We start from the raw sequence: 57,671 nt of genomic DNA on the forward strand, positions 1-57,671 counted from the left end.
ATGACAACAAAAACCATTTCATCGCTGCGAGTCAGCTTCCCGCTGATATTGGCCCTGCTCGTGACCGCCGTCATTGTCTGGTCAGGTATCAACCCAGCCTTTCCTCAGGTTTGGCTGGCAGAAATCATTCCGGTATTGCTCCTCTTTATACCCTTGCTGATCACGTATCGCCGTTTTCCGTTTTCTCATGCGGCGTACAGCTTAATGTCCGTCTGGCTGATCCTGCATACCATTGGGGCTCACTATACCTTTGCCAATGTTCCCTTCGACTGGTTTAACCAACACATCGACGCAGAGCGGAACCATTTCGACCGCTTCGCCCACTTCTCTATTGGGTTTTATGCATTTCCAATCGCAGAATTTCTGAGCCGTAAAAAGTACTGCAAGCCCTGGCTAGCAGCATTGTTTGGCCTGACATCAATAATGGCGGTAGCCGCTGGCTACGAAATCATTGAGTGGTGGTATGCAGAACTAGCCGGTGGAGATGCCGGGATTGAATTTCTCGGCAGCCAGGGCGATATCTGGGATGCGCAGAAAGATATGCTGGCCGATACCCTAGGGGCACTGGCCAGCTTAGTAGCCTTCGCCATACTCAAACCTTACCGGCATTTAACCGCAATAACGCATTAAAAACTCAGCAGAGTCTCGCATACAAAAAGCCCGTGCAGGGTCGCACGGGCTTTTGCTTTTTCGCTCGAGAACAAATTACAGATCTGGATACCCATTTGGATTTTGGGATTGCCAACGCCAGGTATCCGCAGTCATCTCTTCAACCGTCCGCGTCGCTTCCCAATGCAGTTCTGCTTTCGCCTTGCTCGGATCTGCCCAACATTCGGCAATGTCGCCAGGACGACGTGGCGCAATCTGATAGGCAACCTCAACCCCGGCAGCTTTTGAGAACGCCTCAACCATCTGCAGCACACTATAACCATTCCCGGTACCCAGGTTATAAACGTGTAAACCTGCCTCATGACCTTTGTGTTTCAGTGCTGCCAGATGGCCGTCCGCTAGATCTACCACATGGATATAATCACGAACGCCGGTGCCGTCAACTGTCGGATAGTCATTGCCATACACAGAGAGATATTCACGACGACCCACAGCAACCTGAGCAATAAATGGCATCAGGTTATTCGGGATCCCTTGTGGGTCTTCCCCCATTTCCCCCGACTGATGCGAGCCTACCGGGTTGAAATAACGCAATAGTGTGATGCTCATTTCAGGGTGTGCTTTCTGAATGTCCGCCAGGCACTCTTCAACCATCAGCTTACTGCGACCATACGGATTGGTGGCACTGGTCGGGAAGCTTTCCACGATCGGCACGGATGCCGGATCGCCGTATACGGTAGCCGAAGAGCTGAAAATCAGGCTGTTCACACCCGCAGCCTGCATGGCTTCAACCAATACAAGTGTGCCGTGAACATTGTTGTCGTAATAAGTCAGCGGCTTTTCAACCGATTCCCCGACGGCTTTCAAGCCGGCAAAATGAATGACGGATTCAACATCAGCCTTCGCTAGTACGTCATCCAAAAATGCACGATCGCGAATATCACCTTGGTAAAACTCAGGCTGAACCCCGGTCAGTTTCTCGATACGAGCCAATACAGACTTCTTGCTGTTATACAAGTTATCGATAATGACTGGCGTCATACCGGCTTCGATCAGCTGTACACAGGTATGGCTACCAATGTAACCCATTCCTCCAGTGACCAATACGCGCATGGGTCTCTCCCTGTTTGTCATCATAACTGTCAATTAATAGTAGAAAACCAATTGAATAAACGTGTCTCAAAACGCCATGCAACTAGGTTCTTTCATTGCCGCGTATTATGCCAGAGTTAAACACACGATAAAATGCCATACTGGCCCCACATCGGTGCATTGCTTTTCATGCCGTAAAAATAGCAACACTAAACAAGATAAACATATGTTTACCTTTACAGCCCGAAACGCTCACAAGGCTATGTTAAGATGCCCTGAAAGCCCGCAATCAAGTGACATTCCGATGAAAACAGACATCCTTTGCCAATGGAAATGCTTCTCTGTCGAGCAAACCACGCAAACCCTCCCCGACGGCCGTGAGGTTGAGTTCACCACCGTCAAGCATCCGGGAGCTGTGGTGATCTTACCGCTCACTGAAGATAGAGAACTGGTGATGGTTCATCAATACCGCCCGGCGATTGGTCGCTGGATCCTGGAATTTCCGGCCGGAACACTCGAACCGAATGAAGATATTCAAAGTTGTGCGAAGCGTGAATTGGCTGAAGAAGTACAGCTTGAAGCCGGACAATGGCACGATATGGGAGAGCTCCTGCCGGTGCCGGGGTTTTGTGACGAAGTCCAACACCTCTATCTGGCCAAAGCGCTGACGTCTTGCCCCGGAGACCCTGATGACGATGAAGTGATTGAAGTGGTAAAGCTCACACGTGCTGAATTTGAGCAAAAAGTTGCCAACAATACCATCCAGGATGCCAAAACGCTGGCAGCCTATTTCAAAGCACGTATGATGAACTTCATCTAAAAGCAGAACTCTCACACCGTATGATGGATAAGCTATTCACTTTTCTAAACAAACTGGTTGCCTATCTGGCAATGCTGATGTTTGTCGTTGGCGGCGGCCTGGCACTGTACGCCATGCTCTACGGCAACTAAACCTGAGCCAAATGAACCAAACCCGGCATCATGCTCTAGCTCTTATCGAGCATGATGCCGCTCCCCTTCCGAGCCATAACAGCTCTGCCCAGTCATTCACTACATTCTGATGCCGCCGTCCACTTCCAACACCCGGCCATTGATGTAGTCATTTTCAAAAATGAATTTGACAGTCTGGGCGATCTCGGACGCTTCCCCCATCCGCCCCACGGGGATCATCTGCTTCAAGCGTTCAATCGCTTCGGGCTTAAGCTGATCGGCCATCGCCGTCTGAACAACCCCCGGTGCCACGGCCGCAGCCCGAATGCCGTATCGTCCAAGCTCCTTTGCCCAACATACCGCCATAGTCGCTACCGCCGCTTTTGAAGCCGCGTAGTTCGTCTGTCCTATATTGCCGGCCCGTGCGACACTGGAAATATTAACAATCACCCCTGGCTGACCTGCCACGATCATCTGCTGTGCAGCCTCCCGTCCGCATAAAAACGTGCCCGTCACATTGACATCCATGACACGGGTAAACTGCTCCAGCGACATCTTACTCAGCTCGCCATTTTTGTATTTCACCAGCAGGCCATCACGTAGCACCCCGGCATTATTAACCAGGCCGTTCAGCTGGCCGAAGTCTTCCATCACGCGGCTGAAGACCTGTTCAACATCCGCCTCACAAGTCACATCCACCGGATAAATCATGGCTTTGGCACTCAGCATTTGACACTGCGCCTGCGTTTGCTTTAACCCTGCTTCATTCATATCAAGCAATGCCAAATCTGCACCGGCCTGAGCCAGAGTGACAGCAATCATCTGGCCGATCCCCTGCCCAGCCCCGGTAATCGCAATGACCGATTGATTTAAGTTCATCCTTTACTCCTCATATCCATTAGTCACGATTGCTGCTTATCACGGTAAAACGAGAACATACTGGAAAAGTCCAGCTCAGCATTGCCTTTGGCGTTGTGGAAGGCATAGAGGTTTCGCGCCAGGGAACCCAGCGGGATCGCCGACTGGCTCTGCTGCGCCGCTTCGAGGCCGAGTCCCAGATCTTTCAGCATCAGCTTGGTCATAAACCCTGGCTTATAACTGTTACTGGCCGGAGCCTGTGCCATCACGCCCGGGCATGGGTTATACAACTCCAACGCCCAGTTTCGCCCGGAGCTTTGCAGCATGATCTCCGACAACACCTGGGGATCTAAACCATTATCGATCCCAAGGCTCAGCGCTTCACAAGTGCCGGACATCAGGATCCCCAGCATCAGGTTATTGCAGATTTTCGCCATCTGGCCATCACCGGCCTGGCCGGCATGGAAGATATTTTTCCCGACATGTTGCAGAACTTGTTTCGCGTGTTCAAATCCCTGCTCGGTCCCGCCAACGATAAAAGTCAGCGTCCCGGCAACCGCCCCGGCCACGCCACCGGAGACCGGCGCATCGACAAACTCCAGTCCTTTTTTCGCGGCTTCCCCGGCCACCAGCCGCGCCGATGCCGGATCGATAGTCGATGAATCAATCAGTAAAGTCCCCTTGCTGACAAGATTCAGTAAGCCGACGCCGCCCTGATGGTCCCCCAGGTAAACCGCACGGACATGCTCTCCGGCAGGCAGCATGGTGATCACGGTATCCACCCCTTCGACAGCCTGTTCAAGCGAAGAAGCCACGACGGCACCGGCTTCTCCCAGTGCCTTAGCCGCCTCGATGTTCAGATCGTAAACCCGGACGTGGCAACCTGCTTTCAATAAGTTTTCAGCCATCGGGCTACCCATGTTGCCCAACCCGATAAACGCAATGGTATTCATGACAAATCTCCTGTGATGGCAGATGATTTCGACTTAACCACGAGGCTCACGGCCTAACAAAGCCAAAGGATGATCCTGCTCGGACCATAATGATGTAAACATGGTATCAATCAACGTTGGTTCTACGTCGTCGATACTCGGATAGCGCCAGTTGGGCTGGCCGGTTTTCTCAATCAGCCGGGCCCGAACGCCTTCCTGAAACTCCCCCAACAGCCCACAACGCACTGAAAGAGACAACTCCAGTCGAAAACATTCAGCCAGGGAGAGCTGTTTGTATTCTGTGCTCTGTCTGAAACAGAGATGAGCCGTGATCGGACTCCCTTCCTTCAGCGTTTTCTTCGCTTGTTCAATCCAGCGCCCTAAACCATCAATCGCGTGGATTTGCTGGCATACCACTGACAAGTCCGTATTCAGGCAGGCCGTCTGAATTTGCGCAAAATACGGGATCAACTGACTGGCTGGATGATCAGCATCGGCGCGCGCACTTAATTCAGCCAACAGTGTGCTGACTTGCTCATGATGCTGCGTCGCTCCTTGCCATGAGATACCCTGTAACTTCTCCAGCAAAAGCGTCTTGTCCTCCGACAGCAACACATGCTCTGCCAACGCCAAATCCAACGCATCGCTGGCGTTCAAAGGCGCACCGGTTAAGCCAAGGAACAAACCGATGCCGGATGGCAGACGATTCAGGAACCAGGTTCCCCCGACATCCGGATATAAACCAATACTGATTTCCGGCATCGCAAGCCGTGTACTTGGCGTCGTCACCCGGTGACTGGCACCAACGTACAAGCCAATACCGCCCCCCATCACGATGCCTTTCCCCCACGCGATAATGGGCTTACGGTAGCAATGGATCAGATAATCACAGCTGTACTCCACTGCAAAATATTCCGTCAGAAACTGCTGCGCGGAATCATCAGATTTACCGGCGTCTGACCACGATTTCATGCAGTGATACATGGTTCGCACATCACCACCAGCACAGAAGGCTTTTTCGCCCGCGCCATGCAGAAACACACAGGCAATGCTCTCATCCTGCTCCCATACCTCCAGCTGGCTTTTGAGTTGCTTTAACATCTCCAGCGTCAGGGCATTCAGCGAGCCCGGGTTATCCAGCTCTGCAACGCCGATTTTGTATCCGCCGCTGTGACACGCCAGTTCCTGAAAATTCACTTTGCCTGCCATAGGCTCCCCTATCTTTTACCTAATCCGCGTTTTATTGAATCAGCATCTATTGCCAGATCCGCTGACATGGGGGATGCATCTTGCTCCTTCACCAAGCACTTTATCTTGCACCGGGCAAAGCATCCCCGCGCCACCCTTTCAGTTCAAGCAGTAACAACGCCGTATTACTGGTTTTTCCACTGCGGCGGACGTTTGTCGAGAAATGCCCGGACGCCCTCGGCCTGATCGTCGGTATCAAAGAGCTGGACAAACAATTCACGTTCTCTCATCAACCCGTGCTGATGAGTCGCGACACGGCAGTTTTGGATCAGTTGCTTACAAGCAGTGACGGACGATGGCGATTGATTGGCGACCAAAGCCGCCATCGCCATCGCGGCTTCCAGGCTTTGCCCTGCCGGAACCACCTGCTCAACCAGCCCAATGTCTAATCCCTGCTGCGCCCCCACGCGCTCTCCACACAGGATCATGCGTTTGGCCCAACCTTCACCAACCAGCCAGGTGAGATTCTGGGTGCCACCGGCACAAGGTAATAAGCCGACTTTCGCCTCCGGTAGCGCGAGTTCCGCCTGTTGCTCTGCGATGCGAATATCGCACGCCAGGGCCACTTCCAGCCCACCGCCCATCGCATACCCGTTAATCGCGGCAATGGAGACGCCCCGAAATGCTGACAGCGCTTCAAAGGCTACACCAAACCGATGGGCCATCTCAACCGCAACGGCTTTGTCCCCACTGGCAAACAGATTCAGATCGGCCCCAGCGGAGAAAAACTTCTCTCCTTGTCCGGTCAGTACCAGTGCGTACACCGCTTTGTTGTCATTCAGGCGTTCAACCGTGTGTTTCAGCGCTTCGAGGCTCTGCGCCGTCCAGGTATTGGCCGGCGGGTTATTCATTGTCAGTACAGCTGTGTGTTCATGGATCTCGACCGACAGTAAATCCTGCGAGACCTGCTCTTGGTGACTCATATCAGCTCCTGTTTCTTGCTCATCCATTGAAGTTCTGTTAACTGAAGCAATTTGTACTCCCAAGCCCGGATGATCTCGAGCTCAGGATTCCTTCAGCGACGGATCACAACAGCGCGGCTTCATTCTGGATCAGGCGTCGTGCGATAATCAACCGCATGATCTCATTGGTGCCTTCCAAAATTTGATGGACCCGCACGTCGCGGAAATGCCGCTCCACCGGATACTCCTTGATATACCCGTAACCACCGAACAACTGCAGCGCCTGATCACAGATCCGGAATCCGACATCGGTCGCAAAACGCTTCGACATGGCACAGTACGCGGTAGCATCCGGATCCTGACGATCCAGCTTACTGGCCGCATAACGCACCAATTGCCTTGCCGCGACCAGCTCAGTCGCCATATCCGCCAGCTTGAACTGGACCGATTGGAACTTCGCCAGGGACTGACCAAACTGCTGGCGCTCGGCGATATACTGCCGGGCTTCCTGCAGTGCCTGCTCAGCCGTCCCCACCGAGCAGGTCGCAATATTGATGCGACCGCCATCCAGACCTTTCATGGCAAATTTGAAGCCTTCGCCTTCTGCTCCCAAACGATGGGAGGCTGGCACTTCAACATTGTCGAACGTCACGGCCCGGGTCGGCTGGCTGTTCCAGCCCATCTTCGGCTCTTTACGCCCGAAACTGATGCCTTCGGCATTGGCCGGGACAATAAAGGCAGAAATTCCGCGCGCGCCCGGCTCATCACTGGTCCGGGCCATCACCACCAGCACATCGGTATCCCCGGCCCCGGAAATAAAGGCCTTAGCACCGCTGATCCGATAATGGTCCCGGTGCAAAACCGCACGGGTCGACAAGGACGCAGCATCCGAACCGGCATTCGCTTCCGTCAGGCAGTAGGAACCCAGCCATTCCCCGGTCAGCAGCTTCGGGCAATACATCGCTTTGGCTTCATCGGTGGCAAAGCTGGCAATCATCCAGCTCACCATGTTGTGAATGGTCATGTACGCCGTGGTCGACGTACAGCCCATCGCCAGTTGTTCGAAAATGATCGACGCGTCCAAGCGGCTCAGTCCGAGCCCGCCTTCCTGTTCCGGTACATACAGGCTCAGAAAACCCAGCTCCCCGGCCTGACGCAGCACGTCTTTTGGGAAAAACTGCTGCTCATCCCATTCAGCGGCCATGGGGGCCAACTGTTCTGCGGCAAACTGAGCAGCGGTTTCAGCAAATGCCCGCTGTTCTTCGTTTAACTCAAAATCCATCAGCTTCTCCTTCAGCCTTGTCTCAACGCAGATGAATCGTCAGATTCGGTCCGGTCGGGATATCATCCTCGAACCAGCGCGCGGTCACGGTTTTGGTTTCGGTATAGAAGCGGATCGCCTGCTTGCCATACGCATGCAGATCGCCATAGAAGCTGCCCCGCCAACCGGTAAATGAGAAGAACGGTAGTGGTACCGGAATAGGGACATTGATCCCGACCTGTCCCACTTGGATTTCATGCTGATACTTCCGGGCCGCGGCACCACAGGCGGTAAAAATCGATGTACCGTTACCGTATGGATTGTTATTCACCAGTTCGATCGCTTCTTCCAGCGAGTCCACTTCCACGCAAATCAGCACCGGACCGAAGATCTCTTCCTGGTAGATCGACATCTCAGGACTGACGCCGCTAAATAACGTCGGACCAACCCAGTTGCCGTCCGGATATCCTGCGACTTCACAGTGACTCCCATCAAGCTCGCACACCGCGCCCTGGGCTTTCCCTTCCTCGATCAAACCCAGCACCCGGTTCTTGGCCTGCGGACTAATCAGCGGCCCATAACCGGCTTCAGTATCATCCCAGGCCCCTGGATGCACTTTCGCCAGTGCTTCTTTTAGATCCGAGATCCATTCTTTGGCGCCATCCACCAGCACAGCAACCGAGATAGCCATACAGCGCTGTCCGGCGGCACCCACGGATGAACCCACCAGGTTATTGATCACCTGCGCTTTATTCGCATCCGGCATCACCACCATGTGGTTCTTGGCTCCGGCAAAGGCCTGCACCCGTTTCAGGTGATGGGTCCCGGTTTGGTAGATATGACGGGCAACCGGGACGGAGCCGACAAAAGACACGGTACGGATTGTCGGGTGCTTCAGCAGATAATCCACCTGCTCTTTCTGACCGTGGACAATTTGCAGCACATCTTTGGGTGCCCCGGCTTCGATAAACAACTCAGCCAGACGCATGGCCGTCAGCGGCACCTGATCCGAGGGTTTAAGGACGAAGGTATTTCCCGCAGCAATGGCCATCGGGAACATCCACAACGGGATCATAGCCGGAAAATTGAACGGCGTGATCCCGGAGCAAACGCCGAGCGGCTGGATCATCGAGTAAGTATCGATATTGGTGGCCACGTTCTCGACCGTTTCCCCCATCATCAAACTGGAAATATTGGCGGCTTGTTCAACCACTTCGATCCCGCGCCAGACATCGCCTTTGGCATCGGCGAAGATTTTCCCGGTTTCGCTGGACAGCAGCTCAGCTAACTCATCATGATGGGTTTTCAGCAAATGCTGATAACTGAGCATCAGCCTTGCTCGCTCTGGTACCGGCACTTCTTTCCAGGTCTGGAAAGCAGCAGCCGCACTTTCGATCGCTTCCTCGATTTCATCTTCTGTCGCACAAGGCAACTTGGCGATCACGCTGTTGTCTGCCGGATTCGTGACATCAATCCATTGAAGAGACTGCGATTGACGAAACTCACCGTCAATCAGGAGTGGTACATGTTGGATCATGGTGGCTCCTTGGGTGCGAACACCCCTTAATTTGTCTTTCACCATTTCGGGCAGTACGGCAGGTTGCCCGGACGCGTTAGAGCGGTACTTCGACCGCGATTGCCGTTGCTTCACCACCACCAATACATAAGGCAGCTACACCTTTGAGCGAACGGACTTCTGTTGATGCATGAGAGGGCGTTGACGAACGAGATGACGTTGATTGACCCGGCTGACGGGCCTGTTGTTTGAGGGCATGGATCAACGTCACCAGGATCCGGGCGCCGCTGGCACCAATGGGATGCCCCAATGCGCATGCCCCACCGTGAATATTGACCTTCTCCGCATCCAGCCCCAGTTCACGGACCGCAATTTGCGTTACCACAGCAAAGGCTTCATTGATTTCCCACAGATCGACCTCATCCGCAGCCCACGACAAATCCATCAATAACTGACGGATCGCATCAACTGGGGCAACCGTGAATTCTGCCGGTTTGCGGGCATGGGTCGCGTGGCCGCGAATAATCGCCAACGGCGTAAAGCCATAATGGCGGGCGACCTCTTCGCTCATCACTAACAAGGCAGCCGCCCCATCGGAAATGGCGCTGGAACTGGCCGCCGTGACCGAACCATCTTCGGCAAACACCGGCTTCAGAGTACTGATTTTATCGAGATCGATTTCCCCCGGATGCTCATCATGATCAAACACGGCAACACCGCGACGATTCTCAACCTGAACCGGGATCATTTCTTCGGCGAACGCTTGCTGTTGTTGCGCCGCCAGGGCCCGTTGGACCGACATCCGGGCCCAGTCATCCATCTGCTCGCGGCTAAAATCGTATTTCTCCGCCACCTGCTGGGCATACACGCCCATCAAATGACCTTCATAGGCATCTTGCAACCCGTCCAAGAACATATGATCGTGCAAGGTGGTATGGCCCAACCGCGCACCGCGACGGGCATCCTTTTGCAAATAAGGCGCATTGGTCATACTTTCCATACCGCCGGCGACAACTGCCCGAGCACTGCCTGCTCGAATTAAATCATGGGCCAGCATGACCGACTTCATCCCCGAGCCGCACACTTTGTTAATCGTGGTACAGCCAACAGAATCCGGGATCCCAGCGGCCAGCGCCGCCTGTCTGGCCGGGGCCTGACCACAGCCGGCCGGCAGTACACACCCCATCAACACCTCATCGATTTGAGAAGACTCCAGCCCGGATTTTTCCAACACTCCCTGAATAGCAAACCGCCCCAGTTCAGTGGAAGATAACGAGGAAAACTGGCCCTGGAAGCTGCCCAACGGGGTACGGCGAGCAGCAACAATCCACACATTTTTCTCCATAACTTCACCCTTTGTGAAAGCCACATTGATTGACAGCAACTGAGCAACCACAAATGCCGATGATTGCCATCTCATTTCCTTGACGTTTTCGTAAGCATAGCACTAACATTTACGTAAACGTTAAGAAACAAATAAATCACAACTGTAATTTTTCATGGCACTGATACGTAAAGTATTCTTGCCGAGCGTCATAACAGGCAATGGATAAAGTGACAGGAAATTTCTGTGTTCCCGCTTGTTGTTCGTCCAGCCCCGAGCCTGAAGGAGACATCAAGGTGGAGACTTTCAAGATCAGCGAACTTGCCAAGGAATTTGATATCACGACCCGCAGTATCCGGTTTTACGAGGATGTCGGTCTGTTGCACCCGGGCAGAAACGGCAACACCCGGATCTATAAACGACGGGACAAGATCAGGCTCAAACTGATCCTGAGAGGCAAACGGCTGGGCTTTTCCCTGGCTGAAATTCGAGAGCTGTTCGAGCTGTATGACACCAACCAGAGCCATGCTCAGCTACATGAAATGCTCCGTATCATTGACGATAAGCAGGCCATGCTCCAACGCCAGATCCGTGATATCGACGCGGTCATGCAAGAGCTGGAACTGGCCAAAGCTCGCTGCGAGCAGGCCCTGAACAACACGGAAACACAATAGCGACGCCGCAACCAGGCGTCACAGAAATTCATCGCAACTTGGTTAACCCGGAGATGTTATGAAAGATCTGTTTACCCCACTCAACTTTGGCCTTGGCGAAACACTGGATATGCTTCGCGCGCAGGTCAATCACTTTGCCGCAGAAACCATTGCCCCTCTGGCGGGAAAAATCGACCTGGACAACCAATTTCCCAACCAGCTGTGGCCTGTGCTCGGTGAAATGGGCTTACTCGGTGTCACCGTTGATGAAACATACGGGGGTGCCGGTATGGGTTATCTTGCTCACGTGATAGCCATGGAAGAAATTAGCCGCGCTTCTGCTTCAGTTGGTCTCAGCTACGGCGCTCATTCCAATCTCTGCGTGAACCAGATTTTCCGCAATGGGAATCCGGCGCAACGCGCCAAATACCTGCCGGGACTCATTGCAGGCACCCAAATCGGGGCGCTGGCCATGAGCGAACCCAATGCTGGTTCCGACGTGGTCAGCATGCAACTCAAAGCCGAGCGTCAGGGCGATCACTTTATCCTCAACGGCAACAAGATGTGGATCACCAACGGTCCGGATGCCCATGTGTTCGTGGTATACGCCAAAACCGAGCCCAAAGGGGGCTCGCGCGGGATCTCAGCCTTCATTATCGAGCGGGACTTCCCAGGCTTCAGCCATGCCCAGAAACTCGACAAGCTGGGAATGCGCGGCTCCAACACGTGTGAGCTGGTGTTCGAGAACTGCCGGGTTCCGGCGGAAAACCTGCTCGGAGAGCTCAACCGCGGGGTGGAAGTGCTGATGAGCGGACTGGATTACGAACGTGTGGTCCTGGCTGCAGGACCGCTTGGGATCATGCGCGCCTGTCTGGATCTGGTGCTGCCCTACATTCATGACCGCAAACAATTTGGCCAGTCGATTGGGGAGTTTCAGTTAGTCCAGGCGAAAATCGCCGACATGTATACCCGAACCAATGCCGCGCGCGCGTATGTCTATGCCGTCGCCGCTGCCTGTGACCGGGGCGAAACCACCCGCAAAGATGCTGCCGGGGTGATCCTCTACAGCGCCGAGCTGGCAACCCAGCTTGCCCTCGACACTATTCAGCTCCTCGGCGGTAACGGCTATATCAACGAGTTCCCGGCGGGTCGCCTGTTGCGCGATGCCAAGCTCTATGAAATTGGCGCCGGGACTTCGGAAATCCGCCGGATGCTGATCGGCCGCGAACTGTTTCAGGAATCCTGCTAGCAGCATCTGTTCAACCACACATGAAGGAAACAAGGATGGCAATACTACAAAGCCGGGTTCATCCCAATGAATCCCAGTTTCTTGAAAACCAACAAAGCATGGCTGTACTGGTCGATGAGCTGCATACGCGGGTTCATCAGGTGGTTCAGGGCGGTGGCGAGAAAGCCCAGGCGCATCAGCGGGCCAAGGGAAAATTACCGGTTAGGGAGCGGATTGATGCCGTTTTGGACAACAACAGCGCGTTCCTGGAAATCGGGCAATTTGCGGCCTGGGATGTCTATGACGACAAGATTCCCTGCGCCGGGGTAGTCGCCGGGATCGGCACCGTCGAAGGCATCGAGTGCATGATCATCGCCAACGACCCATCCGTGAAAGGCGGCACCTATTATCCGCTGACGGTGAAAAAGCACCTTCGCGCCCAGGAAATCGCCGAACGTTGTCACCTGCCCTGCCTGTACCTGGTCGACTCCGGTGGTGCCAACCTGCCCCATCAGGCCGAGGTATTCCCGGACAAGGATCACTTCGGGCGCATTTTCTTCAACCAGGCCCGGATGTCGGCCAAGGGGATCCCGCAAATTGCCGTAGTCCTCGGCCTGTGTACCGCCGGGGGCGCCTATGTCCCGGCGATGGCCGATGTGTCGATTATCGTCAAGCAGCAAGGTACGATTTTTCTTGCCGGGCCGCCGCTGGTCAAAGCTGCCACCGGTGAAGAAGTGACAGCGGAAGAGCTCGGCGGCGCGGAAGTCCATTGCAAAACATCCGGGGTTGCCGACTATCTTGCCCAGGACGAACACCATGCCCTGCAACTGGCGCGACAGGCCGTCGCCAGCAGCCATTTAGCGCCCCAGCCTGCTCCGGCTGACCCCATCCGCCCGCCCCGCTATCCGCAGGAAGAACTTTATGGGATCACCGGCACCGATTTGCGCAAACCAATTGATATTAAAGAGATCATTGCCCGACTGGTCGATGACTCAGATTTCGATGAGTTTAAGGCGTTATATGGTGAAACGCTGGTGTGCGGTTTCGCCAAGCTGCACGGCCACCCCATAGGCATTGTGGCTAATAACGGCATTCTGTTTTCGGAATCGGCACAAAAAGGCGCGCATTTCATCGAGCTCTGTGCCAAACGTAAAGTCCCGTTGCTGTTTCTGCAGAACATCACCGGCTTTATGGTGGGGAAAAAGTATGAATCCGAAGGGATTGCCAAGCACGGGGCCAAAATGGTGATGGCCGTCGCCTGTGCCGACGTGCCGAAATTTACCGTGATCGTCGGCGGCTCATACGGCGCAGGGAACTATGGCATGTGCGGACGGGCCTACGATCCAACCATGATCTGGATGTGGCCCAATGCCCGCATCTCCGTGATGGGTGGCGAGCAGGCCGCTGGAGTTATGGCCCAGGTCACCCGGGATATCAAAGCCCGTAAAGGGGAATCCTGGTCTGATGCGGAAGAAGCGCAGTTCAAGCAGCCGATCCGGGAATTATACGAAGCACAGGGTTCTCCCTATTATGCCAGTGCCCGGCTCTGGGATGACGGCATTATCGACCCCTGCCAGACCCGTGACGTGGTCGGTCTGGCTCTGACGGCGGCCTTGCGCGCACCGGTTTCCGACAGTCAGTTCGGTATTTTCCGGATGTGACCCATCAGCGTAAGCGAGAGGAGAACACCATGAAGCAGCAACAGGAAACGAACCAGGCTCGCGATCGGGATCCCGGACACCTGCACTGCACACCGGATGCTGAGGTGCAATGCACTATTTCAGAGCTGGGTGTAGCAACCCTGACCTTAAACCGGATCAATAAACACAATGCATTCAATGCCGAGATTATTCAGAGTCTGCTCGGCTATTTGCGTAAGCTCAAGCATCAGCCCGGCCTGCGAGTTCTGGTTCTGGCAGCCAACGGCAAGCACTTCTCCGCCGGCGCAGATCTGGAATGGATGATGTCGATGGCGGCGCACAGCGTCAAAGAAAACCGGGCTGATGCGCTCGAGCTGGCCAGCTTGCTGTATGAGTTGGACACCTTCCCGGCACCAACCATTGCCCAGATTCAGGGCAGCGCCTTTGGCGGAGCGCTGGGGCTCATTTGTTGCTGTGATATCGCGATTGCCAGCCCCGATGCCCGATTCTGCCTGAGTGAAGTCCGAATCGGGTTATTGCCGGCAACCATCGGCCCGTATGTCTGCCGGGCTATCGGGCAACGTCAGGCGCGCCGCTATATGCTGACCGCCGAGTTCATGGACGCAACGACCGCGCAGCAACTAGGATTGCTGCATGAGATCTCAGAGCAACCGGAGACCCGGGTCGAAACATTGGTTGCCCTGCTGCTTGAGAACAGTCCGCAGTCACTGGCGCAAACCAAGCTGCTCTGCCAACTCTGTGATCAGCATGAAATCAATCCGGCGCTGATGAAAAAAACCAGCCAGTTGATCGCAGATATTCGCGTATCCCCCGAAGGCCAGGAAGGACTGGCCGCCTTTTTTGCCCGGCGACCACCGGCATGGAGCCCACGCTATGAATAAGTTTACGGATAAAACTGTTGTTTCCCTGAGCAAGGACGCGTCCTTTGAGTCCTCCGATCCTCAAATGATCGCCACAGCCAGCCGCAAGGTATCCCGGCTATTGGTGGCAAACCGGGGAGAAATCGCCTGTCGGATTATGAAAACCGCGCATGCCATGGGGATTGAAACCATTGCAGTCTACTCAGAGGCCGACCGACACGCTAAGCATGTTCACCTGGCTGATCACGCGGTGCTCATCGGCCCGGCGCCAGCCCAAGCCTCCTACCTGGATGTCTCCCGGATTGTCGCGGCTGCCACCGCACTGAATGCTGATGCCATTCACCCCGGTTACGGCTTTCTGTCCGAAAATGCTGAACTGGCACGAGCCTGCGAAAAAAACAACCTGATTTTTATCGGCCCCCCGGTCAAGGCCATGCTGGCCATGAGCTCCAAATCGGAAGCGAAAAGTATTATGGCGCGCGCCCAAGTCCCGCTCCTGCCCGGTTATCACGGCGAGGACAACCATCTGAATGTGCTCGTTAAATCCGCAGCGGATATCGGCTACCCGGTGCTGGTCAAAGCGGCACTGGGTGGCGGCGGTAAAGGAATGCGCATTGTTGAGCATGCGGATGCGCTGCCGGAAGCGATCCGCAGCGCCAAACGGGAAGCACAGTCCGCTTTTGGCGACGATCTGGTTCTGATTGAAAAATACCTTACCAACCCACGCCATATCGAAGTTCAGGTGTTTGCCGATATGGACGGCAATACTGTCTATCTATCTGATCGAGACTGTTCTATTCAGCGTCGGCATCAGAAAATTGTCGAAGAAGCCCCGGCACCGAACCTGCCGAAACGCTTACGCTCGGCAATGGGTGAAGCCGCCGTCAATGCTGCCAAGGCCATCGGCTACGTGGGGGCCGGAACCGTCGAGTTTCTGCTTGATGCACAAGGCAACTTCTACTTCATGGAGATGAACACCCGACTTCAGGTCGAGCACCCGGTCACAGAGCTCATCACAGGGCAAGATTTAGTCCAGTGGCAAATCCTTGTGGCCGAAGGCAAACCGCTGCCCCTACAACAAAATGAAATCGTGCACCAGGGCCATGCCATTGAAGTCCGGATTTACGCCGAAGACCCGACCCAGGACTTCCTGCCCTCTTCCGGCGTCCTGACTTATCTGCATGAGCCGGAGCAAAGCGATCCCTCTGTATCGGGAAACGTTCAGATCCGGGTCGATTCCGGGGTCCGCCAGGGTGACAGCGTCACCTCTCACTATGATCCGATGCTGGCCAAACTCATCGTCTGGTCTCCCGACAGAGCTGGCACTATTCACCAACTCTCAAAAGCACTGGCAGATTACCGGATGATTGGGCTGGCGACGAACATCGGTTACCTACAACAGGTTCTCAATCACCCCGTGTTCATCCAAGCCGCGATGACAACCCACTTTATTCAGGATCATCAAACAGATCTAAGCGGCGACAATGTACCAGCCGTGCATTTCCAGCCGTCTCAACAAAATGCGCAGGTCGTTCGTGTGCCAATCACCGCGTTATTCGCGGCAGTTTCAGCGATCAATTCAACCCCGCCAGTCAGCCACTGGCGGCTGAATCAGCGTCCCTTCCGCATCGTTCCGGTCCACTCACTTCAGGGAGAGACCTACCTGTTTCGATTTGAAATCGAACGGGCCGATCCGACACTCAGTGCGCAAACCAGCCAGGCACTCTGTTTAACTGAGATCACGATTAACGATGATAAATTTTCACTCGAACCCGATGCCAATCACATGCATTTGAGGGCGAGCAGTTCACAAGATGACGAGCAATTGTATGAACTTGAGCTGCAGGCGCAGCGATACCGCTTTGCGCAAATTCACCGTGACACCAGAACTCATATCTTCTATCAGCGCTGGCACACACCGTACCTGACAGGACACGATATCGAGCGGGAGCAATCGCACGAAGATCAGGCGCAGCAGGCCATTGCCCCGCTCAACGGTATTGTCACCGCCCTCCATTGCCAAGCCGGAGATATCGTCGAAAAAGATCAACCGCTGCTGGTGATCGAAGCGATGAAAATGGAATATACCGTCCAAGCCCCGTATTCGGGTACTGTCTCGACGGTGTTGTATGCGGTCGGCGATCAGGTGGCGCATGGCGACCTGTTGGTTGAACTCACAGAATAGGAGTCCTGCGCATGAGCACGCTACCTAAAGCTGTCCGGATCGTTGAAGTCGGCGCCCGGGATGGCTTGCAGAATGAAGCAAACATCAGCACAGAAACCAAAATTCGTTTCATTGAGCAGCTCTCGCAAACCGGGCTGACCCATATTGAGTCCGGCGCCTTTGTCTCACCGAAATGGGTGCCACAAATGGCGGATTCCAGCGAAGTAATGAGCCGAATCGAGCGCCGCTCGGGAGTAGTTTATTCGGCGCTCATTCCGAACCAGAGAGGACTTGAGTTGGCCTTGCAAGCCGGCGCCAATCAAGTTGCCATTTTTACATCCGCTTCTGAGGGATTCAGCCAACGCAATATCAACTGCTCGATTGCCGACAGCCTCAAGCGGTTTGAGCCCGTGATGGCCCTGGCTAATACACATGGTATCCCGGTGCGGGGCTATCTCTCCTGTGTTGCTGACTGCCCGTACGATGGACCGACCGCACCGGAGCAGGTTGCCCGGGTCGCACGCGAGCTGAGTGAACTCGGTTGTTACGAGGTGTCTCTGGGAGATACCATCGGCACCGGGACCCCGCTGCGTATTGCCGCAATGTTAAATCAGGTTGGCAACACCGTTCCCCTGACCCGGCTGGCGGTTCACTTTCATGATACCTGGGGGCAGGCGCTGGCAAATATCTATCAGGCACTTTGCATGGGCATCACCACCATCGACAGCAGCACCGCCGGCCTGGGGGGCTGCCCCTACGCCAAAGGTGCCAGCGGGAATGTTGCCACGGAGGATGTTCTCTACCTGTGCCAGGGGCTGGGCATTGACACCGGGGTCAATTTGCAGCAAGTTGCGGCAGCTGGTTGGGAAGTTTGCCGCGATCTGGGCAAACAGCCGGCTTCTAAAACATCTCTGGCATTGATGGCAAAATCACACCATGCCTGACATCGCCAAAGAAAAAAGACGACAGTTACTTCGATCAAGGCAACCATCGTCAAGGCTTTAAGGAGAGAAAGATTTTACCGAGTGGGCTTTTCGCCCACTTATGCTTAGGATCGTAAAACGCGTTGCTCGGCTTCCAGTTCATTGACAGCACGCCAAATCTTCTGCTCCCTGGCCTGGCGTTTTTCCAGTTGACCGGCAATGCCCTCAACTCTTAATTTATCCAGCGGGCCGATATACTGCTCAGCGTAGCCATCAAACAGTTTTCTGAACTCCTCAACAGTGGGTAAACAATTGTGCTCCTGTTCAAAGTCTTCAAATATACCAGTGACGGTTAATGATATATCCCGCTTGATTCCATCAAAATCTGAACTTTCCATCATCCTACTCCATCAGTCACCCGTCTTAAATCATGTACTCAACTGTACAGATTCCCGAATCAACTAAAGTGTAGTTGATATTTTTTTATCTAATAAATTTTTACTATTGACAGCTGGTAACAAAAACTTTCATTTAAAGGCGTAAAAATATCAATGGCGTCCAATATCAAAAAGATATCCTGCAAACCAGCAACAGGAAAAAGTATATTTATTAGAATAACCTCTCATTTTCAAACTCAGTGATTTCACCTGGCCCATTGTATTCATGCGCTACAATTAATGTTGAACAAGCAATGACATCAATGCTTTAACCGATGACAGCTTTAGCAGGTGAAAATGTGTGGTTTCAAAATTCACTTTCCAGGCTCATTCCACTGCCGATATTACAACAGACCCAACGTCGAATTCATTCAGGTATCAGGCTGCAAAAAACACTTGATGCTCAGGTCGTCGTTTTTTCTTTAACTTTATCCTGCCCTATCTGGGCTGCCCCCATCGCGACTGAGACCCCGTCTCAATCAGCCCATGCCGATAAAAACCTCCCGGATAATGAATCGTCTGACTGGGTCGACTGGCTTGATGATACCCAAGTATCAATTGCGGGCACAGTTCATGACTATAGTAGCAATATCGATCACTATATTGGCAAGGAAGACGGCGAAGACCCGCTCGACAATCAAAGTTACCTCCGGCTCCGGCAGCGTCTTCGTTACGGGCACCGCGAGTACCTTGACGGCGATACCAATATCTACTTCAGGCTGGATTTGCCTCACACAGAAAAGAACTGGAAATTGATTTTTGATACCGACCCGGATGATTTCGATCGACTTGAAGATAAAGAACGTGGGATCAGTAACCGCAGTGATGACGGCTTAGGCCGTGCTGTCGGTGGAGTTCGGTTGGAAGGGAGGAAGCTGGGATCATGGAAGCCTAACTTTGATATCGGCTTGAAACTCAAACTACCACTGGATCCATTTACCCGGGCCGATATTCAGAGAGTCGATCAAATTAGCCGTCACTGGACCAGTCGGTTGAAACAGGAGGTTTTCTATTATCACACCAAAGGCCCCGGGGTTGTCACTACAATTGATTTTTACTTTGCTCAAGAACCTGACATTTCAACTTTATTAAAATTAAGTACAAACCTACAATACCTGGATACAGATAATAACTGGGAATATGTTCAGCAAGTGCAAATGCTGGATCGCATCAGTCATAACAGCCTGATGACGTACTCCCTTGGTATCAGCGCAGACTCAAGGCCGACCTATGCCATTACCAACGCTTGGGTTACGGCCAGCTGGAAGCATCGCTTCTATAAAAACTGGGCCTATTTAACCATTACACCTGAGCTGAATTTTCAGGACGAATTTAGCTATAAAATTAATCCGGGGATCATGTTAGAGCTGGCGTTATACTTCAGCGCTAAGAGAAAAATCGATCACATCAAGCAAACAATTCCTGTCCCTGAATAACCATTGAATGCGGCGGGACTAATCAAACGACATCCTCACCCCAACGGAAAAGGCGTAAGCGGACATATCATCTAGCCCAATCAGGGTACTTGCCTCAGCATAAGCGTGCCAGTCCTGATTAAAAGCGCCAGATAAGCCCAAATGCACCCTGCCGTAGACCGAATCATCGGTTTCAACAATAATCGGCAACACGCTTCCGGACTGATCAGCTTTCAGCTGACTGATAATCCGCTCAGAGCCGTCATTGACATCGTAATGGAGGTAACCTCTGGCGTAGGGCTGGAATACCCCCCAGCTGGAGCGAAACGGATGGGATACACTCAAGCCGGTGATAAACTTCATCGATTCCAATTCATTGATATCGTCGATTTTGGACAGTAAATAGTTGGCACTCCCTTTTGAAAGCCGCTCTGAGTAACGCTCTGTATCCGACAAGGTGTATTCAATACTACTTTCCAAAGCAATATTCAGATAATCATAACTGATCACATAGCCGCTACCGAGTGCAAACACCCACAGATCAGAGTCTGCCTCATTGGCACTGTTAATCACCGAATCACTATAAAATGAAATTCGCCGCTCAATATCGGTATCCATCAACGCATAGCTGGCGGTAAAATCGAGATACCAGTTATCCCGGAAGTAACTAAAGTAGCCAGAGGCAACCAGACCAGCACTCCCGCTGTCGCGATAGTCTTCATTAACATCGTAAAACGGCAGCCCCAGAGCCAAACCAAATAAATAATTATCATTGAGCAAGTAGTCCCCGCCCAACGTGAGGGAATACCCATCCCTCTGCTGCGATGGCTCAGTCGTGAGTGCCGTTCGCTCTCTGGCCTGCGGATCATTTTCCACCCGGAAATAGGCTCCCAGCCGGGTGTAGCTTTGCTCGCCAAACGCGCCATCCTGATAGAGCATCAATTCAGAATATGCTGGCGATGCAGGTGTTCCTGTCGTATGAGATGCTCTGGATGAATCTTTCGCAGCCGCACGCAGACTGGATGTTCGCAGCGCCGTCTCCTGTCGCCCGGGTGCCGAGAAAATATAAGCCTGACGGTGGTGGCTTTGTCTCAGATTTTTTTGTGAGACTTTATCACCGCGAAAATCGTTGGCCATCAGCATGAGATCTGAAATCGCCTGGTACATTTCATCCGACAGGCGGCCGGTCAAGCTGTCATCATTTGACCGCTCAGCCGCAATCGCCGGTGTCTGAGCACATACCCAAACGAACAGAATCCATCTGATCTGCCTGGTTGAGATCCTCATAACGCCCCCTGAAGATACTGCGCTCCATTACTGTGAGTTCTAAAAATAATGACCGTAATGGATACAAGCATCAGTATAGAAACCAGGCTTGAAACCTTTTGTCGCAAAAATGCACACATCCAAGATATTTATAAATGTGTCAATCCGGCCACAGCCGCCACGTCAAACAACCCGTTGATTATTCGCAAATGAGTGCTGTATCACCCCAGCGATACGCATTGCTCAGACCAGCTTGCTGTCTACGGCACTCGACCATATGCTGTTTTCATCCCAACCAATTTACCGGAGTCTGATCGATGCCGAGAGCCTTTCACTTTTTCCTGCGCTGCCGACTCCCCCGGTTTCTCATCGCGCTGCTAATACCTTGTGCTGCAACGTTCGCTGCACAAGACACCAACCTGCAGTTGTCTTTCAAAACCATCACCGTTGAAGGTGCCGTCCGAAGTTTCTATCTGAACCTGCCCCCACAACACCAGACCAGTCACGAATCGGCTTCCGTGGTGATCGCGCTGCACGGCGGCGGGCGAACGGATGGGGATGAGCTGGCAGCACAAACAGACTTTCATTCACTGGCCGACCGGGACGGCGTGATCATGGTCTACCCGAACGGCATCACAGCACAATGGAATGACGGCCGGGAGAAGACTGCCCGACGCTCGCGCGAGGTAATGTCAGCTGATGATGTAGGGTATCTTTCGGCACTCATTGATCACCTGGTTTCAGCGTACCGTGCCGATCCGAACCGGATCTTCATGACCGGCCTATCGAACGGCGGCATGATGACCCTGCGTATGGGATGCGAAGCGAGTGGGAAACTGGCAGCAATTGCTGCGGTCATTGCGAACATGCCGATGAACCTCATCGATGACTGTCGACCAGATACACCACTGCCCGTATTACTGATGAACGGCACTGCCGATCCACTGGTCCCCTGGCAAGGCGGGCATGTCGGCTTTCGGGCCAAAAGGATGGGGCAAGTCGCCTCCACTGACGCCACTCTGAGGTTCTGGCTGCAGCACAACCACTGCGATCAGCCGCCAAACATCACAGCATTTGCTGATATCAACACTAGGGACGGTTCAAGCGTCCGGCGACTGCGATATCCATGCCATCCAGCCCCACTTGAAGTTGTGCTCTATAGCATTGAAGGTGGTGGGCATAACTTCCCCGGCAGTCAAACACCGGATCTTCCCCGTTTACTCGGTCCGAAAAATATGGATATTCAGGGCGCTCAGGAGATTTGGCAGTTTTTCATACGCCACGGGCTGTAATTTCCTCCTCTGAGGAGTGACGGACATTCACGACGGAAGGTTGCTCTCCAAACAGCTTCACTCTGTAGATTTGAGTATATCCTTAAAGAGGTACATCACGCACCACAGGAGGATTTCATATGACGACACAAATTTCACTCTCCAAACTAGAAAAATCCTATGCTCCTGATTTTCGAAACAAAGTTGGCGCAGCACGCAATACCAATGATGTCTATCATGTGTTCTGCCATACCGTGGCTCTGATGTTTAATGAGCTGACAGAAGGTGATAAGTTCAGAGAGGACGATATTGATTTCTATCCTGAAAGAGAGTGCCATTACGAATTTGGTAGCATTGTTAAAAGTAGCCCTTTGATTCAGGAATATTTGCAAACCTCTGACTTAAAAAGGATTCTGGACGATATGGCACACACCGCTGCCAACAGGCACACCCATTTGGAGAATGAGCCGAAAAAAATCAACGCAAAGCTCATGCACCGTTAAACTGCCGGCCTCAAACCGCCACTCCCAAGGGTGGCGGCGATTTGAGAACTATCACAAAAAGCTACTGCGCCAGGTACGATTCCGTCATGGTTCTTAACCGTGCCTTTTCCCCGTCAGAAATAAAACTCGCTTCAATCGCATTTAAGGTAAACTGGGCAACCTCTTCCCGACTCATCGGGTGTGCCTGCGCCACTGCCATAAAATTATCATTCATATAACCGCCGAAATAGGCTGGATCATCTGAATTCAGGGTTACGCACATCCCTTTACGCAGCAAATCCACAACATTATGGTGCGCCATGGATTCAAACACCTTCAGTTTAGTATTGGACAACGGGCAGACGGTCAGCGGCACCCGCGCTTCAATCAAACGAGTCACCAGATCATCATCCTCAACACAGCGGACACCATGGTCAATGCGCGTTGTGCCCAACAGCACAAGAGCATCATCGATATTCTGCGCCGGGCCTTCTTCCCCGGCATGGGCCACCGTTAGGAACCCTTCTTTCAACGCTTGCTGGAATACCTGATGAAATTTTTCCGGCGGATGACCCAGCTCTGAAGAATCTAACCCCACCCCGATAATTTTATCTTTATGCGGCAGCGCCTGGGCAAGCGTTTCAAAAGCGGAGGCTTCATCCAGATGACGCAGGAAGCACATAATCAACTGACTGGAAATCCCCAGCGCTTCGCGGCCCTGCTCCAGTGCACGATGAATCCCGTTAACAACAGTCTCAAAAGCGATGCCACGGCTGGTATGGGTCTGCGGGTCGAAAAATATCTCGGTATGAACGACATTATCTTCTTTACAGCGCAGCAAATAAGCCCAGGTGAGGTCGAAGAAGTCCTGCTCATGGATCAATACATTCGCGCCCTGATAATAAATATCAAGGAAAGATTGTAAGTTATGAAACTGATAGGCATCACGGACCGCCTGTGGCGAGGTGTATGGGATCTGAACCTGGTTCCGTTGCGCCAGCTCAAACATCAATTCAGGCTCTAATGAACCTTCAATGTGAAGATGGAGTTCAACTTTGGGTAAACCGTAAATAAATTCTTTCATAGGATGCTCTTAATCTGTCTGAAGGTTGATTAACAGCTTTTCTTCAAAGAAGTCAGACTTACAAAGAGAAAAGCTGCTAACCACTTAACTCTTCGTAATCAGAATTTTACGGATTCTGGTAGAGACCCCCATACCCTATTAATGGGGTTATACGAAGCTGTATTTAATAAACGTAGACGCTAAATTCATCAAAAACAACAGCTTGAATTTTTTCATTCACCAGCGCGATAGTGGCTCCGACTCCTGCAACCGGTACCATTCAAGAGGACTCCACGGACAGGATCAGCACTGCTCCCACAGAGCAAAAAATTATCAGCCAGATTTTATTCCTGCGCCAGCGAGAGAAGGCCCGATTCTTTCAGCATCATGATAAACACCACCAAGGTGATCAGACAAAGGACGAAAACCGGGAGAAAAATGTAATTTCAAACGGAAAGATGATTGAGGCTGAGCTTCATAACCGACGCACTACCTGAGTCATAAAATGAGCTTAGGGGTTCATAGCACTCGTGGTCGAATGAATCACATCATGGAAAAAATCACCGAGCTCTTCCCGGTTCAGCCATTGCGGGCGGAGCTGAAAATTCCCCCAATTCGACAGTGTCTCCCAGGCTTCATCCCAGGGCGGGCTCTGATACAACAGACACCCGATTAACACAAACTGGCAGCAACTGATCAAGGGGTTGCGGTTTGAGCAAAGTTTCAATGCCGAGCCAAATGACATCTTGATCCGCCGGTTAGCCAGATCAACACTGTAGATCTCATCCAACAGCAGGTGGACAATCCCCCCACCGGCAAGAAATAACCCGGAGAGCCAACTGGTGGTTTCACCGTACCCAAGCAGGTCAATAAATGACACGCAGCTCAACCCGGACAACACTACAAATGCAATGGAGTGGCAGCAACCGCGGTGCACCGTTACTTTCTCAAGCAAGGCTTTAAAGTTATAGCGTATTGTCAGGTAGCAGAACAGCGCATAGACAATCAGCTCCAGCATCGACACCATCTGGTAAATGTGACCCACCAGGCTAAAGGTGATCAATCCTCCGAACAGCCTGAATAAGGTGCTCATGGATGTGGAGTTGTCCGAATCGATATCCGGCAGCAGCCCGCCCATCGTCCCCAGAAACATCAACCACAGGGCTGTAATGGGCGCAATATGACCGGCTGACAAAAATGCTGTCGCCGCCAGGCTGCTGGTAAGCGCGGCTGTTCCAATATGCATGTTGAAATTAGCCACAATTCAAATACTCATTTTCGGCCTCGATGTCTCGGCCAGATGAACGGGCTGCTCACCTCCGGACATCGCTACCATTATAAACTGGATATATAAACAGTATTATGAATTAATTTTCTGTGACATCAACGAAAATTATATTGATCAGCGTGTTACAGGATTAAGCGGCGACTTTTTAGACAATATTGACACCGCGTTGACAAACCCCATGGCACTAACACCAACGCCTGACCTTGTGTTGATAAGCCGGATAACTTTCAGGAAACAACTGACGGAGGGTCTGCTCTTCAGGCTGGATCTGAAACCGGTTCATATACGTCACGAAACCAGCACATAAGATCAAGGCATAACCACTCTGTAACAGAAAACCCCAGCCCATCAGCAGTAATAAAAAACCAAGGTACATTGGGTTTCGGGTCCTGGCGTAGACCCCGGTTTGCACCAGAACCCTCGCCTGCTGCGGCGCCAGCGGATTCACCGTCGTTTGCGCCTGACGAAATGCTCGCACACCCAACAAAGGGATCAGCACGCCAAGCACAAAACAAACCAGAGCTAAATAATTGCCCACCGAGGCCAGGTTTTGCATCTCAGGCAAGGCGCGCGAGACACCCCACATCAATCCTGCAACAATTCCCATGATCGCAACAGGTGGTACTTTCAGTGCCAGACGGTCCATCAGCAGCAGCTCCATAACTTTCTTGTTAGTCCAATATCTCGATGCCCAGAGTAATCACAGTGACAATACCCAGGAACCAGGCACTCATGGTCAGCTCTTCATAAGCTAATGCAAGATTGTGCTGCTTTACTTTAACAACATCCAGCAAGCTCGTCGTCGCGTTGAGGTAAATATCAGCGAGATGCTGATCGCGGCTGGCAAGATCTTCCGTATTGAGTTTTTCAATCATCTGCCGGAGATCAAGTGCCGGCATTTCAGAACACTTCAGGGCCAGCAATGTGTGTCCCCAGGCGCACACCAAAGCAAATAACCCAATCAGCAAGGCCACCAGCTGAATCCACTCGATTGGTAACGCAGGGTCAAACAAACGGTCGCTTCTCAGCACGATGATCACCGCGACGCCCGCCAGTGCCGTCGTCAAGATAACCAACAGTCTGGAGCAATGATGCTCGATAAACTGAAGTCTGTCGGATGCTTCATGGTACCTTTCTTTTAGATAAGCTATCGTTTCAATGGCCTACACTCCCAGTCCACGCTATACACACCCTGCCTTAAACATAGACCAGATTCTCAGCCTGCAATGACTTCACACCCTGCCCGGTCATCGTTCCCATCAAGGCGCAGCAGCTCGGCGTAAAAAGTCGAGACGCTGCTGCTCCTGCGGGCTGGGCGTATAAGCTTCCTGACTTAAAGTCGACACTTGGAATGGCTCAAGAGTCATGACCGGTTGCCGGCTGACTCCGAATGCAGCTTTCTCCCCCGGCATTCCGGACATTCTTTCAACCACCCAGTTTTTGAGTTGATAGCGACCGTCGGTACCACTGAGCACACTCTGGTGAACCTTGAGCGACAACGATTGCTGACCTTCCCCCAAACGTGATTTCCGACTAAGCGCGGCAATCACCTCCCCATCCTGACGATACAAATTCGCCCTGATCCGATAAATACCAGCCTCGGTCACTTCAAGATCGAGTGGGATCACCATATTCGATCCTTGCGCTGTCGGTGCATCCGCCGAATTCACGTACGCCACCGGGACTTCGTAGCGAAAGTCCGCGGTCAGCACATCGGTACCGCGAGCAAAGTCGACGGTTGCCTTAACCCGGATCTCTTGCGGCCAATTGGCATTGCCCGCCACCGTCAGGGATTTTCGGTCGGTATGTTTCACGAGAAAACGCTGCTGGCTGTCGAGATCGTAGAATTCATACCGAATCGCACTGACCGCCAAGTCGGTCATGAGTGACAGCGTCACCTTGTCCGGGTCAAAAAAGCGGTATTTCGGGAGCGATAACGCGGCCGTACTGCTGCCACCCAGCACCGGCATCTCAACTGCAGTAAAGCGATTTGGCTCCAAATAACTGGCATGCTTCGCCGTGATCGGTTTTGAGTAAGGCGGATATTGGATCTCGGCTGCATACACATCCGAGAGAACAGCAAACTGCCGAGTAAGCTGAACCGGCTGTAACTCCGGTTCCGGTTCGCGCTCCTCTGGTACAGTCGGATGCTGTGCTACCATTGGACTTGCCTTCTCATCGGATACAACAACAGTCCCCTCAGCCGAATCATGCTGCTGATGAGCCACTCTTCGGTGCTTGTGAGGCGGTACTTCTGCGGCGGCCGGTGCATCCTGTGACGGTGACAACACCCACCAGGCCAGCGCAGCTACGCCGCCCAGACCGAGCGCGGCCACTATCTTTTTTGGTGTTTTCATATTCACAAATTGATTTCAATATTAGTTCCGGCGATAACTCACGATGACAGAAAGCCCTTCTTTGCTTTCTGCCATCATCTGCATCACATCGCTATGTCGCTGATTAGTTCATGAGCTCAACCACCAGTTCTGACATGGTTTTGCTTTCCGAACCATCAACATAGCGATAGTAATTACCGGTCAGCCAGTATTTTTCATCCGTCGTCGATACCGAGACCGTTTTACCATTCAACAAAGTGGCCTGTTGGCTGGCTGCAGTCACCTCACCACTGTGAACATTGCGGATCAACCCGCTATGGCTGTAGCCTTCTCCCATCAGTAACGGGTAATGATACGGCATAAAGTCAGCCACACCCCGAGACTGCGGTGCCAGCTTGCCGTCATAGGCAACACTGATGGAGCAGCTGTTATAATCACCCGCCTCACTGGCACCACACGTTGAATGGCTGGCGACCACGCCGTCATCGTGCCCCGGCAGGAAACCAGCCGTCAGCTGATAATAATCAGAGCTGTCACCGGTAAAACGTAAACGCGGCACCCGACTGTCCGGTAGCGGTGCCAGCTGACGCGCATTGGTCACTTTCAGATCATTCAGAACGCCGGTGTTTTCACGGGTCGGCACTTCACCCAACCACATTTCGATGGCCAGTTTCAGTGCACTGTCTGTCCAACCACTGCCTTCGGCAGCATTCACAACTAAATCCCCCATTTCAGAGCCACCGCCGGCGCCGGCAAAGTCAAAAGTTGCCACAATATTCAGAGGTTGCAGTCCTGCGTTTTCCAACCAGTTCGCCTGATTATCCAGCATATAGCGGGCAACTAAGTCGCCGGTTGAGTGAGTTACCACAATACAACCTTTGACACAGGTTTGCTGACGGGATAACTCCTGCAGTTTCGGCCAGATATAATCGCTCGAAATCTTACCCGCAACCCGCTCGTGAGACGGCCAGTCGATCCGGGCATCCGCTTTCGTCAGCCAGAAATCCTGCCAATAGTTCGCGCCATCCTGGGCCACCACTTCACTGTTTGGCTTAGAGGTCAATTGATCAGCCTGAAAGCCATGGATCAGGATCACCGGGTGCTCCCCAATCGCCGCAGACACTGAAAATGAACAGGCAGCCACCGCCACCGCAATTCCTTTGTAAAAATGATTCATTCTTATGGTTTCCGTTATTGGTTGAAGTAATAAGAGTAGAAGCTCTATATTACATGGACAATAACGAAAGCAATGAATATCAATTTTTTATGAGAAGATCACAATATCAACGACTTGAGTGATCATTCAGGTTCCAACGAAAGCAAAACGAATAAAAAATAACAAAACCCATTATCAGGTTTCGTTTTCAATCAGATTCTTGTACCCGGGTGAGTGTGCATGAGCCTGATGCTTAACCGTCACAAGGCGAAGCTGGTGTCGGCAGGTTCAGTTGGTACAAGCTTAAATCCAGCCAGCGGCCAAATTTAAATCCTGCCTGACAAATGGTTCCAGCGTGGATAAACCCCAGCTTTTGGTGGAGGGCAATACTCCCGGCATTCTCTGCATCAATCGCCCCCATCAGGACATGCATCCCCTGCTGCTGCGCCATGGCAATGAGCTCAGCCATTAAGGGTTTCGCCAGGCCCCGACCGCGAAAATCGACATGCAGATAGAGCGAGTGTTCAACGGTATATTTAAAGGCCGGCTGTTCTCGAAAGCGGCCATAAGTGGCAAACCCCATCAGAGTGCCGTGTTCATCGACCGCGCCGATCACCGGGTAATTACCCTGCTGTTTCGTCTTAAACCAGGCTTCCATCTGGGTCATGGTGCGAGGATGATAATCGTACAACGCCGTGGAGTTACAGATCACCTCGTTCAGAATCGCCAGAATCGCTGAACCGTGTTCACTGAAGGTGCACATAACGAATTTCACGGATGGTTTAACTTCCTGTTTCATACAACTCATTCAATCGGCTAAAGATGAGGGCTGGTCATGTGTTGCGTTACTTGCCCATCGGAAAAACAGTGCCACCGGAAAAGGAGATATCATGACACCCCCAATCCCAAGCAAGCTGCTGACCACCAGCATCCCATTGAGGGTCTGTTCAATTTGCGTCATCACCAGCAGTCCTGTTCCGGCAACGATCATCAGCAACCCCACTCCATGCAACATTTTGAACCATTTCATGAGCGGCGAACCCTTCTCTGCCATTTTTGTTTCCTTTCCTGATAAACAGCTGAATTATCTTACGTTCATTCCCTGTGGTTGTCACATTCTTCATCGCGAATCCGGCAGCAAGGCGTACTTTGGTTATACTGATCAGTACAGGCATCACAACATTTGTCTAACACGCTGAATGTAAAAGCATTAACACAGTAACCCCTGTATAATGGTTTCGAATTTTCTCCACTCAGGCAAAGCGGATCACATGATGGAAGCAGAACAGCTCGAAATTCTGAGCTTTATCAGCCAGTACCCACCTTTTGATAACCTCCCGGAAGAAACGCAGCAGCAGGTTGCCCTGAACATTGAGGTTTCCTACTACCGTGCGGGCAGTATGATCCTCAACTTCGGGGACGAAATTCATGATCTCTACATGATCCGCAGCGGGGCCGTTGAAATCTATCGCCGTAAAGGGGAACTGTATAACCGAATTGACGAGGGTGATCTGTTCGGCCAAATGGGTTTACTGATGAATAACCGGGTGCGGATGCCGGCAAAGGCAATTGAGGATACCCTGATTTACTGTATTCCGGAGGCCGTCTTCAACAGCCTTTACGATGAGTTTGATGCCTTTGCAGATTTTGTCGAGGTCGAGGAAAGTGCTCGCCTGCGCAGTGTCGTCTCGACACAAACCGAAGCCAATGACCTGACGACCTCGAAAGTCAAAACCCTGCTGACCCGCGATCCTTTCTTGATCAGTAAAAACGAATCAATCCAGACTGCGGCGAAAACCATGGCGGAAGAGAACACCTCGTCGTTGCTGATCACCGATCCGGATGCCAGTGATGACGATGAAGATCAGGAGCCGCTCATTGGCATCATTACCGACCGTGACTTATGTACCCGAGTTCTGGCCAGCGGGATCGATGTCTCAACCCCGGTGTCGGAAGTGATGACCACAGAAGTGATATCACTCGATCACAATGCCTACGTCTTTGAAGCTATGCTGACCATGCTGCGCTATAACGTCCACCATCTGCCGGTGTTACGGAACAAAATCCCAATTGGCATTATCGGCCTGACGGATATCGTCCGTTACGAATCTCAGAACAGCCTGCTGCTGGTGAGTACAATTTTCCAGCAACAAACCGTTGAAGATCTCCAGCAGTTGTCCGAGCAGGTCCGGGACTGTTTTGTCCGGATGGTCAACGAAGATGCCAACTCCCACATGGTCGGCAGCGCCATGGCGGTGATTGGCCGCAGTTTTAAGCAACGTCTGCTGGAGTTAGCGGAAGAAAAATTGGGGCCACCGCCGATCCCCTACTGCTTCCTGGCACTGGGTTCAATGGCCCGGGACGAACAGCTTGCGGTCACTGATCAGGACAATGCGATTATCCTCGATAACAGCTATAACGAGCAAAAACATGGGCAGTACTTTATCGATTTAGCCAAATTCGTTTGTGACGGATTAGCGGCCTGCGGCTACACCTACTGTACCGGCGATATTATGGCCACCAACCCGGAATGGCGAAAAACCCGCCAGGAGTGGGAAACTTGTTTTGCAGACTGGATTGATAACCCCAAACCTCAGGCATTGCTCAATAGCTCAATCTTCTTCGATCTCGATGGTGTTTACGGACGGGAGAAGTGGGCGGAACAACTCAACAGCTTCATCGTTCGCCGGGCACGAAAAAATAACCGCTTCCTGGCTTGCCTGGCACGCAATGCCATCAACCGCACACCGCCCCTGGGCTTTTTCAAAGATTTCGTGATGGAAAAAGATGGCCGCCACAACAACTCAATTAACCTCAAGCGCCGCGGTACCGCACCGCTGTCGGATCTCATTCGAGTTCATGCCCTGGCTGTCGGCTCCCGCTCACAAAACTCCTTCGAGCGCCTGGATGATATTATCGAAGCCGGCATTTTGCCAAAAGGCCGAGGCCAGGATTTACGCGATGCCATGGAATTCATATACATGGTCCGTATCCGCCACCAGGCTCTGGATATTGAAGCCGGGATTGAACCGGATAACAGTATCGAACCGGAAAACATGTCCGACTTTGAGCGGCGAAACCTGAAAGCTGCATTCCAGATTCTCAGTAATGCGCAAAATTTTATTAAGTTTCGCTACCAGGGTAATCGTCGCTAATGTTTAACACCAACACGTCCAGCCGGTTACTGACCAACCATAATACGCCGGACTGGCCAACCTTCTTTACCATGCTGGCAGACCAGGCCAAAGACCAGCGACTGCAACACTACTATACAGCCGGTATGATCAGCGGTGATACACCGCTAAAAGACGTGCCGTTTGTCGCACTTGACTTTGAAACCACAGGATTGGATCCGAAACAGGATGAGATCATCAGTATCGGCTTGGTGCCGTTTGATATCAATCGGATCCGGTGCCGGAATTCGGCGCAATGGTTTGTTAATCCAAACCGGCCGCTTGAAGAAGAATCAGTCGTCATTCATGGTATCACCGATTCCGATGTCAGCCGGGCACCGGAATTGTTGCGGATCCTGGAAGAAGTCCTCTCTGCCCTGGCCGGTAAAATTGTGGTCGTGCACTACCGCCAAATCGAGCGGGAATTTATGAACAGTGCTCTCAAGTCCAGGCTCAATGAAGGGATCCGCTTTCCGGTTGTCGATACCCTGGCTATCGAGTCTGCCATCCAGCATCGTAAATTCGGCGGCCTGTGGAATAAGCTCAAAGGCAATAAACCCGGGTCGGTCCGTTTAGGTCGATGTCGGCAACGCTATGGTTTACCGATTTACCCCCCGCACCATGCACTCACGGATGCGCTGGCGACAGCCGAACTGCTGCAAGCGCAAATTGCCTATCACTTTGATCCAGAGACGCCTATCTCCGAGATATGGCTCTAGTCAATCGCCGACAATCAGCAAATACGCGAGAAAAAAACGCCGCTGAGTTCATCAGCGGCGTTTTGATATCCAGCTCAGTGCTTCAGCGATTAGCGAAATCGCTCAGTGCGGAAGCCCATAATCAGGCTGACACACATCAGGAGCAACACAATCGTAAATGGAAGACCAGTTGACACCGCCCCCGCCTGAAGCGCTTCAATCGCTTCTGTTCCGCCTACATACAGCAGCACTGCGGCAATAGCACCTTCGATCAGCGCCCAGAAAATACGCTGTGGCATTGGCGCATCCAGCTTACCACCCGCGGTGATATTATCGATGACCAGCGAGCCTGAGTCAGATGAGGTAATGAAGAACACCAGTACCAACACAATCGCAATCACTGACAGGATCAGGCTAAATGGCAGTGCTTCAAACATTTCGAACATCGCCAGCGGGACAGACGTCAGGCCATTTTCACCCAGCACACCCACACCATTGATCACCTGATCAATCGCCTGGCCGCCAAAGACAGACATCCACACGACAGTGACCAGCGTCGGAACAAACAGCACCGCAATGATAAATTCACGTACAGTACGACCTTTCGAGACGCGGGCAATGAACATACCGACGAATGGTGACCAGGAAATCCACCAAGCCCAGTAGAACACAGTCCAGCCGTGCATCCAGGTTTCATCTTCACGGCCATGCGGATTACTCAGGGATACAAAGTTCTCCAGGTAACCTGTCACCGTCGTTGGAATCGTCCCCATTGAGACAGCAAAACCAACCATCGCAACAAACACCAGGAGTGCAATCGCCACCAGCATGTTAATATTGCTCAGCAGCTTCACACCACCATCGATGCCCCGAGCCACAGAAAGCACCGCCATCAAGGTTACACCGGCAATTACACCAACCTGCAGGCCGATATCGGCTTCAATACCAAGCACATGCTCGATCCCGCTCGCCGCTTGCTGGGCCCCAAGGCCAAGCGATGTCGCCAGACCAAACAGCGTTGCTACCACAGCCAAAATATCGACTACGTGACCCGGCCAGCCCCAAACACGATCACCCAGCAGTGGATAGAAAATGGAGCGAATCGACAACGGCAGACCTTTGTTGTAGGCAAAGAAAGCCAGTGACAATGCAACGACGGCATAGATGGCCCACGGGTGGAAACCCCAGTGGTACATGGTTGCCCCCATCGCCAGTTTCGCCGCTTCCGGCGTATTCGGTGCCACGTTCAGCGGTGTTTCGTACCAGCCGGTGTAATAGGCAACCGGCTCAGCCACACTCCAGAACATCAGGCCGATCCCCATCCCGGCGGCGAACAGCATCGCAAACCATGACGGACGAGAATATTCAGGCTCAGCTTCCTGACCACCGATGCGGATTTTACCGTATGGTGAAACCACCAGCGCCAGGCAGAAGAGAACGAAAATGTTACCTGACCAAATGAAAACCACATCAAAGTTGTTAATGATGCTATTTTTAACGCCGTTCAAGGCTGATTTCGCAGTCGCCGGATCACTGACTAACACAGCGATCAGAAACAGAAGAATCATACCAGCACTGGCACCGAATACCGGATTATGGACATCAAAGCCCCACTTTTGGACATTGTCTTGCCCAACCGTGTAATCCGTATTATCTATACTGTACTTATCAATTTTACTCATTATTGAATCCTACTTGGCTAACGGTACCAAGAATACTTAGTCCTGTAATGAAAATGAGAGCGTCTAGATCAAATCATTTATGTGACTGAAGTGTCAAGTATAATTAAAAGCGCACAATAAACAGGCATAATGGTATCAGGGCAGATATTCGGACCAAAATATTCATTAGATCACAATATTTCGCACACTAATTAACGTCCGTTCAAGCACGCTAAACCGGGCGCTGAACACCACCCCAGCAACCTGCCTGACGTGATGCTTCCTCCCGAGCCAGCCCCTCGGTCAACGGTCATAAAACAGACGTGTGAGCTCAGGCCTTTATCCGCCCCGGAGAAGAGATCTCCAGAACAATACACTCTTGCTCACAGAGAAAGGGACCGTGGATTTCGCCGGGCTGACGACAGGCATAATCCCCCTGCTCTAGCCACCGCTCACAGGCCTGATCGTACAGCCGTCCCGAAACAACAAACACTTCTTCCGGATACTGATGGCAACTCGAACCAAAGGGGGTGGTATCCGCCCCCGCCTTAAAACGAGTCAACCGGGTCAGATCCCCGCAATCCGGGTCCCGCCCCAACGTTATCTGCTCGATCATGCCATCCGTTCCTGCCAGCGATTTCCATCGATTCCGGCTTTGCTCGGCAAACGCATTCCAATACTTCACGCTCCCTTTACTCATCCCTGTCACTCCTTGATGGTATGCCCTTAAAATCAGTACTTTAAAGTGTAGAGCAAAAATTGAAGCCGGCTGCTTATTTGCCTGAGAATTCAGTCCAGAAAACCAAGCTCTATGTGTCGGATTCTACTTTTGGAGCACAGGTCAAACCAATTTAAATCATTGCTGATAATGTAAAAAATCTTTCATCAAGGATTCACCATTGGTTCATACACACTCGATAGCATTCCAACCCGATTAATATATCAGTACTTATAATAAAGGAAGCAATCCCATGAGCCGTTTTGATCAACAAGATCAGAAACTTCATCCCCGCCATGAAGAACCAGCCTTCAATGAGATCATCAGCAAAGGACTGAGTCGCCGCGGATTCCTCAAAACTGCCACCGCAACCAGTACCGTGGCATTTTTTGCTGCCAACCCGGTTTCTCAAGCCATCGCCGCCCAAGCAGCGAAAGGCAACTTAATGGGATTCAATCCGATTCCGGTTTCAACTGCGGATACGGTGGTGGTTCCGGAAGGATATCAGGCCGATGTGCTTATCTCCTGGGGCGATCCAATCTTCAACAACGCACCGTCGTTCAGCCAAAACGCTGACAGCCATGCGCAGGCACGCCAGTTTGGTGATAACAATGACGGCATGACTTTCTTCCAGATCAGTGATGATCGTGCGGTGCTGTCGGTCAATAACGAATACACCAACTATGAGTACCTGTTCCCGCATCAGGGCAAAAAGATGACGGCCGATGATGTAAAAAAAGCCCAGGCTGCTCACGGCGTCTCAATTATCGAGCTGTCGAACATGAACGGAAAATGGGTGCTCAATAAAAACGGCCGCCTGAACCGCCGGATCACCGCCAATACTGAAATGGAGATGACCGGCCCGGCTGCCGGCCACACCTTACTGAAAACCGCTGCCGATCCGGCAGGAAAGCTGGCACTGGGCACCTTTAACAACTGTGCCAATGGTGAAACGCCATGGGGCACTTACCTGACCTGTGAAGAGAACTTCAACGGCTACTTCGGCTCCGATGCCAACCCGGCGCTGGACAGCAACTACAAGCGTTACGGGATTTCACACCAGGATGCCGGTTACCAGTGGCATAAATTCGACTCGCGTTTTGATCTGGCGAAGAACCCGAACGAGCCACACCGCTTTGGCTGGGTCGTAGAAATCGACCCGATGAACCCGAATTCGAAACCAAAGAAACGTACTGCCCTGGGCCGCTTTAAGCATGAAAATGCAGCCGTGACCATTAACAATGATGGCCATGTTGTGGTTTACCTCGGTGATGACGAGCGTGGGGAGCATCTGTACCGCTTTGTCTCGAAGAACAAGTACAACCCGAGCAACCCTGCTGCCAACCGTGATCTGCTGGAAGAAGGCACCCTGTATGTCGCCAAGTTCTCAGCGAGAGACGGCGAACTGAAGGGCCAGGGTGAGTGGATTGAGCTGACCTGGGGCAAAAACGGCCTGACGCCGGAGAATGGCTTTGCCGATCAGGGCGAAGTGCTGATCTTTGCCCGGAAAGCCGCAACCCAGGTGGGTGCCACGACCATGGACCGCCCGGAATGGGTCGCTGTGAACCCGAAAACCCAGCAGGCATTCTGTACCCTGACCAACAATAAAAACCGCGGCGTGAAGGCAAACCAGCCCATTGATGCCGTGAACCCGCGTGAGAAAAACCCGTATGGCCACATTGTTCGCTGGATGCCATCCGGAAAAGATCACACCGCGAACCGCTTTGACTGGGATCTGTACCTGATTGCAGGCAACCCGGCGATTCACAAAAACGGCCTGATGGCGGGCAGCGACAATATTAACGAAGACAACATGTTCAACAGCCCGGACGGCATCGGCTTTGATAATGCCGGACGCCTGTGGATCCAGACCGATGGCAAGTACTCCAACAAAGGCGATTTTGCCGGCATGGGGAACAACCAGATGCTGTGCGGCGATCCGGACACCGGCGAGGTACGCCGCTTCCTTACCGGCCCGATTGCCTGTGAAATCACCGGACTCACCTTCAGCCCGGATCAGAAAACCATGTTCGTCGGGGTCCAGCACCCGGGCGAGGAGCTGGCACCGTCTCACTTCCCGAATGGCGGCAACAGCATTCCACGCTCATCGATTATCCGCATTACGCGAAAAGACGGCGGGATAATTGGTGCTTAACGCCTAACCGAGCGCTGACTTTCCAGGGCGAGCTTCGGCTCGCCTTTTTCATGCCCGTCGGCCAGCAAATGGTGCCACTCCTGATGCTCGGCAACATAATTACGAATAAAACCACACACCGGCAGGATCTGGTAGCCTTCAGCCTGGATCTTGGCCAGTACCTGCTCCATCAGAATATTCCCCAGACCATGGCCACGCATACTTTGCGGCACTTCGGAGTAATTCAGATGAAGCACCTGATCATCCTGGCTGTAAGTTACCCGGGCAAAGGTGCCTGGCGCGACCTCCATCCGATATTCCTTATGCACCGTGTCGTGTTCTAGTGAATACACCTTACTGGTCATGGCTGTTTTCCTCTCAATCGTTACGTCCGCTGTCCTGACTTTCAATCACCGCCTGCCGGGCCGGGTCGACATACGCAGCGAACTCGCGCAATAAGATTCGCAGTTTCGGCGTAATTCTCTGGCAACAGAATGGTTTTCCGGGATCGGAGTAATAATAGTCCTGAATCGACACATCAGCTGTGCGGAAAGAGTCAATTTCGAGCACCTGTGTAACAATGGGCTGAGGGAACAAGACCTGCAACCGTTGCAGGCACTCACCGGCTTCAACCGCCTGAGTCGAATCATACACATACACGGCTGAGCGATATTTCTTCCGCAATGCATGTTCCTCAGTGCAACTGTGGGTACTCAAGTGAATATGGATCAAGGATTGCAAATCGATCACATCTTCATCAAAAGTTACGGTCACGCCTTCCGACGGCTCCGGCGCCAATGATGCCGTGAACCATACCGAGCGAGCCAGACTGACCCCGCGAATACTGCGGAACACCGCTTCCATACACCAGTAACAACTGCCGCCAAACCCGATCTGTGCCATGATGGATCTCCGTTTCTGTCCTACCCACAGTATGATGGCAAACACTAAAAAGGCGAGCCGAAGCTCGCCTAAAAAAAAGTATGAGAGAACTGATCCAACTGCGCCTTCACTGCTTCGACAATCCGCGGATGGGCGTGACCGGTATATCCGTTGTCATGTGATTTGCTTCCTTTTAAATAAACTGATCAACTAACTTTTATTCCAGACCGCCGAAGCAGAGATATTTGATATCCAGATACTCATCGATCCCCTGCTTCGCCCCTTCACGGCCAATCCCGGACTGCTTCACCCCGCCAAACGGTGCGACTTCGGTCGAAATGATCCCTTCATTGATCCCGACCATGCCGTATTCCAGCGCTTCCGCGACCTTCCAGATCCGCCCGATATCGCGGCTGTAGAAGTAACTCGCCAGGCCGTAAATCGTGTCATTGGCCATCTGCACCAATTCTTCATCGCTGCGAAAGCGGATCACCGGCGCTACCGGGCCAAAAATCTCTTCTGAGACAATCGCCATATCCTGGGTGACCTCTGTCAGGACCGTCGGCTCAACAAACAGGCCCGGCTGCGGATGATCCCCGCAGGCGACCGAGGCGCCCTGCTGCTTGGCTTGTTCAATCAGCTGCAAGATATTGTCTTTGGCTTTTTCTTCAATCACCGGCCCGATCGCAACGCCTTCTTCCAGACCGTTACCAATCTTCAGCGTTTTCACCGCCGTGGCGAACTTATCCACGAAGGCATCATAAACATTGTCGTGAACATAAAAACGGTTGGCACAGACGCAAGTTTGACCGGCGTTCCGGAATTTAGAGGCAATCGCCCCTTCCACGGCCTTGTCCAGATCCGCATCGTCAAAGACGATAAACGGTGCATTCCCGCCGAGTTCCATCGAGGTGCGCTTCACATCCTGGGCACATTGTTCCAACAACAGACGGCCGACCTGAGTCGAGCCGGTAAATGACAGTTTGCGGATCTTCGGATGGGTGCAGAAGATCTCTCCAATCATCCGGCTCGACGGGTTCACCACCAGGATCAGCAGATCCCGTGGAATCCCGGCCTGATATGCCAGCTCCGCCGAGGCCAGTGCCGACAGCGGGGTCTGGTTGGCCGGCTTGGCAATAAAGCTACACCCGGCAGCCAGGGCTGGTGCGGCTTTGCGGGTGATCATCGCAATCGGGAAGTTCCACGGGGTAATCGCTGCAGCAACCCCAACCGGCTGCTTAATCGTCGCGATCCGACGATCCCCCATCGGGGCAGGGATCGTCTCACCGTAGGAACGTTTCGCTTCTTCGGCAAACCACTCAATAAATGAAGCGCCATAAGCGACTTCGCCCATTGATTCTTTCAGCGGTTTTCCTTGCTCCAGGGTCATCAACCGGCCCAAATCCTGCTGGTTGTCCATCATCAGCTGATACCAGCGACGCAGCACTGCCGCGCGAGCTTTTGCCGTCTGCTTCTGCCACAACTTCTGGGCGGCATACGCTCGTTCAACTGCGGCTTCAATTTCTTCGCGAGACTGGGTCGGGATATGCCCGACTAGCTCTCCGGTTGCCGGGTTGGTGACCGCCAAGCTGGTTTCTGAAGGCTCGCACATAAACCCGATCAGCGAGCGGTTTTTAATCTGTTCCATGATCTCTCCTTTAATCGCGTGGTAAACCAGGCCCGGCATCGGTAGTTTGTGGACCTTGATTCGCCGGCCCCTGGCACCTGCTTCATCTGTTAATGCCGCATAGGCCTGACGTGAAACCTCTCATACTGCGGATCGTCAGGATCATCCGTCCAGGTCAACACAACCTCTCCCGGCCACGATCACGTGAAGCAACGACTGCCGCGGCCTAATTTAGCTATCCGGTTTGAGGTATTTCACATGCGCTTCCATCTCTTCACCGATTTCTTTACGCATGTTCATCAGCTTAATGGCAGAATCGCGTAGTAGTTTGTCTTCATCTGTCACCGGAACCCATTCCGGGACCGGGCTCGGATTTCCGGCTTCATCAACCGCCACCATAATCACGATGCAATGTGTGGTCAGCCGGCGCTCCAGGTTCTTCGGATCGCTGGCCTGCACATCAATCGCGATGTGCATCGATGTTCGGCCTGTATAAATCACCTTGGCACTCACTTCGACCAGATTACCGACATGAATTGGTGCAACAAAGCGGATCCCCCCCGCATAAGCCGTAATACAGTATTTACCACTCCAGCCGGCTGAGCAGGCATAGGCTGCCAAGTCAATCCACTTCATCACGGCACCACCGTGCACCTTCCCGCCAAAGTTGACATCTCCCGGCTCAGCCAGAAACCTCAGCGTTACGTCTCGTTGTCTTTCACTCATGCCCACTTTCTCCCTGGCTGTTTTGCTTTACTTATTTCTTGATGGCTGAACTTCAGTATCAATACGTGTTACTGACAATTTCATTAAACATAACGACGGAGGAAAAGAAAAGGCAAGCGCTATTTCACCGGCAAATAAAAAAGCGCCCTGTGAGCAAGGCGCTATAAACAAATGAAAACATGATAGTTATGGGGGTTCTTGCGCCGTTTAGGCCTGTTGCTGCTCTTTCGCGGCTAATTGCTGTCTGAGACGCTCTGTCTCCGCGAGCAATTTTTCATTTTCAGCCTTCATCGCTGCGAACTGCTGCTCACTTTGTGAAGACTGGTGATCGCATCTCTCTTTAATGGCATCAAGTTCTTGTTTTAATACTGCGTTCTCGGCCTGACTGGCTTCCAGCTCCGTTTTCAGCTTTCGCTGTGACCGTTGCGCAGTATTTTTTGCTTTGGCTGCTTTATCCGCTTCCGCTTTGACTTGCTCAAGCTGCGCATCTTTTCTAGATAACGCTTCTGCGAGTGCTGTCTTTTCCTGACTGAACTGCTTTTGGGTCCGGTTGAGCAGATGCTCCTGATTACGAAGTTCCTCCCGCAATGCAGACTCCCGAGATGACCCGAGCCCGACGACAGCCCGCCATTGATTGGTGGTGGATCGGGTCAAACTATCCAACACATCAAAAGGAAAACATAGCTTGTGCTCAGGTGCCCTGTTTTTGTCCTTCAAATTTTGATCCAGCTCTCCAAGCAAAGTGAGTGTTTGCTGGTAAGAGCCCTGAATCGATTTTCTTGCCTGCTCAACTATGACGGCTTCAAACTGCTTGGCCGACTGAAGCGCCCATTGGGTTTGAATATGAAAATAGGCTTCTGGCTTCAATGGCATCCATGCCCAGGATGGATTGCTTTGCGGGTTACGGCTCATTCAAGATCTCCCTGAAAATGTTTAAAACGCTTCATGAAAAGTAGACTAAAAAAGCGGTCAAGCGTAATCAATGACGACTGGTATGACCTACAATTCATATGTCGCATTAAACAATGTAGCAAGCAAAGCAACTGAACAAATGACCAAACGATGTCAAATTGATAACAGCATGATGAAACAACTGATTTCAGCGCTGTCCCTATGCCCTGCATCACAGAGCGTAGGCGAGCTCAGTTAGCCAACTGATACTGTTTTATTTCAATCACTTAGAATAAGTATTTCTGATGCTTGTAAACCCGGTGTGATAAGTGGTGACTGACACAAATGAATGAGAAATAAGCTGATAAAACGCATCATACGTACAACACACTTAGATTTGCGTTGTCATTAATCTGCTATTTATCACCGCTAAGCTGGAAGATAAGGTTCACGACGACCCACAATGGAATGAAGCCACTAAAACGCTATCAATATGAGCGGTATGCCATTCTTTGCAAACTCGCCTATCCACCAACTTTCGATCATACGGTTTACGGATTCAGTCGCAACGGTCGCCACGAAATCACTGATCGCTGGGGCAGGACGATTATCCGGGTGCTCTGGGGGGAAAAGAAAGAAGTCGTTGTCGTGTTTAAAGGCTCTCAAAACCTCTGGGACTGGCTGCTCAATATGGCTTGCTTACCCAAAAGACAAGGAAAAAGCCAAAACCGTTACTATATCCACTGGGGGTATCACTTCTTATTGTCCCAAAAAAGCAAGCGGCAGAGCCTGTATCAGGCCCCGACAGACTTGTTCGAGTCGCAGCATATTGAATTAAGCCAGGCCAGCGATCAACCGCAGTTTGGAGATTTGTCTGTCTATCAACATCTCGAGAAAGTGCTCCATCCTTTGATTGCTGCCGGCAAGAAAGTCAGCCTGACCGGTCACTCATCCGGCGGCGCGATGGCCATTCTGGTCGCAGACCGCTTATCTGCCCAGCATCCGGAAGCAATCAAACGCGTAGTGACCTTCGGCCAGCCGGCTGCCGGACTGAGAAGCTTTAAGCGGCTTTATCGCCTCAACCACTGTACCTATCGGATCTGCTGCGATTTGGACATCGTCACTTTCCTGCCACCCATCCCGTTCATGTACTGGCATGTCGGCAAACTGCTGTGGCTTCATGAAGGCCGGATATACGAGAATTCTCCCACCCCGTACCGCTTATACAAATCCCTGGTCAGCTGGTTGCTCCGTCCGGTGACCTACCACTACATGCGCAAGTACATCCGCAATAAGGATTTCTTTGATAAACATTAAAGCGCAAACTGATACCAATTACAGTAAATAAGAGATCAGAGAATAACCATCAGTACGCCGACGATAGCCCAAGCACCAGAGTGTTAAAAAACTCGCAAAAAAAATGGTCAATCAACCCCGGAGCCATACCTTCTCATCGCAAGATAAGGTATGGTGAGATGAATCGTGGATAACAAACAGCGAATATGCAGTCACAGATTGAACAGCTCATTACATCGAAAAATCACTGGATGGCCAGCCATATCACTGAGGCCGAGTTTCCAACCCCGCAAAGCCAGGAAGGCCTGGCGCTTTATCAGGATCGCCAGGCGGCGGGTTCTTACCAGTTAGTCAAAGAAACTGACAATACACCAGCCCCACAGCTTTCCGTTTATCCTGTCGACTGTCATCCGCTCACGATCCGCTTTGCGCTGATCATCGCCAGCCAATGGCCTGATGAACAAGAAAAAGAAACAGTGATCGAGTACCTGACCCAAATTATGTTGGAAGAAGATAGCCCGGCCCAGCTTTTCGTCGGCTTTTATCGCGGCAAGCCTACGGCAGCAGGAATGATGTTTAATGGCGAAGCTGATCAATCCGAGCTGACACTCATCAGTGATGTTTGTGCACTTGCCGGACCAAACGACCAGGCATTCGTAGCCGAAATGACTCACTACCTCATCAACCAAACGCAATCAGCACAGCGCCAGGCTGTGGTCCACATATCCTGACTTCGCGAGCCCTGTGAGCGCAAGAAAAACAAAAAAACGAAAGGGAACCATAGCGGCTCCCTTTGCAGATTTAGAGGCAAGGACTTGTGCCCAACCAACAACAGCAGATTACTGTGACACCGTCACCAAGGCATGTGCCAAATAATCCACTTGCTGTTCGCGCAGCCCGGCAATATTAATGCGGCCATCGCCAACTGCGTAAATTGCAAACTCATCGCGCAAGCGGGCAATCTGCTCTGGACTTAACCCAGTGACCGAGAACATGCCTTTATGCTGGTCAATAAAGTCAAATGCTTCACTCCCCTGTGCTCTCACCGCCTGGGTTAGGCTGGCACGCAGGTTGACCAGACGCGCCTGCATTTGCGACAGCTCATCCCGCCAGGTCGCACTCAGCGCATCGTCTGTGAGAATGGCCGCCACCAAAGCAGCCCCATGATCCGGCGGCATGGTGTAGGTTGAGCGTGCGAGGTTCAAAATACGCCCTTTGGCTTTCTGGGCCTCTTTCAGGCTATCGCTGATCACGATCGCCGCCCCGGTCCGCTCACGATATAAACCGAAATTTTTCGAACACGAAGTCGCAACCACCATCTCTTCCGTGTGATCGGCCATATACTTGAGTCCGGCGGCATCCTGCGCCAGGCCGTCGCCGAAGCCTTGGTAGGCAATGTCAACAAATGGCATGAACCCATTCTGGTTAGCAAGAGTTGTGATCGCCTGCCAGTCTTCAAAGGCGATATCAGCACCGGTTGGATTATGGCAGCAGCCATGCAACAACACGACATCTTTCGGTCCGGCTTTGGCCAATGCCGCCAACATAGCTTCACGATTCACTTGTTTGGTGACGCGATCAAAATACGGATAGTACTTCACCTTCAGGCCGGCAGCTTCCATCACCGGCTTGTGATTGACATAGCTCGGATCGGAGATCCACACTGTTGTCTCCGGCTGCGCCAGATACATCAGATCAGCAAGCATACGCAACGCCCCGCTCGCTCCCGGTGTTTGTACCGCTGCTGCGCGGTGGTAGGCAGACGTGTCTGTCAGCAGCAGATCCATCATGGACTGGTTAAAAATCTCATTTCCGGCCAGGCCCACATAAGCCTTGGTCCTTTGGCTTTCCATCACTTGTTGCTGTGCCAGTTGAACCGCCTGCATGATTGGCGTTTCTCCCTGGCTGTTACGATAAACCCCGATACCTAAGTCCAGTTTCTCGGCACGCTTATCTTCCCGATAAGCAATAGAAAGGGACAAAATGGGATCCAATTGTGCTTCTGTAAGCTGCTTAAACATGACATAAGTTCCATTTAGTGGCTCTGCATCAGTTCAAACTATCACTTCACTTACAAAAAATCACGATGAAATCATGATATTTATCAAAGCTTTTTTCCGATTTTGCTGACAGTGTCTCCCCCCTGTGCCGATGCTTTATTGATCTCCGTTAACCTTCCGCAACCTTAACTTGCAGTCGCTGACCAAAAGCCTAAATTTATTAATGAAACCGCAATTATTGTTCTCTGGACAGTCCAATCAGGTGGAGGCAGCGATGAAAAACAAAGTCGACGTACGGACCCTGCTCAGTGTTTACGAAAAAGTTAAAACTCAGGGCACCCCAACAGAAAATGGGGCACGACTCGAAGATATTACCTGCACCGAAAGTCAGGATGGTTATTACGTCAATTTAGCGGATAGTCATGTCAGCTTAGATATCAACTTCCATAATACCTATCACTTTCACACCATGAATGAAGACCCCGACTCCGTGATCAACCAAACGACCACGGAATTCCATAACAACAATGAAGCGCAAATTGAGGCCTTTCTGCAAAAGCTGATGGATCTGAATCAGCGCTATTAGTCCATCAGCCCCTCAATTCACCCCATGTTGCATCTATTCACCTGACACACGCTACTTTCAGACTGGCCGTCTTTCGGCCAGTCGCATAATTATGCTTGTAAACACAATTGATTCCAGCCCACCCCGGGGGAATTGACATTTCTCTTACCAACTAACGTGTTCATTTTACACACGTCTGACATGATACCGTCCAGAAATAAATATCCTTTCTAAGGTAGATGAAGTGAGCGTTTATTCAAAACGTCAAACAAAAGAAACGTTCAGTCAATATTCATCCGCCTTGTATTAAAGTCAGTGACCATCAATTGGTCTGCGCGACTGACCATCGGTATCGCATAATTGAGGATAAACCCCATGCAACTGCAACAACTCAGCACTACAGAGCTTGATTTTGCCATCGCGGCACTGGGTGAGTGTTATCGGCGACTTGATGCGGCAGAAATGACCGCGAAAGAGCTTTCTCAGGAAGGCTTTGCGCTGATGTTTAAATCAGCATACGAAGACATTACAAAACAGCATTGATGACCAAACATGAAAGCTCAGGCATGGCCTGAGCTTTATCTTCTCCAAGATCAGCGCTCCCAATCCCGGTTTTGTAACACCACACGGTAGCCATCGACATCTTCAAATGTTTTGCCGACCCGCTCCCAATACGGATTGTTCGATTCAACGACCGTAAAACCCGCATCGATCATCCCGCGACAAGCGCGCTCCCACACCTGACTACAGTCGAGATAGAACACCAACAGATTATCCTGAGTCGGGGCATGGCCAACTGTCACACCTTGCTGATGAACAAACTCGAGGTGATAAGCATGCCGGGAATGACCCAACACCACCCCATCAAAGCCATCCTGATCCTGAAACTGTTTCAGCATCTCAAAGCCCAGAGCCTTGCTATACATTTCAGTGATTTGAGATAAATTATCGGTAGGTCTGACAACACGGAGTGTCGCATCTCTCGGTATCATAGCCGTATCATCCTTTGAAAATCTTTCAGACATTTGTGCCCGGCAAATCGGTTTACTTCATCAACGGATATGAAGTATCACCGGGCAACAACTAAACAACCAGCATAGTTACCAGTTGAATATAGCCGCATACTTTCACAGCTAATCACAGCACCGTCAAGTCATTAGATAAATTTATCGAAAAATGATGACTTGGATTCACCCGGCCCCGAAGTAACTTGCGGGCTTGTTCCCTCATCAGCCGGGAACCCTCAGGGCTCGCAACCTATGCGCCATCCGAACAAAGGCCAGGCCTTTGCTTGGTGCACAGCTCCGTCCATTTAGCCTGAGTTCATGTTTTCCCGTGAAACTTTGCCATAATTTTCACTCAATTTTGAACGCCAACAAGTTATAATAGTCGGCCATTCTGGATTTAAAGCAAATAACGGAAAACCATGAGCAAAGTTTTTACCTTTTTCAAGGGAATGGCCATGGGCGCTGCTGATGTCGTCCCTGGTGTATCTGGCGGTACCATTGCATTCATTACCGGTATCTATGACACTCTGCTGGAGAGTATTCGCCGGATCAATCCAAGCCTGATTGGTATCTGGCGTCAGCAGGGCTTCAAAGCGGCATTCAACCATATTAATGGACTCTTCCTGATTGTGCTGCTATCTGGCATCCTGACCAGTATTTTTACCCTGGCCCGAGTGATCACCTGGATGCTTCACACCCACCCGATCCCGCTATGGTCTTTCTTCTTCGGGCTGATCCTGGTTTCCGTCAACCATATGTTCAAGCAGGTTTCCCTGTGGAAAGCCAACCGTGTTGTCGCCATCTTTCTCGGAGCGCTTTTCGCATACAGCATAACCGTCCTGCACCCCTTAAGCCTCGCACCAACCCAGTTCAATATTCTGCTCGCTGGTTCCGTGGCCATTTGTGCCATGATCCTTCCGGGCATTTCCGGCAGCTTTATTCTGCTACTGCTCGGCATGTACGGGCCGATCCTAGCTGCCGCCAAAACCGTCGATGTGATGACCTTAGGCACATTCGCCCTGGGCTGCGTGATTGGGTTGCTGAGCTTCTCCCACCTGCTGTCCTGGCTCCTGCGTAACTACCGTGATTTAACGCTGACTTTTCTCACCGGCCTGATGATTGGCACACTGAGCAAAATCTGGCCCTGGAAAGAAACCCTGACCTGGCGAACCAATTCCAGTGGTGAGCAAGTTCCAGTGCTGGAGCAAAATCTGTCACCGTTGAATTTTGAACAGATTACCGGTGAACCAGCCCTAATAGGCTATGCCATCACCGCGATGCTACTGGGTATCGGCCTGGTATGGGCACTGGAAAAAGTCGCCGACAATTAATCTCCCGCATACTGCTGCAGCCACAACGGCCAAGCTCCGTTGTGGCCAGGCCCTGTAAAAAAGTATGTGCCATATCCGTGCCTTCACAAAATACTGATGCCAGGCCTGCGCTTGGCGTCAAAAGTGATAAAATCTGAAAATCACTATTTACCAACGATTTAAAACATGTCGCAGTACAAAAAGTGGTCCCCTGTCACAACGCTGATACTGGCAGTGGCCATGGGTTGGGGGACGTTTCAATTTTCGGGACAAAGTCTGAGCCAAAGCGCGGATACCAGCCTTCTCAATTTCTGCCAGCTCAGCACCCAGGCATGCCAGCAACACACCGCCCGGATCCAACTCGCCAGCGATGTAGTTAAGCCCATGCAAGAAACCGAGATCCGGGTAAGTTGGCCCGAGTTACCGGCTGATACCGAGACGCTGGTCCTCTCCCTGAAAGGACACGAAATGATGATGGGGGTCTATCAGCTACACTTATCCCGGACCGTTGCGGGAGACTATCGCGGGCAGTTGATGCTACCATTTTGCACCGAGGACGAAATGACCTGGCGAGGAGAGATCACACCGCAATCAACAGCTGCTCAAATGACGCCGCTCCATGTTTCTTTAAGGATGATCAAATGAAATTTCAGTGGATTATATTAGCCTTGGCCTTGGTCGCCGGTTTAATCACCCGTTTCGTTGTCGACGCGCAACAAGAACCTGCGACAGCAATGCACTCCCCTGCCGCCTCGGGGATCCTGGAAAGCGGCAAAGAATCGGTCGATTTGTTTAATACTGCAGACCCTCGCCTGCGCGTGATCTACTTTGGCTATACCCATTGCCCGGATGTTTGTCCTACCTCGCTGGCCGTCCTGTCTGCTGCTCTGAAAGAGCTGGACACGGAAACCAGACAACGACTCTGGCCTATCTTTATTACTCTCGATCCTGAGCGTGACACGGCAGAAAAAAGTGCCCAGTATGCACAATATTTCCATCAGGACATTGTTGGGATGACCGGCTCAGATGAGCAGACAAAAGCGCTGGCGCAAAAATACGGGGTCCTGTACATGCGAACGGAGCTGGAAGACTCAGCTCTGGAATATGCTGTCGATCACAGCTCCTATTTTTACCTGCTACAGCCAGACGGCACGTTAGTCGATAAGGTACAGCATACCCTCAACCCGGCAATCTTAGTTGACGCCATAAACAAGAATTTAACAGCATCGCGATCCTGACCATGCGTACAGTTGTATTGCCGCATGGTAAAGAACTGATCCAAGTAAAAATAAAATGAACAGGAAGAAAGCCCGCCACAGCGGGTTTTCTCGATTTTGAGAGAGCTTTTTCAGCGTTAAATAGGTGAAGAAGAAGAAATTTGAGCAACATATGCCATACTAATTCTGCCGACTGAATACTTTAACACTCGGTCTGTAGTGGCAAACAAAGGAGAAGAAAGAAAAATGAACCGTTCATTATCTATCCTTACCGGTATTATTCTGAGTGCGACACTTATTGGTTGTTCAAGCTCAGACGAAGTTGATCAAATGCAGCAACTCACCAACAAAGTCGATATGCTCTCTGATCAAGTTGGTGCACTGCAAAGTCAGCAAGACCAAATGGCAGGTGCAGTCAATGATGCACGTGCTGCTTCTGACGCAGCGTATCAAGAAGCAATGCGAGCGAACCAGCGTATTGATAACATCGCCAGTTCGTACAGCAAATAATCAGAAAGTGGCGCTTAGGCGCCACTCCTTTCTCTGTCGCAGCCCACCCTTTCCATTCCTGCAATCTCAGTCACCATTCCTGAGGATAACGTGTTTCTCGGGAACAAAGCCCTTGATCGAATATCTGCGAATTTGCACCAAAAGGATTTAAACTGCCGTTATTTTGCACAACAGTGGGGATAGTCAATCTTCCTGAAATTACATGGTTTTTCACCATACCCAGACTTGACATTGGTGAAGCCAGCACGGTTATTAGCCTGCCGCCATTTCCCACAGAGTTATTCACAAGTTTTGTGGATAAGCGATTTATCCCCAGCCCGACGATCGGGACACCGTCGAAGCCTGAACATCGACATTATCACTAAGCCGAACAACCCTTGCCAGCCAAAATCCCCGGCATCAGCGCCGCTTAAATTGCAATTTGTATGTGCTGTAGCCGACCGCGAGGTTTGAAAAACCAAGCCGGGAAGAATGAAAAACGGATTAACTAAAACGAATGCCCTTGATCACATCTGATGCACATACTAACCGTGCCAAGTCATCTGAACTGTAGGTAACACTCAGAGATGCTCCTCTTTCAAGCAGTAACTTCATACTTTGTTGAGCATATAGCGTCGATAAATGCTCAGACCAATCCAACTTATCAATCTTATGGTCTTCTGAAGAAGGATCGATGAGTGAAGCCTTATACAAGACCGGGCCATCCCAAGAGTCTGATAACTTAACGCAAAACGCAAATGTACCAAACAGACATACAATGCCGTAGCAACCGCCTTCAGGGAGGCAAATTGTAAAAGTAGAGTGCTGTAAATGACCTAAAATTTCAGTATGGGGTATACATGTACGCTTGAAATACCGTACGAGCCCATCTGCATTATCTTGACCTTTAATAAAGTCGATTACCTGTTCAAATTGACCTGTTCTCAACCGCTTAGGTGCAACATTCCTGGCCAACTCCGTAAGAGCTGTTTTGGCTATTGACCTAAGCTCATTTTTTGAAAATGAAAAACTCCATGTTCTCTTAAATGCTACTTGTTTGACACTTTCTTGCAGCTCTTCCCCCTCATACTCAGCACCTTGATAAGCTTTCTGCCCTTTCAACTGTTCAAAGCGCTGTAAAACAGCCTCTTTCCTTTTGAGATCCCCCACCACCTGAATGTGTTCACACTTTGAAGATAACTTCTCTATCGCGGTCGCTACTTTTGAAAGCCTAAATCCTTCATAAGTCAAATCGACAGATAAACCGTCAACAGCTGTAATGCCCTCTACGACTGGCCTCACACCGTCCTCACGTATTATTTGATTCAGAACACAAACTTCTTTTAGGTTATCCGTGAGAACGTTATCAATCTCTTTTCCCAGTTTGTTATTACATATTTCACAACATATCTGCTTCGACTTAAAGCGACCACCTAAAGCCTTCAGAATAGAGTGCTCTTCCGAACCAACATTACCTTTACACCCATCCAACTGATACAAACAATTGTAAGCCATAACCTCAACTCCCTGAATTAACTTCAATTGCAATTGTATGCATGGATTTTATTCAAAACTAGTAAAGTAAACAATTCACTAACCATACCCAACCATCAGCGCTGCCGGTGGCTGGCGTTCGTCATCCTCATAGACCCGTTCATCATAGTTCTCGGCTTCGATGCGGATATCGTTGGTTCCATCTGGTACAACGTTCATCACCAGGGCTGGGAGCCTGTAATTGTCCTTATCTCCAAACATAAAGAATGGTGGCTCCATGTAACCATCGAAGGCCGGTGTAAAGTCCAGTGCCTCCGTGATTCTCACTTCCCCCGGCGCAGGTCCGCGCTGAGCCGCGACAGGGCCAAAGCGTGTGCCATCCGGACGACGCAACGCGATCACATGCTCTTTGCCTTCCTGCCAGGTCAAATCGGCATTGGTAAAAATGGCCGTGTACTTGGAGCGATGGACAATGTGCGTGACCCGGCCATTTTGCCCGTAGCCTGGCACACTCCAACCCACATCAGCGCGGCTGAGGAACGCACTGTTGAGCCCATCCAGCTCGGTGCCCCAGGAGTAGTTCTTGCGCCGGTACCTCATTTTACGGGCTTCACGCATGCCCCACTGCCAGGCTTTCGCCCGATCGGTAATCCCGAATGGCTTCAGCTTCTTCGGTTTTATACCTGGCGATTCCGGCAGTTTGCACAGGATGGTCTCAGGCTTCCAGGTTCGCTTATCAAAATACTCCACCTCCACCGAGTCATGATCGCTGGCCAGCTTATGCTTGACCTTGATGCTCAACGGAGAAGTCATGTTATCCGGCATATACATGTATGCCTTGCCGCTCCTCGGCTCATCGCGGACCGGGATCAACTGGCCAAAGTCCAGCGTGGGGTAGGCATAGCCGCACGATAAAACCCGGCGCTGCGCCTCAAAGTGGGTACTGTCGTTATCAAATACAGCATTAAACTCATCCCCGCGCTCATTCCAGATTTGGTGCAGCCGCAGTAGGGCGAACTGAGAGATCATTTGATCGGTGAAGCCGCATGCTTTGGCAATATAGCGGCTGGCAGGCGCGATATCATTGGTCGGATACCTGCCACTCGTCCAACCTCCATTACCATCAGGCACCTGCAGCATCCGGGTCGGAACACCCGCAAACTTGTTTTCAGCACTTTTTGACAGCGCATTGGTGCCTTTCACCCGTAGTCCAATCGTCGTGATACCGGGGTAAGATGTATTGGAGTCCAATTCACACTTCACCCGAACAAGTTCAATCTTATCAAGAACACGAGATTCATTATCCTTTCCCGTGACCCGGTAACACCGAAACTCCGGCTCACACTCTTTACTCAAGGTAATTGGTACAGTCAGCCCCAGTTGGTCCCGTGTCGCTCCCGTTCGGGAGATGGGTACCGATTTCCAGTTCGTTGTCCCAATTTCCCGCCATTGCAGCATGACCTTCAGGGTTCGGCTTTCAATGTCCCCGTTATCCTTAATGTAACCAATACCAGTCGGCCAGCGAATATCAACCATCACTTTTCTGGTCTTCTGCAAGGAAGGGGTCACCCGAATGGGGCCGAAGATTTTACCGGGATAGGTATTAATCGCCGTTAACCGCACCCCGCTCAGGTTGCCACCGGCTTCAAAGCTGCTCCACCAGGACATTGTTGTTGATTTGTTGGGGTAGAGCTTCTGAACCATCCCAGTTTTATCGGTCCGGCTCGTAATGCGGTAAACACCATCATCCCGGCCCAGAAACTTTATCGGCGCCTGGGTTCCATAAAAGTTAACTGTATCGGCAGGCAACTGATTTCCATTTTGATCAACCACACGTACCGCGTAATATTCATCGCCATTGTGAACCCCAAAAAACTTCGCATCGATCATCCCGGTTAACCATTTTCCAACACCACCACTGGTATCCACTTCGGTCGGATACAGTACATACTGCCCTTTTTGACAGTCATGCAACGCCGGATCTTTTGACCAGTAATTCAGGATGTCCGCATCACCTTCTTTTCGCCAGCCGCCAGCCTCACTACCATACACATAATGTGCCCCCGGCGTATCTTTCAGTTCAATACGCTGGCCAACCTCCCATTCCGGTGGCCAGTATGGGATCAGAAAACCTTCCAGATTCTGATAGATGGTAATTGTGGTCTGATTGAATGCCGTTTTAGGTGGGACAACCGAATTAACCGGCCCTTCCAACTCAATGCCTCCTGTGCCCGCCGTGGCCCCAACTTCCGGGCTGGTATAGACATTTTTGTAAGCCGGGTGAGCGGTGACATTTTCACCGGGATTAAATTTACGAACATCAATATCGCCCGCGTAGTTTGTAATGGGTGAGTTCCCAATAGTGATTTTGCTGTCTGGTAAATCGTACCAACCCACCCCAATGGCGCAAAACATCAGCAGGTATTCTTCATCATTCGAGTAATAGCGATGCTGGGCATTGAGCAGATCGAAATAAACTTTATGGGTACCGAATATTTCCGGGATTATCCCCATCAAGCGCGGCCGGTTCCCCTGAATATTTGCATCATAAATCGAGCTACCTTCCGGGGTGCTACTGTTGTAGTTATCAGGCAAAGCCTGGCTCATGAAATAAGCCCCAGCTGCAGCGGCTGCCGCGATGGCCAGATAAATCATCCACCCACCTGTAAAAATATCCTTCGGCTCTAACGTTAAGACAATGCAATCACCAGGCTGAAGGATCACCTCAGGCCAGGTTACCGGCTCAAGGTGATTCTCATTCAGATAAGCCGATACCGGGTGCTGCACTTCTTGCTGATAGCTGGGAACATTTATTTTAAACCAGTCATGCAAGCTGATCCCCGGCTCACAATAGGCAACTTCAACCGGCTCCAAGGAAAATTTACTCATGTAATATTCGATTCGCGGCATAACGGTATTCAACTCTGAGAAATTGACGTTCAAAAATATGAATTGGGGATAAGTGCGGACCGAACGACGCACTGGTATGTAAGATCTCCAGTTGTGAACCGTTCGGGACAACCGTACCAATATGCCAAAGCAATTGACCCACGAACCCACAGGCAATGGCTAGCGGCCTTGGTGGCACAACATCAAATGAGCGTGAAACGTCCTGGTATAACGTGGTCATCTGGCGTTTATCCTGCGCCCCTACAGCACCAAAGGAGGGAACAAACTGCGCCGGAACCCCTGTTTTTAACTGGATATCCCGCCCCATCCCCCAACAGTCAAAAAAGGCGGGACCTCGCCCGCCGTCTTTAAAGGATGATTCTAAATAGCTATCAATGAGCGCCTGCCAGCGCGGGTCCGTTAAATCAGCGTTTAATAGTAGTTTAAACGGCGCTTCTACAGCCATACCAAGCCCCTTGCTATCTCTGAGGTATACCGACGGATAGGAAAAGCCGTATTCACCAGGTCTTCAAACGTGGCACTGACTTTCACTTGGTTCTCATCAAGTTCTGTGGCAAAAGCCGTCATCACAATGGGAGGCTCTGCGGGAGCAGATAGGTCATGTTCATTATATTTACGCAATGTCACTTTCACTTCTTCATCAGCCGCCAGCGCATTATCGATCATGATCGAGACTTCCCCGGAGACATTATCAATATTGAAGTTTAAGTCCTGCCGCCCTTTCACCGTTCGGCTCGGCAAAGATAGGCCAAACGCAGCCTTTTGAAAGATGGCTTCTTCTCCGGTCTCCAATTTGGCCGTGATATCGTGATATCCCAATACCAGGCGGTATGCGCCGTCTGGGATAGATGGGGCAGCGAATTCCAGACAGTAATGGATCACCATGTTCGTGACACTGGCATAAACGATTTCGAGAGATTTCACTAGATTTCCTTTCTCAGATACTCAGTGAGCGCTTGGCCAAATAATGAGTAACCAATTAAAGAAGGGTGGCAATCATCTCCCGACCAATATTGACTGGATTTTTTCACAATAATTTGCGAACCGGCAGACGGCACATCCCTGGTAAAAATCACCTTAAACTGGTCAAACACCCAGGTGTAATTACTCATCGTGAGTTCAGCGTTTATATCGCTCCAGGCGCGGCGTGCACCACCAATGACATAGCAGCCATCTAAATAGCGCTCAATTCCATTGACAACGACAGACCAACCTCGCAACGCCCAGTGATTTCTCAGCTCTCGTCCATCGGCCAGATACAACGGAAACTCTGCAGAGCCATCACTAATCTCCCCGGCATCGGCTGTGATATAAACTTGATGATCCGCCGCGGTACTTTCCGACCAGTCCCGAGTCACCTGGTAGTAATCGACAAAATCCACACCCAACTGCTTGGCGATATGCTTCCCGTAGTCGGCATAACCTTCCAGGCGGCGAGTACGCATATTGGGCACGCCGCTGGTTCCGATGCTGATTTGTGCATTTGGGTTGGCCTCTTTGAGATAATGAATGACCGACTCAACATTGGCGCCCCATTGTTTGAGCGATCGAACCTGAATGGTTTCAATGTCAGCAAGTGAGTCCATCTGCCAGCCGAAATCATCAAGCCTCAGCTCAGGCCCCCACTCAATCCGGCGTGACGCTGCATCCCAGCTTTTCACCAGACGAACGGACATCGAGCGGTTATCCCCTTTCCACCGTCCAAACGTCACGACATCACCAGGCTGAATATCACCAATATGTGTCGTGTCACTGTTGAGGATCACATGGAACGGGCCGATGTCCTCGTAGTCAATCCGTGAATCGGAAACCAGATAGCTGCCGTCTGGATTTTGTTGAATGCTCTGGAGCCACAACAGGGAGTCCACCTCAAAAAGCTGTGCCTGAGTCATCGTGACATCGGTCCAGCACAAATACTCATTTGTCCCCCAGTCGTCATTGGTGCATGACTCCATCGAGATATGTGTCGGCTGCCACTGACTCACCTTGTAGTGACTTTTCAGGCTCGCATAAGACGAAAGGAAGTTACTCGCCTTGAAGCCACCAATCCCTGCATTCATGATATGGTGCATTTTGTTAGTCACGAAATTCAGGTAAAGCCGTGGGGACGATGGGTTGGCTACCCGAGGATCAGAGCCGACGATGACTAACTTGGCATTTAATGCCCCGACCGTTGGGAACTTCGCAGTAATGATGGCGCGGTCATCCGTATAACGAAAATCCAGACCAGAGGACAGGCCCACAGGGTTCGCCGGGTCATAGGCAATATTGCCATCGCCATACGTTGATTCAATGCCACTTCCCAGCCCTTTACCGAGGTTGCCGACAGTCGAGCGCATCGGCTTGATGGTCTCGCCGTGATCAAACCCGCATTCGATCACCGTGCCTTCCGCTTGATTGACCTTAAAGGTCAGCCAGTGCGTAATCTCGTGCTCTGCACCGGACTCTTTGGTTTTTCGTATAATCATGTACTCCCAACCGTCCGGCCAGCTCCCGCTGTAACCACCACTATTCATTCCTCCGATCAACACTTTGCCATTCCGTCTCACGGTATGGTTGAACGTAAACGGCACACCCAAACCCCAGGAGCGGGTGGAACCATCCGCCTGCCAGAACTTCACTTCTCCTTCAGAAAAGGGCTCATCATTGAAGGTGGAAAATCGCTGAGACAACTCATCATTGACCCAAAGCTCGACAATGGCCGCGTGCTCATTCCCGCGCTCTTTACAGATTGCCAGACTAATCTCGTCGCCCTGCAACATAAACTCGGCGGTCGCATCATTCCCCTCAAGGTAAGCGACTGCCCCCTTATACTGCATGGGCTCAGGCAGCCGGGTGGTATATCCGAGTTGCTCCCCTAAGATCGTTGTCGCCACTTCATGACGCAGATAATCTTCAACCGCCCCGACATAGGAGCTCTGGCCAACGTATCCGGAGCCCCAAGTGATCGAGCTCCCCATGCAAGCCAAACGAACAGGATTTCTCACCGTGAACGGTTTCGTTTCGGACTTCACATCTGGCAGCATGTCCGGAATCGCGCGAACCTCGACGTAGTCGGGATTGAGCAGGAACCTGGGACTGTTGGTATTCTCAACGACCCCATCTGACATCTGGGTCATGTCTAACCAAATCTTACCGTGAACCGTACTCCCCACCGGCTTCAGCTCGAAAATGGTTTCACCGTTCTCGTTTGGCGCATCCACACGCCCAGAGGCAACAATCCGGCGCTCATTATTAAAAACATCAACTTTGGTGCCGAAGGTCGTGGAGTTCTTAGTAATAATCCCTATCCCGTAAACCACCCCTGCCTGAGTGCCCGCAAGATAGAAACCTTTGACATAATTAGCAGTCAAGGCGGCAAAGGAGTCCCAGAGCAAGTGAGATTTTGCTGACGGATCTAGCCACTGGGCTAAGTGAAATGTTTCTTCATGGCCTTTGACTCGTCGATCGGCTGTCGACTCACCAATATTATTATGGCGCAAGTGAATTGGAGCCTGTCCGGGCACACCATTAATCAAAACCCCAGAGGCTGAGATTCTGGACCAATCCACGATCATATTGATAACGGCAGGGCGTCCATTCCAGGTGCCGTTGATCGTGAGCTCAGTTTCGCCATTGATTTCTGCTTTTCCTGACCAGGTGCCGATCGTCTTTTCGTTATCGCAAACCCAGATGCTATCTCCAAAATCAGAAGGGCTCTTGGTAAAGACCTGAATACGAAGCTTATCCACGGTCAAGCCTGGCTCTGCAACAACAATGTTGGCAGACACAATACTCTTCGCTACTTCCGTATATGCTGAGGTTTGCAAACTGGAAGTAATCGTGTTGACCATCGGAAAGTCGTTCGACAGCCAAAGCATACGGGGAAGATCTGCAAGACCTTCATTCGCCGAAAAATAAAGGTGATGTTCATTGGTATTCCACAGCACACTCGGCAAGCCCTGCGCTCGAATTGCATCTGTGTCTACCAGAACACGGATAACGCCGTCATGACCATG

General features: G+C 51.5%; 55 protein-coding genes and 1 riboswitch (1 of these 56 running past the window's edge). Of the genes, 23 read left to right on the top strand and 32 right to left on the bottom strand.

Annotation, left to right across the window (positions count from 1 at the left end; genetic code table 11):
* Nucleotides 1–630, top strand: a complete 630-nt coding sequence (locus tag NNL38_RS16110) for a DUF2238 domain-containing protein (protein WP_255391449.1) — start codon at nt 1–3, stop codon at nt 628–630.
* Nucleotides 631–705: 75 nt separating this feature from the next.
* Here NNL38_RS16110 and galE read toward each other — a convergent pair whose 3' ends face one another.
* Nucleotides 706–1,722 carry a UDP-glucose 4-epimerase GalE gene (galE, locus tag NNL38_RS16115; RefSeq protein ID WP_255391450.1) on the bottom strand — a complete coding sequence of 339 codons (1,017 nt, stop codon included), beginning with the start codon at nt 1,720–1,722 and terminating at the stop codon, nt 706–708.
* 283 nt (nt 1,723–2,005) lie between these two features.
* Between galE and NNL38_RS16120 the strand changes: the two genes are divergently transcribed.
* Both NNL38_RS16120 and NNL38_RS16125 read left to right on the top strand, forming a co-directional pair.
* The gene (locus NNL38_RS16120; protein ID WP_255391451.1) at nt 2,006–2,521 is read left to right on the top strand and encodes an NUDIX hydrolase; all 516 of its coding nucleotides are present in this window, start codon (nt 2,006–2,008) and stop codon (nt 2,519–2,521) included.
* Between the two features lie 20 nt (nt 2,522–2,541).
* Nucleotides 2,542–2,652: a 3-ketoacyl-ACP reductase gene (locus NNL38_RS16125; RefSeq protein ID WP_255391452.1), complete on the top strand. Its 111-nt coding sequence runs from the start codon at nt 2,542–2,544 to the stop codon at nt 2,650–2,652.
* Nucleotides 2,653–2,751: 99 nt separating this feature from the next.
* On the opposite strand, the gene NNL38_RS16130 is transcribed toward NNL38_RS16125, so the two are convergent.
* From NNL38_RS16130 to NNL38_RS16160, 7 genes are all read right to left on the bottom strand, one after another.
* Nucleotides 2,752–3,510 (bottom strand): SDR family oxidoreductase, encoded by a 759-nt coding sequence (locus NNL38_RS16130; RefSeq protein WP_255391453.1) that lies wholly within the window; start codon nt 3,508–3,510, stop codon nt 2,752–2,754.
* Nucleotides 3,511–3,533: 23 nt separating this feature from the next.
* Entirely contained in the window at nt 3,534–4,442 is a 909-nt protein-coding gene (mmsB, locus tag NNL38_RS16135; RefSeq protein ID WP_255391454.1) for a 3-hydroxyisobutyrate dehydrogenase, read from the bottom strand.
* A gap of 33 nt (nt 4,443–4,475) precedes the next feature.
* Nucleotides 4,476–5,630, bottom strand: a complete 1,155-nt coding sequence (locus NNL38_RS16140; protein WP_255391455.1) for an enoyl-CoA hydratase/isomerase family protein — start codon at nt 5,628–5,630, stop codon at nt 4,476–4,478.
* 164 nt (nt 5,631–5,794) lie between these two features.
* Nucleotides 5,795–6,592 (bottom strand): enoyl-CoA hydratase, encoded by a 798-nt coding sequence (locus NNL38_RS16145; protein WP_255391456.1) that lies wholly within the window; start codon nt 6,590–6,592, stop codon nt 5,795–5,797.
* A gap of 103 nt (nt 6,593–6,695) precedes the next feature.
* Nucleotides 6,696–7,853: an acyl-CoA dehydrogenase family protein gene (locus NNL38_RS16150; protein WP_255391457.1), complete on the bottom strand. Its 1,158-nt coding sequence runs from the start codon at nt 7,851–7,853 to the stop codon at nt 6,696–6,698.
* A 22-nt stretch (nt 7,854–7,875) separates the two neighbouring features.
* A complete protein-coding gene (locus NNL38_RS16155; RefSeq protein WP_255391458.1) occupies nt 7,876–9,369 on the bottom strand; it encodes a CoA-acylating methylmalonate-semialdehyde dehydrogenase in 1,494 nt (497 codons plus the stop codon).
* Between the two features lie 76 nt (nt 9,370–9,445).
* Nucleotides 9,446–10,693 carry a thiolase family protein gene (locus tag NNL38_RS16160; protein WP_255391459.1) on the bottom strand — a complete coding sequence of 416 codons (1,248 nt, stop codon included), beginning with the start codon at nt 10,691–10,693 and terminating at the stop codon, nt 9,446–9,448.
* 275 nt (nt 10,694–10,968) lie between these two features.
* Here NNL38_RS16160 and NNL38_RS16165 point away from each other — a divergent pair, with 275 nt between their 5' ends.
* The 6 genes from NNL38_RS16165 to NNL38_RS16195 all read left to right on the top strand — a co-directional run bounded on the left by NNL38_RS16165 (nt 10,969) and on the right by NNL38_RS16195 (nt 18,182).
* Entirely contained in the window at nt 10,969–11,346 is a 378-nt protein-coding gene (locus NNL38_RS16165) for a MerR family transcriptional regulator (protein ID WP_255391460.1), read from the top strand.
* Nucleotides 11,347–11,404: 58 nt separating this feature from the next.
* Nucleotides 11,405–12,574 carry an isovaleryl-CoA dehydrogenase gene (locus tag NNL38_RS16170; RefSeq protein WP_255391461.1) on the top strand — a complete coding sequence of 390 codons (1,170 nt, stop codon included), beginning with the start codon at nt 11,405–11,407 and terminating at the stop codon, nt 12,572–12,574.
* A 35-nt stretch (nt 12,575–12,609) separates the two neighbouring features.
* Nucleotides 12,610–14,214 (top strand): carboxyl transferase domain-containing protein, encoded by a 1,605-nt coding sequence (locus NNL38_RS16175; RefSeq protein ID WP_255391462.1) that lies wholly within the window; start codon nt 12,610–12,612, stop codon nt 14,212–14,214.
* 29 nt (nt 14,215–14,243) lie between these two features.
* Nucleotides 14,244–15,095, top strand: coding sequence for an enoyl-CoA hydratase-related protein (locus tag NNL38_RS16180; RefSeq protein WP_255391463.1), 852 nt, complete (start codon nt 14,244–14,246; stop codon nt 15,093–15,095).
* Nucleotides 15,096–15,159: 64 nt separating this feature from the next.
* Entirely contained in the window at nt 15,160–17,259 is a 2,100-nt protein-coding gene (locus NNL38_RS24745; protein WP_439651432.1) for an acetyl/propionyl/methylcrotonyl-CoA carboxylase subunit alpha, read from the top strand.
* Between the two features lie 11 nt (nt 17,260–17,270).
* The gene (locus NNL38_RS16195; RefSeq protein WP_255391464.1) at nt 17,271–18,182 is read left to right on the top strand and encodes a hydroxymethylglutaryl-CoA lyase; all 912 of its coding nucleotides are present in this window, start codon (nt 17,271–17,273) and stop codon (nt 18,180–18,182) included.
* A gap of 104 nt (nt 18,183–18,286) precedes the next feature.
* Here the strand turns inward: NNL38_RS16195 and NNL38_RS16200 are convergent, their stop codons facing one another.
* Nucleotides 18,287–18,562 (bottom strand): hypothetical protein, encoded by a 276-nt coding sequence (locus tag NNL38_RS16200; RefSeq protein WP_255391465.1) that lies wholly within the window; start codon nt 18,560–18,562, stop codon nt 18,287–18,289.
* A gap of 311 nt (nt 18,563–18,873) precedes the next feature.
* Between NNL38_RS16200 and NNL38_RS16205 the strand changes: the two genes are divergently transcribed.
* Nucleotides 18,874–20,034, top strand: coding sequence for a hypothetical protein (locus tag NNL38_RS16205; RefSeq protein WP_255391467.1), 1,161 nt, complete (start codon nt 18,874–18,876; stop codon nt 20,032–20,034).
* Nucleotides 20,035–20,052: 18 nt separating this feature from the next.
* Here NNL38_RS16205 and NNL38_RS16210 read toward each other — a convergent pair whose 3' ends face one another.
* Nucleotides 20,053–21,300, bottom strand: coding sequence for an autotransporter outer membrane beta-barrel domain-containing protein (locus NNL38_RS16210; protein WP_255391468.1), 1,248 nt, complete (start codon nt 21,298–21,300; stop codon nt 20,053–20,055).
* A 296-nt stretch (nt 21,301–21,596) separates the two neighbouring features.
* Between NNL38_RS16210 and NNL38_RS16215 the strand changes: the two genes are divergently transcribed.
* Nucleotides 21,597–22,571, top strand: a complete 975-nt coding sequence (locus NNL38_RS16215; RefSeq protein ID WP_255391469.1) for a CE1 family esterase — start codon at nt 21,597–21,599, stop codon at nt 22,569–22,571.
* A gap of 119 nt (nt 22,572–22,690) precedes the next feature.
* Entirely contained in the window at nt 22,691–23,053 is a 363-nt protein-coding gene (locus tag NNL38_RS16220) for a hypothetical protein (RefSeq protein ID WP_255391470.1), read from the top strand.
* A 61-nt stretch (nt 23,054–23,114) separates the two neighbouring features.
* Here the strand turns inward: NNL38_RS16220 and NNL38_RS16225 are convergent, their stop codons facing one another.
* From NNL38_RS16225 to NNL38_RS16260, 8 genes are all read right to left on the bottom strand, one after another.
* Nucleotides 23,115–24,116: an adenosine deaminase gene (locus NNL38_RS16225; protein WP_255391471.1), complete on the bottom strand. Its 1,002-nt coding sequence runs from the start codon at nt 24,114–24,116 to the stop codon at nt 23,115–23,117.
* Between the two features lie 75 nt (nt 24,117–24,191).
* Nucleotides 24,192–24,291: riboswitch (purine riboswitch) on the bottom strand.
* A gap of 315 nt (nt 24,292–24,606) precedes the next feature.
* The gene (locus tag NNL38_RS16230; RefSeq protein ID WP_255391472.1) at nt 24,607–25,341 is read right to left on the bottom strand and encodes a metal-dependent hydrolase; all 735 of its coding nucleotides are present in this window, start codon (nt 25,339–25,341) and stop codon (nt 24,607–24,609) included.
* A 226-nt stretch (nt 25,342–25,567) separates the two neighbouring features.
* A complete protein-coding gene (locus NNL38_RS16235) occupies nt 25,568–26,029 on the bottom strand; it encodes a methyltransferase family protein (RefSeq protein ID WP_255391473.1) in 462 nt (153 codons plus the stop codon).
* 25 nt (nt 26,030–26,054) lie between these two features.
* Nucleotides 26,055–26,450 carry a hypothetical protein gene (locus NNL38_RS16240; protein WP_255391474.1) on the bottom strand — a complete coding sequence of 132 codons (396 nt, stop codon included), beginning with the start codon at nt 26,448–26,450 and terminating at the stop codon, nt 26,055–26,057.
* Between the two features lie 192 nt (nt 26,451–26,642).
* Nucleotides 26,643–27,740: a hypothetical protein gene (locus tag NNL38_RS16245; RefSeq protein ID WP_255391475.1), complete on the bottom strand. Its 1,098-nt coding sequence runs from the start codon at nt 27,738–27,740 to the stop codon at nt 26,643–26,645.
* A 103-nt stretch (nt 27,741–27,843) separates the two neighbouring features.
* On the bottom strand, nt 27,844–28,896 hold the full coding sequence (locus NNL38_RS16250; protein ID WP_255391476.1) for a hypothetical protein: 1,053 nt from the start codon (nt 28,894–28,896) through the stop codon (nt 27,844–27,846).
* 232 nt (nt 28,897–29,128) lie between these two features.
* Nucleotides 29,129–29,674 (bottom strand): GNAT family N-acetyltransferase, encoded by a 546-nt coding sequence (locus NNL38_RS16255; RefSeq protein ID WP_255391477.1) that lies wholly within the window; start codon nt 29,672–29,674, stop codon nt 29,129–29,131.
* 9 nt (nt 29,675–29,683) lie between these two features.
* Nucleotides 29,684–29,929 (bottom strand): hypothetical protein, encoded by a 246-nt coding sequence (locus NNL38_RS16260; RefSeq protein ID WP_255391478.1) that lies wholly within the window; start codon nt 29,927–29,929, stop codon nt 29,684–29,686.
* A 220-nt stretch (nt 29,930–30,149) separates the two neighbouring features.
* Here NNL38_RS16260 and NNL38_RS16265 point away from each other — a divergent pair, with 220 nt between their 5' ends.
* The gene (locus NNL38_RS16265; RefSeq protein WP_255392262.1) at nt 30,150–32,030 is read left to right on the top strand and encodes a DUF294 nucleotidyltransferase-like domain-containing protein; all 1,881 of its coding nucleotides are present in this window, start codon (nt 30,150–30,152) and stop codon (nt 32,028–32,030) included.
* A complete protein-coding gene (locus NNL38_RS16270; RefSeq protein ID WP_255391479.1) occupies nt 32,030–32,767 on the top strand; it encodes a 3'-5' exonuclease in 738 nt (245 codons plus the stop codon). The genes NNL38_RS16265 and NNL38_RS16270 overlap by 1 nt, the downstream gene beginning before the upstream one ends.
* An 89-nt stretch (nt 32,768–32,856) precedes the next feature.
* On the opposite strand, the gene NNL38_RS16275 is transcribed toward NNL38_RS16270, so the two are convergent.
* Both NNL38_RS16275 and NNL38_RS16280 read right to left on the bottom strand, forming a co-directional pair.
* Entirely contained in the window at nt 32,857–34,428 is a 1,572-nt protein-coding gene (locus NNL38_RS16275; RefSeq protein WP_255391480.1) for a BCCT family transporter, read from the bottom strand.
* Between the two features lie 310 nt (nt 34,429–34,738).
* Nucleotides 34,739–35,107 (bottom strand): cupin domain-containing protein, encoded by a 369-nt coding sequence (locus NNL38_RS16280; RefSeq protein ID WP_255391481.1) that lies wholly within the window; start codon nt 35,105–35,107, stop codon nt 34,739–34,741.
* A gap of 271 nt (nt 35,108–35,378) precedes the next feature.
* Between NNL38_RS16280 and NNL38_RS16285 the strand changes: the two genes are divergently transcribed.
* Nucleotides 35,379–37,280 (top strand): PhoX family protein, encoded by a 1,902-nt coding sequence (locus tag NNL38_RS16285; RefSeq protein WP_255391482.1) that lies wholly within the window; start codon nt 35,379–35,381, stop codon nt 37,278–37,280.
* Here the strand turns inward: NNL38_RS16285 and NNL38_RS16290 are convergent.
* The 5 genes from NNL38_RS16290 to NNL38_RS16310 all read right to left on the bottom strand — a co-directional run bounded on the left by NNL38_RS16290 (nt 37,277) and on the right by NNL38_RS16310 (nt 41,406).
* Nucleotides 37,277–37,624 (bottom strand): GNAT family N-acetyltransferase, encoded by a 348-nt coding sequence (locus tag NNL38_RS16290; protein WP_255391483.1) that lies wholly within the window; start codon nt 37,622–37,624, stop codon nt 37,277–37,279. The genes NNL38_RS16285 and NNL38_RS16290 overlap by 4 nt on opposite strands.
* 13 nt (nt 37,625–37,637) lie before the next feature.
* Nucleotides 37,638–38,162, bottom strand: coding sequence for a peptide-methionine (S)-S-oxide reductase (locus tag NNL38_RS16295; protein WP_255391484.1), 525 nt, complete (start codon nt 38,160–38,162; stop codon nt 37,638–37,640).
* A gap of 196 nt (nt 38,163–38,358) precedes the next feature.
* A complete protein-coding gene (locus NNL38_RS16300; protein WP_255391485.1) occupies nt 38,359–39,789 on the bottom strand; it encodes an NAD-dependent succinate-semialdehyde dehydrogenase in 1,431 nt (476 codons plus the stop codon).
* A gap of 210 nt (nt 39,790–39,999) precedes the next feature.
* The gene (locus NNL38_RS16305; protein ID WP_255391486.1) at nt 40,000–40,494 is read right to left on the bottom strand and encodes an acyl-CoA thioesterase; all 495 of its coding nucleotides are present in this window, start codon (nt 40,492–40,494) and stop codon (nt 40,000–40,002) included.
* A 207-nt stretch (nt 40,495–40,701) separates the two neighbouring features.
* Entirely contained in the window at nt 40,702–41,406 is a 705-nt protein-coding gene (locus tag NNL38_RS16310; RefSeq protein ID WP_255391487.1) for a hypothetical protein, read from the bottom strand.
* A gap of 447 nt (nt 41,407–41,853) precedes the next feature.
* On the opposite strand from NNL38_RS16310, the gene NNL38_RS16315 reads away from it, so the two are divergent.
* Together NNL38_RS16315 and NNL38_RS16320 are read left to right on the top strand one after the other, a co-directional pair.
* Nucleotides 41,854–42,702 (top strand): lipase family protein, encoded by an 849-nt coding sequence (locus NNL38_RS16315; RefSeq protein WP_255391488.1) that lies wholly within the window; start codon nt 41,854–41,856, stop codon nt 42,700–42,702.
* Nucleotides 42,703–42,887: 185 nt separating this feature from the next.
* Nucleotides 42,888–43,412, top strand: coding sequence for a hypothetical protein (locus NNL38_RS16320; protein WP_255391489.1), 525 nt, complete (start codon nt 42,888–42,890; stop codon nt 43,410–43,412).
* A 108-nt stretch (nt 43,413–43,520) separates the two neighbouring features.
* On the opposite strand, the gene NNL38_RS16325 is transcribed toward NNL38_RS16320, so the two are convergent.
* Entirely contained in the window at nt 43,521–44,702 is a 1,182-nt protein-coding gene (locus NNL38_RS16325) for an amino acid aminotransferase (protein WP_255391490.1), read from the bottom strand.
* A gap of 253 nt (nt 44,703–44,955) precedes the next feature.
* Here NNL38_RS16325 and NNL38_RS16330 point away from each other — a divergent pair, with 253 nt between their 5' ends.
* Together NNL38_RS16330 and NNL38_RS16335 are read left to right on the top strand one after the other, a co-directional pair.
* A complete protein-coding gene (locus NNL38_RS16330) occupies nt 44,956–45,267 on the top strand; it encodes a DUF3081 family protein (protein ID WP_255391491.1) in 312 nt (103 codons plus the stop codon).
* Nucleotides 45,268–45,621: 354 nt separating this feature from the next.
* Nucleotides 45,622–45,789, top strand: a complete 168-nt coding sequence (locus NNL38_RS16335) for a hypothetical protein (RefSeq protein WP_255391492.1) — start codon at nt 45,622–45,624, stop codon at nt 45,787–45,789.
* 50 nt (nt 45,790–45,839) lie between these two features.
* Here the strand turns inward: NNL38_RS16335 and NNL38_RS16340 are convergent, their stop codons facing one another.
* On the bottom strand, nt 45,840–46,238 hold the full coding sequence (locus NNL38_RS16340) for a VOC family protein (RefSeq protein WP_255391493.1): 399 nt from the start codon (nt 46,236–46,238) through the stop codon (nt 45,840–45,842).
* A 434-nt stretch (nt 46,239–46,672) separates the two neighbouring features.
* Between NNL38_RS16340 and NNL38_RS16345 the strand changes: the two genes are divergently transcribed.
* The 4 genes from NNL38_RS16345 (at nt 46,673) to NNL38_RS16360 (ending at nt 49,290) form a co-directional block, all read left to right on the top strand.
* Nucleotides 46,673–47,584: a polyprenyl-phosphate transporter gene (locus tag NNL38_RS16345; protein ID WP_255391494.1), complete on the top strand. Its 912-nt coding sequence runs from the start codon at nt 46,673–46,675 to the stop codon at nt 47,582–47,584.
* Nucleotides 47,585–47,749: 165 nt separating this feature from the next.
* Nucleotides 47,750–48,208, top strand: coding sequence for a hypothetical protein (locus NNL38_RS16350; RefSeq protein ID WP_255391495.1), 459 nt, complete (start codon nt 47,750–47,752; stop codon nt 48,206–48,208).
* Complete coding sequence (locus NNL38_RS16355) at nt 48,205–48,801, top strand: SCO family protein (protein WP_255391496.1); 597 nt, start codon at nt 48,205–48,207, stop codon at nt 48,799–48,801. Before NNL38_RS16350 ends, NNL38_RS16355 begins: the two co-directional genes overlap by 4 nt.
* Nucleotides 48,802–49,026: 225 nt before the next feature.
* Nucleotides 49,027–49,290, top strand: a complete 264-nt coding sequence (locus tag NNL38_RS16360; RefSeq protein ID WP_036821101.1) for an Lpp/OprI family alanine-zipper lipoprotein — start codon at nt 49,027–49,029, stop codon at nt 49,288–49,290.
* Between the two features lie 483 nt (nt 49,291–49,773).
* Here the strand turns inward: NNL38_RS16360 and NNL38_RS16365 are convergent, their stop codons facing one another.
* From NNL38_RS16365 to NNL38_RS16385, 5 genes are all read right to left on the bottom strand, one after another.
* Nucleotides 49,774–50,784: an HNH endonuclease gene (locus tag NNL38_RS16365; RefSeq protein WP_255391497.1), complete on the bottom strand. Its 1,011-nt coding sequence runs from the start codon at nt 50,782–50,784 to the stop codon at nt 49,774–49,776.
* 78 nt (nt 50,785–50,862) lie between these two features.
* Nucleotides 50,863–53,652 (bottom strand): host specificity factor TipJ family phage tail protein, encoded by a 2,790-nt coding sequence (locus tag NNL38_RS16370; RefSeq protein WP_255391498.1) that lies wholly within the window; start codon nt 53,650–53,652, stop codon nt 50,863–50,865.
* The gene (locus NNL38_RS16375) at nt 53,645–54,118 is read right to left on the bottom strand and encodes a hypothetical protein (RefSeq protein ID WP_255391499.1); all 474 of its coding nucleotides are present in this window, start codon (nt 54,116–54,118) and stop codon (nt 53,645–53,647) included. The genes NNL38_RS16370 and NNL38_RS16375 overlap by 8 nt, the downstream gene beginning before the upstream one ends.
* Entirely contained in the window at nt 54,109–54,597 is a 489-nt protein-coding gene (locus tag NNL38_RS16380) for a DUF1833 family protein (protein WP_255391500.1), read from the bottom strand. The genes NNL38_RS16375 and NNL38_RS16380 overlap by 10 nt, the downstream gene beginning before the upstream one ends.
* Nucleotides 54,597–57,671 carry the 3' portion of an SGNH/GDSL hydrolase family protein gene (locus NNL38_RS16385; RefSeq protein WP_255391501.1) on the bottom strand. The gene runs 1,041 nt beyond the window's last position, so the window shows 3,075 of its 4,116 coding nt (coding positions 1,042–4,116); the start codon falls outside the window, past its right edge; the stop codon is at nt 54,597–54,599. The genes NNL38_RS16380 and NNL38_RS16385 overlap by 1 nt, the downstream gene beginning before the upstream one ends.

This window comes from Photobacterium atrarenae, assembly GCF_024380015.1.
Classification (GTDB): domain Bacteria; phylum Pseudomonadota; class Gammaproteobacteria; order Enterobacterales; family Vibrionaceae; genus Photobacterium; species Photobacterium atrarenae.

Excerpts from the sequence above, each read along its gene's own strand:
- NNL38_RS16110 (WP_255391449.1), top strand. The coding sequence starts at position 1 with ATGACAACAAAAACCATTTCATCGCTGCGAGTCAGCTTCCCGCTGATA.
- galE (WP_255391450.1), bottom strand. The coding sequence starts at position 1,722 with ATGCGCGTATTGGTCACTGGAGGAATGGGTTACATTGGTAGCCATACC.
- NNL38_RS16120 (WP_255391451.1), top strand. The coding sequence starts at position 2,006 with ATGAAAACAGACATCCTTTGCCAATGGAAATGCTTCTCTGTCGAGCAA.
- NNL38_RS16125 (WP_255391452.1), top strand. The coding sequence starts at position 2,542 with ATGATGGATAAGCTATTCACTTTTCTAAACAAACTGGTTGCCTATCTG.
- NNL38_RS16130 (WP_255391453.1), bottom strand. The coding sequence starts at position 3,510 with ATGAACTTAAATCAATCGGTCATTGCGATTACCGGGGCTGGGCAGGGG.
- mmsB (WP_255391454.1), bottom strand. The coding sequence starts at position 4,442 with ATGAATACCATTGCGTTTATCGGGTTGGGCAACATGGGTAGCCCGATG.
- NNL38_RS16140 (WP_255391455.1), bottom strand. The coding sequence starts at position 5,630 with ATGGCAGGCAAAGTGAATTTTCAGGAACTGGCGTGTCACAGCGGCGGA.
- NNL38_RS16145 (WP_255391456.1), bottom strand. The coding sequence starts at position 6,592 with ATGAGTCACCAAGAGCAGGTCTCGCAGGATTTACTGTCGGTCGAGATC.
- NNL38_RS16150 (WP_255391457.1), bottom strand. The coding sequence starts at position 7,853 with ATGGATTTTGAGTTAAACGAAGAACAGCGGGCATTTGCTGAAACCGCT.
- NNL38_RS16155 (WP_255391458.1), bottom strand. The coding sequence starts at position 9,369 with ATGATCCAACATGTACCACTCCTGATTGACGGTGAGTTTCGTCAATCG.
- NNL38_RS16160 (WP_255391459.1), bottom strand. The coding sequence starts at position 10,693 with ATGGAGAAAAATGTGTGGATTGTTGCTGCTCGCCGTACCCCGTTGGGC.
- NNL38_RS16170 (WP_255391461.1), top strand. The coding sequence starts at position 11,405 with ATGAAAGATCTGTTTACCCCACTCAACTTTGGCCTTGGCGAAACACTG.
- NNL38_RS16175 (WP_255391462.1), top strand. The coding sequence starts at position 12,610 with ATGGCAATACTACAAAGCCGGGTTCATCCCAATGAATCCCAGTTTCTT.
- NNL38_RS16180 (WP_255391463.1), top strand. The coding sequence starts at position 14,244 with ATGAAGCAGCAACAGGAAACGAACCAGGCTCGCGATCGGGATCCCGGA.
- NNL38_RS24745 (WP_439651432.1), top strand. The coding sequence starts at position 15,160 with ATGATCGCCACAGCCAGCCGCAAGGTATCCCGGCTATTGGTGGCAAAC.
- NNL38_RS16195 (WP_255391464.1), top strand. The coding sequence starts at position 17,271 with ATGAGCACGCTACCTAAAGCTGTCCGGATCGTTGAAGTCGGCGCCCGG.
- NNL38_RS16200 (WP_255391465.1), bottom strand. The coding sequence starts at position 18,562 with ATGATGGAAAGTTCAGATTTTGATGGAATCAAGCGGGATATATCATTA.
- NNL38_RS16205 (WP_255391467.1), top strand. The coding sequence starts at position 18,874 with ATGACAGCTTTAGCAGGTGAAAATGTGTGGTTTCAAAATTCACTTTCC.
- NNL38_RS16210 (WP_255391468.1), bottom strand. The coding sequence starts at position 21,300 with ATGAGGATCTCAACCAGGCAGATCAGATGGATTCTGTTCGTTTGGGTA.
- NNL38_RS16215 (WP_255391469.1), top strand. The coding sequence starts at position 21,597 with ATGCCGAGAGCCTTTCACTTTTTCCTGCGCTGCCGACTCCCCCGGTTT.
- NNL38_RS16220 (WP_255391470.1), top strand. The coding sequence starts at position 22,691 with ATGACGACACAAATTTCACTCTCCAAACTAGAAAAATCCTATGCTCCT.
- NNL38_RS16225 (WP_255391471.1), bottom strand. The coding sequence starts at position 24,116 with ATGAAAGAATTTATTTACGGTTTACCCAAAGTTGAACTCCATCTTCAC.
- NNL38_RS16230 (WP_255391472.1), bottom strand. The coding sequence starts at position 25,341 with ATGCATATTGGAACAGCCGCGCTTACCAGCAGCCTGGCGGCGACAGCA.
- NNL38_RS16235 (WP_255391473.1), bottom strand. The coding sequence starts at position 26,029 with ATGGACCGTCTGGCACTGAAAGTACCACCTGTTGCGATCATGGGAATT.
- NNL38_RS16245 (WP_255391475.1), bottom strand. The coding sequence starts at position 27,740 with ATGAAAACACCAAAAAAGATAGTGGCCGCGCTCGGTCTGGGCGGCGTA.
- NNL38_RS16250 (WP_255391476.1), bottom strand. The coding sequence starts at position 28,896 with ATGAATCATTTTTACAAAGGAATTGCGGTGGCGGTGGCTGCCTGTTCA.
- NNL38_RS16255 (WP_255391477.1), bottom strand. The coding sequence starts at position 29,674 with ATGAAACAGGAAGTTAAACCATCCGTGAAATTCGTTATGTGCACCTTC.
- NNL38_RS16260 (WP_255391478.1), bottom strand. The coding sequence starts at position 29,929 with ATGGCAGAGAAGGGTTCGCCGCTCATGAAATGGTTCAAAATGTTGCAT.
- NNL38_RS16265 (WP_255392262.1), top strand. The coding sequence starts at position 30,150 with ATGGAAGCAGAACAGCTCGAAATTCTGAGCTTTATCAGCCAGTACCCA.
- NNL38_RS16270 (WP_255391479.1), top strand. The coding sequence starts at position 32,030 with ATGTTTAACACCAACACGTCCAGCCGGTTACTGACCAACCATAATACG.
- NNL38_RS16275 (WP_255391480.1), bottom strand. The coding sequence starts at position 34,428 with ATGAGTAAAATTGATAAGTACAGTATAGATAATACGGATTACACGGTT.
- NNL38_RS16280 (WP_255391481.1), bottom strand. The coding sequence starts at position 35,107 with ATGAGTAAAGGGAGCGTGAAGTATTGGAATGCGTTTGCCGAGCAAAGC.
- NNL38_RS16285 (WP_255391482.1), top strand. The coding sequence starts at position 35,379 with ATGAGCCGTTTTGATCAACAAGATCAGAAACTTCATCCCCGCCATGAA.
- NNL38_RS16290 (WP_255391483.1), bottom strand. The coding sequence starts at position 37,624 with ATGACCAGTAAGGTGTATTCACTAGAACACGACACGGTGCATAAGGAA.
- NNL38_RS16295 (WP_255391484.1), bottom strand. The coding sequence starts at position 38,162 with ATGGCACAGATCGGGTTTGGCGGCAGTTGTTACTGGTGTATGGAAGCG.
- NNL38_RS16300 (WP_255391485.1), bottom strand. The coding sequence starts at position 39,789 with ATGGAACAGATTAAAAACCGCTCGCTGATCGGGTTTATGTGCGAGCCT.
- NNL38_RS16305 (WP_255391486.1), bottom strand. The coding sequence starts at position 40,494 with ATGAGTGAAAGACAACGAGACGTAACGCTGAGGTTTCTGGCTGAGCCG.
- NNL38_RS16310 (WP_255391487.1), bottom strand. The coding sequence starts at position 41,406 with ATGAGCCGTAACCCGCAAAGCAATCCATCCTGGGCATGGATGCCATTG.
- NNL38_RS16315 (WP_255391488.1), top strand. The coding sequence starts at position 41,854 with ATGAAGCCACTAAAACGCTATCAATATGAGCGGTATGCCATTCTTTGC.
- NNL38_RS16320 (WP_255391489.1), top strand. The coding sequence starts at position 42,888 with ATGCAGTCACAGATTGAACAGCTCATTACATCGAAAAATCACTGGATG.
- NNL38_RS16325 (WP_255391490.1), bottom strand. The coding sequence starts at position 44,702 with ATGTTTAAGCAGCTTACAGAAGCACAATTGGATCCCATTTTGTCCCTT.
- NNL38_RS16330 (WP_255391491.1), top strand. The coding sequence starts at position 44,956 with ATGAAAAACAAAGTCGACGTACGGACCCTGCTCAGTGTTTACGAAAAA.
- NNL38_RS16335 (WP_255391492.1), top strand. The coding sequence starts at position 45,622 with ATGCAACTGCAACAACTCAGCACTACAGAGCTTGATTTTGCCATCGCG.
- NNL38_RS16340 (WP_255391493.1), bottom strand. The coding sequence starts at position 46,238 with ATGATACCGAGAGATGCGACACTCCGTGTTGTCAGACCTACCGATAAT.
- NNL38_RS16345 (WP_255391494.1), top strand. The coding sequence starts at position 46,673 with ATGAGCAAAGTTTTTACCTTTTTCAAGGGAATGGCCATGGGCGCTGCT.
- NNL38_RS16350 (WP_255391495.1), top strand. The coding sequence starts at position 47,750 with ATGTCGCAGTACAAAAAGTGGTCCCCTGTCACAACGCTGATACTGGCA.
- NNL38_RS16355 (WP_255391496.1), top strand. The coding sequence starts at position 48,205 with ATGAAATTTCAGTGGATTATATTAGCCTTGGCCTTGGTCGCCGGTTTA.
- NNL38_RS16360 (WP_036821101.1), top strand. The coding sequence starts at position 49,027 with ATGAACCGTTCATTATCTATCCTTACCGGTATTATTCTGAGTGCGACA.
- NNL38_RS16365 (WP_255391497.1), bottom strand. The coding sequence starts at position 50,784 with ATGGCTTACAATTGTTTGTATCAGTTGGATGGGTGTAAAGGTAATGTT.
- NNL38_RS16370 (WP_255391498.1), bottom strand. The coding sequence starts at position 53,652 with ATGAGTAAATTTTCCTTGGAGCCGGTTGAAGTTGCCTATTGTGAGCCG.
- NNL38_RS16375 (WP_255391499.1), bottom strand. The coding sequence starts at position 54,118 with ATGGCTGTAGAAGCGCCGTTTAAACTACTATTAAACGCTGATTTAACG.